Origin of the sequence: Marinomonas gallaica (assembly GCF_049821165.1) — a bacterium.
Lineage (GTDB): Bacteria > Pseudomonadota > Gammaproteobacteria > Pseudomonadales > Marinomonadaceae > Marinomonas > Marinomonas gallaica.
Genome location: NZ_CP187511.1, coordinates 3,582,844 through 3,640,514, shown reverse-complemented (window position 1 = coordinate 3,640,514; position 57,671 = coordinate 3,582,844). Strand labels below are relative to the sequence as shown.

Genomic DNA, 57,671 nt, shown 5'->3' with positions numbered 1-57,671 from the left:
CGAGTTTCCCTACATTCTTAGAGGAAACGCTTGCGCAATACAATGTGCCTGCATCTGGCTTATGTTTAGAGATCACAGAAAGTGCCATTATGGATGATCCAAACTTTGCTCAGCGAACGCTAGAAAAGCTGTCAGCGATGGGGTTTAGGCTATCGATTGATGATTTTGGTACGGGGTATTCTTCATTAGCTTACCTAAAACGATTGCCGGTAAATGAATTAAAAGTTGACCAATCCTTTGTGTTTGGCATGATTGAAAATAACAGTGACCGTATGATTGTCCAATCTACCATTGATCTTGCTCATAACCTTGGCTTAGATGTGGTAGCAGAGGGTGTGGAAACTGGTGAAATGTACCAAGCGTTAGGTGAACTTGGGTGTGAAGAAGCTCAAGGGTATTTCATTGGTAAGCCTATGCCGATTGATGAATTTTTGGCATGGCGCAAGGAATGGAACCGGTCACATGGCTTAACTTGAGCACTGGTTGTGGCAGTTTTAGGCATGGGATTATGTAATTCTCATGGATAACGTTGCAAAATCTTGAACTGTTGTTTACACAATTATTATAGTGCTCCTGTTGGTATCACCGTTGGAGTATATATGGCTACGGAATTTGAAAAGCAGTTCGTTAATAACATCAAACGTGCACATGTACACGTGGCATGGGATGGCGATGATTCATCTGAAGTACACGTTGTAATTTGGCCCACATGGAGTGGCCTAAGTGACTTTGAAAAAGGATTTGCAGAAGACATTGTTAGTTGGGGTCATACTGCTACAGCAGTTGATCTATATGGTGTTGGGAACAATCCTACGGAACTGCAAGCGAAAGCCGACACCATGATGGCGCTAGTGGCGAACAAAGAGTCTTTAATTGCCTTGCAAACAAGCATATGTGAAGACATTGCTGAAGCGCACCCTAATAAGAAACTTGTCCATGTTGGCTTCTGCTTAGGCGGGCGCCTATCACTGGAAGCAGGGTTGCATATCCCAACCAGTCAAGGTGCGGCTAGCTTTCATGGATTGATGAACTTTCATCGAGCGACCTCTTCAGTTGAGATTAATCAGAAGACAAAAATCCTCATTTTTAATGGCTACCAAGACCCAATGGTCGATGTAGAGTCAGCGGATAAGGCTCGTGCTTACTTTGATGAACAAGGTTTTGATTGGCAATTTATCGATTTTGGTCAGACGAAGCACTCGTTTATGTTACCTGATGCCAATGCCCCTCAAGAGGGTCATGCGTTCAGTGCTGCAGCGAATGCTCGAGCACGACATGCACTTCGTTTTTTCTTAGACGAAATAGCAGGTTAATTACCGTACACTTTCTGAAAACGCTTTAATGAAAACTCATTAGGGCGTTTTTTTTGTTATGCAAAGCCAAAAAGCTCAGCGCTACGTATAGTTAGTAACGAAACTATAAAGGAGGTGAGTATGTTGGTATTGCATCATTTAGAAAATTCTAGATCGCAACGTATTGCTTGGGCATTAGAGGTGATTGGTGTTGAATATGAAGTAAAGACTTACTTACGTACGCCTGACAATTTAGCACCAGACACACTAAAGCGAATACATCCGTTAGGGCATGCTCCGGTGTTGCAAGATGGTGAGATTACCATTGCCGAATCTGGCGCAATCCTAGAATTCTTGGCAGACGAGTATGACCCTGAATGCCGCCTCAAACCAGAAGATAAAAAGTCGCTACGTGATTATCGATACTGGCTTCATTTTGCCGAAGGATCATTTATGCCCCTGTTGGTGATGATGTTACTGTTTCGTAAAATACCGAAGCAGCCCATGCCATTTTTTGTACGGCCAGTTGCTAAATCTATTTGTAATAGAGTGGTTTCCCGCTTCATTGAGCCACGGTTGAGAGACGTATTGAGCCTCATCGAAGATCACCTAACCCAAAACAATTGGTTTGCTGGCGACAAACTCAGTGCCGCTGATATGCAGATGAGTTTCCCTATTTTAGCTATGAGCGCCTCGATGCCTCTAGAAGGCTACCCGCATATCGAGCGTTGGCTTGTTGCGGTACGAAAAGATGCGGCCTATCAAAGAGCGGTGGTGCAAGTAGGCGAGTTTAAAGTCTTTTAAATGTAAATTTAAATAAAATTGTTCCGTTTTATCTTTTGGCGTATTGTCTGAATTTCATGCTATGCGACTAAGAAAGGAACACTCATGTCTCAGCCAGTACGGTTATTAAGCATCGCGATCGTTTTTGCGTGTATTTTGCTTGCCTTAAACTTTGGCCTACGCTCGTCAATGGGGTTCTTTATGGCGCCCATTTCAGACCAGTTTGGCTATGGACGTGAAGTTTTTGCCTTTTCGTTGGCATTGCAGAATCTTTGGTGGGGGTTAGCGCAACCTTTTGCTGGTGCGCTATCTGATCGCTTTGGAACGCTTAAAACAGTACTGTGCGGCGCACTTTTATATGCCCTTGGCTTATATGTCACCGCTAATGCCGATGGCGCAACAGCGTTGCATATTGGCTCTGGTTTTTTAATGGGCATGGGGATTTCAGCGACAGGTTTTGGCGTTGTGTTACCCGCTATGGCGCGGATGGTTGCACCGGAAAAGCGAGCATTTGCGTTAGGTCTAGGCAGTGCAGCTGGATCGGCCGGACAATTATTGGTCGTGCCTATCGCGCAAGCGTTTCTTTCTTCTTACGGTTGGAGTGTCGCGTTATTACTGTTGGCAGGATGTGCGCTGTTAATGGTGATTTTTGCGTTACCACTTTCGCGTGGTGACAGCTCTCATTCCAATGCTGCTTCGCAATCCAGTCAAACCGTCCGTGAAGCATTGAAGGAAGCGGGGGCTTATTCTCATTATTGGCTGCTCGTGTCGGGCTTTTTTGTTTGCGGTTTTCAGCTTGCCTTTATCACGGTACACATGCCTGCGTTCCTGTCTGACAAAGGATTCATGCCAAATGTTGCGGTGATGAGCCTCGCATTGATTGGTTTGTTTAATATTATAGGGTGTTTGTTCTCCGGCTCATGGTCTGGAAAATATTCCAAGAAATACTTATTAACTTATATCTATGCGCTGCGAGCGGTTGCCATTACCGCTTTTATGTTATGGCCTATCAGCATAACAAGCGTGTATATATTTGCGATTGTAACAGGTGTTCTTTGGCTTGCGACGGTGCCTCCTACATCCGGTTTGGTGGGGCAAATGTTCGGTCTAAAGCATATGGGAATGCTCTATGGCATTGTCTTCCTGAGCCATCAGATTGGGTCTTTCTGTGGTGTGTGGATGGGGGGCTATTTATACGATACGACAGGTTCTTACGATGTTGTTTGGTGGGCGGCCGCTATCATGGCATTAATCACAGCAGGGATTCATGTGTTTATTGATGAACGTCCTGTGATGAGAATAAGAGCGTCGCTGCAGTCATAGATGCTGATATAAGCTTTCTAACAAGCGTATTTTTTATAGGCATAGAAGGTTATTGAAGAACAAGCGGTGGTATATTTAGCGTTATATTTTAAATACAAATTTATACGGTTGTCTGAGGATTCAATATGTCTACCATCATGGTATTAAACGGCCCTAACTTAAACCTTTTAGGTCAACGCGAACCTGATCAATATGGCCATGAAACATTAGCTGATGTTGAAGTGATGTGTCGAGAGGAGGCTGTAAAGCACGGCTATGAAATTGATTTTCGTCAGTCGAATCATGAAGGTGTTCTGATAGACGCAATCCATGAAGCGGGCCAACTTATTAAAGCAGGTAAACTACTAGGCGTTGTTTTTAATCCTGGTGCTTACACACACACCTCCATAGCGTTACATGATGCGATCAAAGGTGCGGAAGTGCCGGTCGTAGAGGTTCATATTTCCAATGTTCACGCCCGCGAAGCGTTCCGCCATCACTCTTATATTTCACCGTGCGCCATTGGTATTGTGGTTGGAATGGGCGTTCAAGGCTATGTGTTAGGTATGCAAGGCTTACTACATAAGCTCGCAAAGTAAGATAGGGCTCCCTAGCCTCTTATCGGGACTAGGGAGGCGCAGTTAAGGTTTTTCCGCCTTGGTAACGAGGTCGCCGATGGTTAGGTAGGCTTCGTTTGCCCCTTCTAAAATGCTGTTGATAATGCTCGATGCATCATTAATTAGCTGTTCACTCGTGGTAACGTGGTTGGTCACGCTCTGCATACTGATGCGGACTTCGCCGACAAGATTCGTGTTCTTAGAAACCATACTCTCTATTTCTGACGTCGATGTACTGGTTCGTGCCGCTAAGGTACGCACTTCATCTGCGACAACCGCAAAGCCACGGCCGTTTTCACCCGCGCGAGCAGCCTCGATTGCAGCGTTAAGCGCCAAAAGATTTGTCTGTTCCGCAATGGCGCCGATTGTTGTAACGATCTTGCCGATTTCTTCTGATTGATGATTAAGTTTCTCAATCAGTTGATCAGACTGAGTGACTTGTTGAATGATTAAGTTTGAACTGTCTACCGATTGACGCAGTAAATCCGCGCCTTGGGCGGAATCTTCAGCGGTTTTTCGAGTTGACTGATACGCCATATTCGCCGCTTCTCTGACTGACCGTTGACTTTCCACGCGCTCGGTGACGTCTGTTGCAACTTTTACTATGCGAATAATGTCACCATCAGGTGTGTAAACGGGGTTGTACGTCGCTTCTATCCAAATGTCTGAGCCATTTTGGCGCTTTCGCTGAAACAGTCCTGTTTTCGTTTGACCTGCTGCAAGTTCCTGCCAAAAGTGTGGGTGTTGTTTATAGAAGGCATCGTGGCAAAAGATCCGATGATGTTTGCCTTGAATGTCTCTTATTGATCGATACCCCATAGCTTTGATGAAATTCTGATTGGCACTGATGACAGTACCGTCCGGTTGGAATTCAATCGTAGCATTGGATTTATCGATTGCATTTAATAAGGCATCCTGAGCTTGAGTACGGACTTTTTCACAGGTGATGTCATTAGCAATCTTGAATACTTTTACAACCGTGCCATTTTGTTTTATTGGAAAATAGGTTGCTTCGATCCATAAGTTACTGCCATCTTTCCTGCGACGTAAAAACTGGCCTTTTTGACTTTTCCCTTCTAAAAGCTGTTTCCAAAATGAGGCATATTCAATGGAATTTGCTTCTTGGGTTTGGCAAAAGATACGATGATGCTTGCCTTGAATCTCATCCAAAGAATAACCAATAGCCTTCAGGAAAAGAGGATTTGCATCGAGTATAACGCCTTCCGGTGTAAAGCTGATGGTGGCGCAGTACTCATTCAATGAGTTAATAAAGTCAGCATTGTCGTCCTTTATAATGCTTGTGTCAGAGATGGCCTCTGATCTTTTAAATCCGAACATGTCAGATCTCCTCAAGCATGTATCTGTAGCAGTTAGACTAATTTATAACCATGAAATGTGTCGTAATGATTTGTTAGATAAATGATGCGCGTATGTATCAAAATGGATCTGCATCGATGACCTAATGTGGTTATCGATGAAATCCACTTCAATGTATTCGGCTAATGGTCGGGGTTGTAATAACTGTCTAATTGCGCCGCTGTTTCTTTAACTGCTTTACCAAACAACTGCAGTGCCATGGATTCATTAGTATCGGCACGAATGCTTAGTCCAACGGCGCTAAGGGTTTCTTTAGTATTGACCGGTAATTCTGCTAATTCGCCATCCGCAATTTCACGGGCGACAACACCACGCGAAATGATCCAAATAGCGTCGGTGTGACGGATAAACTCTTTACCGAAAGCATCGGATACCGTATCGATACGATCACGAATACTGCTCACGCCTTCAGCTAGCAAGAAGCGGTCGACAGTTGGACCTGTGATGGATTCTTCAGGCGGATAAAGCACCGTAAAGCGAGTGATTTCAGTTAATTGGAAGTCTTTTTTTGTCAGTAAAGGGTGATTTGGGCGCACCGCGAATACAATTTGCTCGGAATATAAATGTTGAAAGGATATGCCAGCCATGGCCTCGGGCACTCCCATTCTGCCTACGACTAAGTCCAGCTCGCCAACGCGCAGCTGGCTCATTAATAAGGAGTTAGGGCCAGAGACAAGGTGTAAGCGTACATCGACATTGTTGGCACGAAAGCGTTTTACGGCTTCGGGTAATACACTAGTAGCAACGGTCGGCAGTACGCCGATACTGAGTTTTTGCTGACCAGTCACTAAAGCTTGATTCACACGCTCCGCGCCTTCCCTAAGCGCCGCAACACTGGTGCTGGCGTGTTCCAGAAAAAGGTTGCCGTATTGAGTCAGTTCAATGCCTTTTTTACTTCGCTCAAGCAAACGTACTCCTAGAATTTCTTCTAGCTCTTTTAATTTTTTGGAGACTGCGGGCTGGGTAAGGGAAAGTGCATCTGCGGCTCGTACAACACTACCTTGGCGAATCACTTCTAAAAAGCATTCTAAGTGGCGATACTTAATCCGGTTTTCCATCATGCCTTTTGACCCTCAACTCGATAATTCAGACGGGCTATATTACACACTGGATTGTAGATCTTGAAAAGATAAATATACGACTTTTGATATGGTTGATTGATCGTCTGCAATTTAAAGCCGCTAACCCCCTTAATTATGTCAATCATAAGCCGTATTTAAGGGGGGTTATAAAAAAACATGAAATTAATATACCGAAAAAGGTATCTGATATGAATGTGTTAGCTCAGTGTCGCGAACGCATCACGGGTTAGATTTCGGATACCTTCTATACCGACAACGATGTTGTCTTCAATGCGGATTCCGCCATAAGGTATGAGTCTTTCGATTTTCTTGATATCGCATCCATGCTTGGGCTGCTGAGCTCTGAGCTTTTCTAACAACATTGGAATGAAATACAAGCCTGGCTCTATGGTGATGACCATATTAGGAACGAGATCGCGGGTTAGGCGTAGGAAAGGGCTGTCAGCAGGAGGATTTTGTAGTGCGCCGGTTGCATCGAGTTGACGTCCACCTACGTCATGTACTTGGAGGCCTAAGAAATGCCCTAAGCCATGAGGGTAAAAGTGGTGAGGAATTTGCTTAGCCAATTGCTCTTCAATGCTGAGTGAGCAAATGTCATGCTGTTTTAGCAGATGGGCGACACCATGCAGTGTTTTATGATGCAGTTCCACAAACGCAACGCCAGCGACCGCTTGGTTAGCAATGGATTGTTGTAATTTGTCCATATCGTTAAGTAAGGCACTGAACTCATCATTGAGCGTTGTCGTGGTACGGGTAATATCGCTGGCGTAACCATGATGGCTTGCTCCCGCATCAACCAGTAATGTCAAAGAGCGGAACGGGCGTAGGGAAGATTTTTGCTCATAGTGCAAAACTGCCGCGTGTTCATTGATGCCAACAATATTTGGGTACGGTGTGCTGATGGCATCTTGTTGCGTGGCATCAAGGTAAGCAAGATGTGTTTGAAGCTCGCTGGCACCAGATAAAAAGGCCTGCTGAGAGGCAATGTGGCCTTTCGCTGCAATTTGGTTTGCGGTTTCTAAGCATGCGATTTCGTAATCTGTTTTAATCGCACGGTCATAGTTTAGCCATGTCATTAAGCCATGGTGGTGGGTCAGAGAGCCGATTGCGTCTGGGCCAATAAAAGCGCTGTTGCTTGAAAGTGATTGCGTCCAGCTATCATCGTTGACAGGGGTAATTCGCCAGTGGGATTGCCATTCGCCTTCAGGGATAGCATTAGCCATATGCCAAAAATCTTGCTGCGCGGGCCAAATTAACTCTGGCTTATCCTGTTTGATGACAATAAAACTCCCCGCAGGCAACGTAAAAGGAAGCCACTGTTGAGCCGCCGCAAAGGGCTTAAATGGGTGAGCGTTATCGTCTTCAAAGTAGTGACTTAATGAGCCTGCACCGACCACGATGGTGTCCAGTTGAAATTGACTGCTAGCAATGCGATAGCGCTGTAGTAATGTTTCTAAATGTCGAATGTACAAAGCATTATCCATAGTGTTGTTCACTTTATCTAATCCTAAGGGCGCAACTGGACATGGTATGTACAGCTTAGCGATTAATGGGGTCTGAACTCATTGTAAGCAGACGCCATCGAATTTATTGAATGGGCAGGTGCAGAACCGTTATGTAATTTTCTTCGTCAGGTGTTTCCCGAGGAGACGTTTCATACACTTCTAGACTCATACGTTGCTTGGCATGTTTGTAGCCATGCAGTCTGCTGTAAGTATGAAGTACATGCCACGCCAACCACAAATGTTGGTAGCTGCCTTGATATTTAAGCCCAATGTATTTGCCTTTAAATGTTATTTTCTCAGGTTGTGCCTCACAGGGGCTAAAGCACTGAATAGGAATACCGAGTTTACCGACAAAGTAATGCTGGCTAAGGTTTGCGGCTTCATAAAGTGCAAAACGAGGTCCAGCCGGGGGATTATCAGGGCCTAAGGCTGTATTGAGGTCGCGAAAGCCTTGTTCCATTTTCATTGACATAGGACGGTCACTCACAATAAATGGACGTGTAACAGCGTCGACATTTTGTAAGGCTCGACAGCCTTGCACGTCAAAATGAATGCTCGCGTCGCGAGAGCTTGGCATGCGCGCTTTTAAGCGAATCAGCAGTAAGTGCATGTCAGAATGCAGTTGTTTAAGTTCTGTATTTTGACGGTAGCGATGCCAAAAGTTGAGTTCACTGCTGGCGGTAACATTTAACAATGTTTGTTGGCCTTCTGTGTGTGTAAGCTCGACTTGAATCTGAATTGGGTTTAGATAAAAGTGATCCGATGTCACATAAAACCGAATTAATTTTGGGTCGTCACCTTGCTCTATATGGCAAGAAAGCGTACCTAAGTGTTGGCCTTTGAGCTGGATCAAAGCACCGTTCAAGGATTGACTGTTACGTTGGTTTACCAGTACTGATGCACTTTCGTCATACAGTGCCCACGGCAACCAACTCGACCAAAACTCTAATTGCAAAGTATGTTCTTGCAACGAGTCAACGGGAGAGGTTAGTAATGTCGAGTGATGTACGTAAAGGTATTTTTGCGTAAATAAAACGTAGCCAGCTACAAAGAGTAGCACCACTACGATTATGATAAGCCCAATGATCACGGTCTTGCGCTCCTTACTGCCTCGTAACTGCGGACAGAAGTGAAATCCATTCGATTCTTTACTGTCCCTAATATTGGGGAAAAAGGCAAATCCTATAGTCAGTATAGTAAGACATAAAGCGTTAAAACAATGAATGCATTCTTTAAGGAGACAGCCATGCAGGCACAAAAGGTATTAGTTTGGGATTGGCCAGTGCGGCTAATGCATTGGTCATTGGTGATATTGTTTACGGGGCTGATCATCACCGGAAAAAGTGATGGCGATTTCATGGAGCTGCATTTTTACTTTGGCTATGGGTTATCGGCCGTCATTATCGCGCGGGTTATTTACGGTTTCATTGGGTCGGATTTTGCTAGATTTAAACAGTTTATATATCATCCTGTAGATGTATTTAAGTACAGCAAAACCTTGCTAATAGGAAAGGGAGAGGAGTATTTAGGCCATAACCCCGTGGGTGGTGTTATGGTGATTTTGTTATTGCTTGCTTTGACGGCTCAGTGGGGCAGTGGCTTATTTACCAGTGATGAGATTTTTTGGTTTGGGCCTTTCTACGGTTCTATCTCAGACGAGATGACCGCTCAGTTAGGCAGCGTTCATCATTTTTTACCCAATATATTATTAGCGTTGGTTGCCTTACATATCTTGGCTGTGTTGTACCATGAAGTGCGTTTCAAAGAGCGCTTGGTCGCAGCCATGCTACACGGCAAAAAGCTCAAACGGGGAGAGTCGAACGAGACAATACAAACACCACGAGTTGGCGCAGTGTTGTCGCTTGGCCTAGGGCTCGCATGGCTAGTTTGGCTGTGGAATATTCCTGTGTGATAAGGCGACAGTGATGCAGCTTAAGCTGCATCACTGTCGCTGTAGATCTCATCTTTGTTGTAATCAATGGCATCGTCACTGGCGCGGTAATCGTCACCGTTGTCGTCAACGTAAGAGGTTTCATCCGGTTCGATCACTAGGTCTTCAAGCACCTCCGATTCAGGCTTACTGCCCGATTTAGAAGAGCGCTCATTGCTCGACTTCTTAGCGGTTTTTTTACGTTTATTTCCGAAGGCTTCAAGCACATCGTCTTTGTTTTCGGCTAAGTACATAGCTAGCTTAGCGGTCAATTTTTCATCGTCTACAACGCCGCTGGAGAGCAGTAAATCTTCTAGGCTTTCTGCAGTTTCCAATAGCTTGTCATAGTGATCTGCTTCCGCTTTAGAGGAGAAGGTCATCTTTTCAACACCATTGCGTTCAACAACATATTTAATTACGACAGGCATAAATCGCACCTCATTTAGAATACTGTATAAATATACAGATAATAATTTAGGGTTGTCTAGTATTTTGTTTGGCTAATGGCGGGGACATGGTAAAGTGGCGGCAAAATAGGAGGCTTAAAGAAATTATGTTTGGCGTTGAATGGTCTGAAATTAATTGGTCGTTATTAACGGACAATTTTGAATACATTGCTACGTTACTTTGGATATTAGGGGTTGTGCTAGTTGGTCGCTATGTTAAACGACTATTGCGAGCCAATGAAAAGCTGGATGTAGATCGCAAGCGTCGTCGATTAAACACCGTTGATAATGTGTTTAATCTACTGATCGTGATTGGTCTGGTGATCATCTGGTCAGCAGAACTGCAAGACATAGCCATTTCCATTGCAGCGTTTATGGTGGCATTGGTCATTGCCACAAAAGAGTTTATTTCTTGTATCGTTGGCGCGTTTTATAAGGCCAGCACACGCCCTTATACCGTAGGCGACTGGGTGCGTATTGGCAATTATGACGGAGAGGTTACCGACAGCGATTGGTTGTCCACCACCTTGTTTGAAGTTGATTTTAAGGGTGGTAGCTACGCCTATACTGGCCGAACAACCGTGGTGCCAAACAGTGTATTGCTAACAAACTCGGTGCAAAACTTAAACTACATGCGTCGTTATATTGAACATACCTTTTCGATTTCTAGACTGACAGACGACGTAAATTTGTTTGAAATAAAAGAGCCGATCCTTGCCAAAATAAAGGAATACAGTGAGCACTTTCATGAAGTGGCGATTCGGTATAATAATTTGATTGAAAAACGGTTGGACATCAAAATTGCGGGCCCTGAACCCAAAGTAAGAGTCCGTACGACGATTGAAGGCTACAACGTGTTTACTGTCTCACTGTTTTGCCCGACGCAGGAAGCTTCAGAAATTGAGCAGAAAGTCACCGAAGACTTTATGCGCATTTGGTTTGATAAAAAGCGTCAATTGTAGGAGGCGCGATCACTATGAAGAAAAAGCTAATGTGGCTAGCGGGCTTGGCTGTGACAGTCATGCTGTCCGGTTGCTCTGATATGAGTGTGACCGAAGACGAATTGAATCGTGAAGTCGCACAGCGTTTAGAAACGTCTCAGCCAGATATCATTCAGCTGACGTTAGAGGGTTCCACGTTAAACCTTGATCTATTGATCAAACAGGCCAAAATCGATCTTACCCAGCGAGATGGCGGATTGGTAATGGTGGATATGAAAACCGATATTCGCGGTACGTTGAACGTATTTGGCCAAGATATGAGTATGCAAACTCAGCTGGATCCGTCGTTTGAATCGGGACTGCGTATTGAAGAAGATCGTGTGTATCTAGTGGGTGCAAAGTTGACACAGATAACCGTTCAAGGCTCAAGTATCAGTGATCAGATGTTACGTAATACGCTTGGCTCATTACACGATGAGTTCGAAAAAGCGCTGGCGGGTTATTTTGATACGCACCCAGTGTATGTGCTTAACCATTCATCAATGGAAAAAGCGGCTGCGAAAATGGTGAAAAACATCGTTATCACCGACGATAGCATTGAATTTATGATTTTTTAGGTAACAGGTGCTGTTTAAGTTAGCATAGCACCCATTTTTTAGATGAGGATAATTTATGTCTATTGCAGACAATTCGGTAGTGCAATTTCACTACACGCTTCGTGAAGGCGACACTCTAATTGAAACATCGGCTGGGAATGATCCGCTGGCGTACCTACATGGCCACGGTAATATCATTCCAGGTCTTGAAAAAGCCATGCTGGGTAAATCTGCGGGTGATGAGTTTGAAGTGACTGTACCCTGCGCTGAAGGCTACGGTGAGCGCGAAGAAGGCAAAACACAGCAGATTCCTGTTAAGCACCTACACGGCGCTAAAAAGTGGAAGCCAGGTATGGTTGCAACCGTACGCACAGATCAAGGCGCACGCCAAGTGACCATCGTTAAAGCGGGTCTTAAACATGCGACAGTGGATCTAAACCATCCTTTGGCCGGCAAAGAGCTCACATTTTCCGTACAAGTCATCGACACGCGTGAAGCGACTGCAGAGGAAGTTTCTCACGGTCATGCCCACGGTGTAGGTGGCCATCACCACTAAGTACTGATGACATTGCTGTCGGTTTTTTATTGATCGACAGCAATTATTCCTATCTTGTTATTTTGTTTTCCCTTCTTTTAGAACGTCCCATTATTTTGTTTAAAACACGTAAAAAGACGCTATCTTTGCGCTAAAAATCGTTTTCTCTCTTTATTCGAGCACATCCAAAGCGTTATAAAGTGGTGTTAAACATCATTACGTGACTTGACAAGTCTAGACTTCAATGATTAATTGATAATTATTATCATTTGCATCAAAGGTGTTTCATCATGACTTCTCATATCGTTCCGTTTTCTGTTATTGAGCAAACCATCAAACGTGGCATGGCGGCTGACTCACCAAAAGTGTTGTTTCAGTATCTAGATACCAGTGAAGCTTATGCTGAGCAGATCGGTATTTCAGATGCATACGACCTGTTCAAACGAGTCTATCAAGTCTTATTAGAAACTGTGTGTGATGCCTCTGTGCCAATGCACTGGCGTGAACTATGCTTAGATACAATCCATCGTCCATTGATGCAATTAAAACGATTTGTCATTACCGAACAAGATGCTTTGGAATATTTTCGTCTAGAACATGAACTGCGTGCGTTAAGTCACTACTTCATGTCGAGTAAGCACAGTTAGGAGTTAACCAATGAACACCAGAATTGAAGCCGATAGCATGGGCGAATTAAACGTCCCTGAAAGTGCGCTATATGGCGCACAGACTCAGCGAGCAATTAATAATTTTCCTGTAAGCGGGCAATCACTTCCAGAACCTTTTATTCGAGCACTGGTACAACTGAAACAGGCTGCGGCCCGTGCCAACCAATCTTTAGATTGTATTACTGTAGAAATGTCATCGGCGATCGATGAGGCTTGTAGCGAACTGTTGCAGCAACCCAATCTAATGCAGCATTTTCCTGTTGATGTGTTTCAAACGGGTTCTGGAACCAGCTCCAATATGAACGCCAATGAAGTTATTGCCACACTTGCTAGCCGCAAGCTGGGTGACAAAGTGGGGCCGAACGACCATGTGAACTTTGGTCAAAGTAGTAATGATATTATTCCCAGTGCGATACATGCGAGTGCCGCTATTGAGGTTAGCAAACGCTTACTTCCGGCATTACGCCATTTACAAAGTGAGATACACACAAAGGGTCAAGCACTGAAAGGTTACACCAAAACGGGCCGTACCCACTTAATGGATGCGATGCCGGTGCGCTTTGATCAAACCTTTAATGGCTGGGCGGCGCAGCTGCAAGACAACATTGATAATCTAAATGCCTTACTCCCTAAAGTCACTAAGCTGGCTCAAGGGGGCACCGCCGTTGGTACAGGAATCAACGCCCATCCAGATTTTTCGACCAAAATTTGTCAAGAACTGTCTGCCATTACCGAAGTGACGTTTTCACCTGCAGACGATTACTTTGCTCTAATTGGTTCGCAAGATACCGCCGTAGCGTTATCAGGAGCATTAAAAACGATCGCTGTCACCTACATGAAAATCGCTAACGATTTACGTTGGATGAATTCAGGTCCGCTCGCAGGACTAGGGGAGATCACTCTTGAAGCACTTCAACCAGGGTCATCCATCATGCCCGGTAAAGTAAACCCCGTTATTCCTGAAGCCACAGCCATGGTGGCTGCGCAAGTGATGGGCAACGATGCCACCATCACGGTTGCAGGGCAATCGGGCAACTTTGAATTAAATGTCATGCTTCCAGTGATCGCCAGCAACCTATTAAGTAGCATTCAGTTACTAACCAATAGTGGGCACTTACTTGCAGATAAAGCCATTGCCACTTTGACCGTAAATGAAGATAAGTTAAATGAAGCGCTGGCTAAAAACCCAATCTTAGTCACTGCATTGAACCCGATCATTGGCTATGCAAAAGCTGCAGAAATCGCCAAAAAAGCGTATCAAGAAAAACGTCCAGTGATCGATGTCGCAGCGCAAGAAACGGAACTAAGCCATGAAGAGCTTGAAGGTTTATTAGATCCCGCCAAACTGACGAAAGGTGGTTTATAAGCCACTCTATTGCTAGACAAACCGAGTCGGCCCCATCAAGGAAGATGGCATGGACTGGGAGAACTTTCTCCCAGTCCATTTTTGCTTCAGTAGACTAAGCCCATTTTGCTCGTAGTTTAGGGATAGAGAGTAGAACGAATACATCAACTAGTATGATCACAGCCATGCCGATGGTTGCCATCGGCATCAGTAATGAAATTGGCAGCAGTAACCAAACCGCATGTTGCCAGCGCTTTAGGTTTTTAGGCATTGGGGGCGCAGAAAGATCCACCGCCTTGCTAGGGCGACGCTTCCACCACATCACCACACCAGAGACGCACATGAGAATCACGGCCAAACAGAACACCGTGCAGGCGACTAAGTTCCAAACACCAAACTGTCCCATGTGCAAGGCAATGCCAAAGGCCATGGATTTCGCAAACCAGTTGTAATCCATAAAGCCAACATCAGCGATCACAGAGCCTGAATAACGATCAAGGTGTACGGTTCGATCATCTAACGCATTGTTAATATCGCGTCCCATTGTGCTGGCTGTCGCGGTAAAAACACCTTGTTCCCCACGCGGAAAATGCACTTGGAAGCGAGTGAAGCCCATGTCTTTAGCATCGTTCACCACACGATCTAATGTAATGGTGTGATCACCAAATGCGGATGACTCAGGTAAAGGGGACTGCTCAAGGTTCCAAGGGATTTGCTTCACGCCTTCTGGATTTAAGTCGTTATGCGTCAGCGTTGAAGACACGTTTTTAGCGCTTTGTTCGGTTGGAAACGTGCTCCAGGCTTGAACTAATTTTCCACCCCAGACACTGGCCCAAGATAACCCCGAGATGCTGAAGAAAAGTAAAATAACAGCGATCCAAACACCAGTCACACTGTGCAGGTTGCGCCACATGGAGCGGCCTTTACCACGGACCGTCGTAGCCGCACGCCACTTTGACTGCCCTTTACTTGGCCACCACATGTACACGCCGGTTAGGATCAACAAAATTGTAAAACTGATGGCAATCTCAATTAACCAATCGCCTGTTAAGCCAATCATGAAGGTGCCATGGGTATCGTCAGCCCATGCATAAAGAGAGTGACTGACGGTCAAATCACCCAGTACTTTGCCTTGATAAGGGTCGACAAAAACAGAGCGTGTGTCATCGTCAATTTTCACTTGAAAGCGAGTGGCGTCGGTTGCGGAATCCGACACATAAACGCGTTGGATTTGATCTGCTGGGTATTGATCCGCGACCAACTGATACTGCTGTTCATAGGTCAATGGGGTATTGGTAGCTTGATCAACATAGTACAAATCTGAGTGTTGCATACGCTCAACAATCGGCGCAAACAGCATCATTAAACCAGTGATGGAGAGCATAATTAAAAACGGAGTGACGTATAGACCGGCGAAGAAGTGCCAGCGCCATACAGAGCGGTAAAAGTCCTTAGAACCAAACATTAGAATTCCTGCAACTATTCGGGCATACAAAGTTGATGCCCCGACAATTGTCAGGGCATCATGCTAGTTTTTGATCTTCACTTAACGCAATGAATGCAGGAGGCGCACGGGCTTGAGTGATGCGGATTGGACGTGTTTGTGGTGTTTGAGACGAGTGAGTCGGTTGGTCTACAACTTTTTGATGGATATGGAACGCCAGTGCGGTGGTGGCGGTGTCCATAAAGAAATGCGTACAGGGACAAGAATGGGAACTGCTATGCTGACTCGCTTGAGAGTCTTGTTGTGTCTCTTGCTGTAGGTCGGACGCGTAAACAAAATAGGTCTCGACACCTTGAGTGGTACAAAGCTCGATCCGTTGCACACCTGACTGACCAATACCGTTCACCAGCGGTACAGCAAAGTACGCCAGCCAGCAGAGGATCAAGAAAAAGTGAGTGCGTTGTTTCACAGTCAGCCGCTTTGTAAAATAAAAAGTGGCGTGACTTTACTGAAACTTTAAGCAAGCGACAAGCTAAAAATGCTTATTTAGCGACATGCGTCAGTCTAAATCATCGAAACGAATTTGTACTTTTGGCTGCTTCGATTGCTGGGCTTCAGACAGCTTTAGCGGCTCAACGATCTTTTCCAAACCGTTAATCTTCACCTCCAACGCCAGCTGTAACCAACGGCCTAACTTACCCTCCGGCCAACCTTTATGGTTAAACCAAAGTAAATATTCCTCGGGTAAATCCACGATCAAACGCCCCTCGTACTTCCCGAATGGCATCTTCTGACGCGCAATATCCAGCAAATCTTGTTTCTCAATCATAACCCAAACCACTCCCTAACAAGCCGCAAATACTACCACACAAACCCCTGTACGAAATGAGATGGACCCGCCCTCCTAACTATGTGCCATGCTTAATGTGCAAACCAAGCAAACCGGCATTTAAGTTAAAAGGAGCGAGTCCTATGAAAAATATTAGCATCCTAGGCATTGATTTGGCGAAACATGTTTTCCAATTACATGGCGTTAATAAAAGTGGTAAAGCTGTTTTAAAGAAACGCTTAAACAGGTCAGAGCTAAAAGAGTTCGTTGCTAACCTTCCAGCATGTTTGATTGCCATGGAGGCCTGCAGTGGCTCTCATGCTTGGGCTCGAATGTTCGAAAAAATGGGGCATAAAGTTAAAGTTATCTCTCCCCAGTATGTGAAGCCTTTTGTTCAGGTTCACAAAAATGACATGCGGGATGCAGCAGCGATTGCAATGGCTGCATCACACCAAGGTGTTCCCTCGGTCATGGTTAAAAGTGAAGAGCAGCTTGATCTGCAAGCGATTCATAGAGTGCGAGAACGCTTAGTACGTGAGAAAACAGCGATTAGTAATGAACTGAGAGGCATATTGGCTGACATGGGCGTCATTATCCCAACAGGTCATGCCAGCATTCGTGTACTGCTACCTAGCATTCTAGAAGATGCAGAGCAGCCAATTACTTACCAAGGTAGACAGTTGCTATCTGATCTGAGGGAGCAGTGGTTAGAGACGGAAGCACACATACACCGATATGACGTCATGCTTCAAACCTATGTGAAAGAGAATGAAGACTGTAAAAAGCTATTAGAAATTCCAGGCATCGGTCCAATCAATGCTTCGTTACTTCTATGTTATGCAGGAGACGCAAAGCGTTTTGCCAGTGCCAGACATTTTGCCGCATCACTAGGCTTAGTTCCAAAGCAGGCTTCTAGTGGTGGTAAAGAGCGCCTACTTGGAATTAGTAAGCGCGGAAATAAACATGTTAGAAAGCAATTGGTACATGGAGCACGATCTGCTTATCGGGTTTTGTTAAAAGAAGAATCCAGTGGACGTTTAAGCGACTGGGCAAAACGAATGAAAGATAGCGGCAAACACGTTAATAAGATAGTCGTGGCTCTGGCCAACAAAATGGCTCGTATCGTGTGGTGCTTAAAGAAACGAATTATCAGCGTTAGACGTTAAAACCGTACTACATTAGACAATCCAAAGAAGTTAAACAGGCACACCCAAAGCGTTGCGCAGACTATTAAGACAAAACAGATAAAATCGGCTCATTTATCCTAAGCAGCGAGGTGGCTCTTAGAAGCCGAGTAGGAAATTAGGAAAATGGGAGCACATCTCTTTATGGCCGAGCAGATATGCTCAATAAAAGTAGGCCGAATATAAGCGTGCAACTTTACTCTGTCTTATCGAAATAGCTTGCAACAGTCGGGCGGGTCCATATAACCTCGCTGCGCGAGGGATTAAGCATCCCAAATTAATTCTAGTAGGAGCGCACTCCGTGCCGCGACCTGTAAGACCTCGCTGCGCGAGGGAAGCGTACGACCCGATTCCATCGGGGATAACCCCAGCCTGCATTGATGCTCAATCCCATGGCATTTAATTCGCTTGAGCTATGTCTTATGCTTCGACCTGGTGTTTATTTAAAGAGCGCACGAATCAAACGCATGGAATATCGCCAATAAGCTAAGGCAGAAAAGCCCTTGTACGACCTCGCTGCGCGAGGGATTAAGCATCCCAAATTAATTCTAGTAGGAGCGCACTCCGTGCCGCGACCTGTAAGACCTCGCAGAGCGAGGGAGCCGTACGACCCGATTCCATCGGGGATCAATCTCGCCACACCGAAATAAATCATCAATGTGCCGAAGCTATCCAGCTTCGGCACATCAACCTGCATTGTCCATGGCATTTAATTCGCTTGCGCTATGTCTCATGCTTCGACGCGTCAGCACGAATCAAACGCATGGGAATGAGCCAACAGCCTCGCCGTGCGAGGGACTAACTACAGCCGATTGAATTACCAAGGGGCTTTACGCCTTTTTGCTCAGTAAAAAGTGACAGAACGGCTTCGCGTCATGCTGCTATGGAACAATAGCGGTTAGCGCTTAGTGAGATCAGAGTATAAAAAAGATTAGGTTAAAAGGCCTGAGGGAATCGCTTGCCTCTCTGGTCAAATCACGCTACAAAAAGGTACATTATGAACCAACATAGCGGCGATCAAAGACGATCTGAAGCGGCATAGTCCAAACAGACATTGGTATTAAGCGAGTTATTTAACAGGGAAGTCCCACCATGAAAAAAGCAAATGCCCTATATAGACAACGCAGCCGTTCAACTGTGGGTTATAGCCGCAGCTGCGCTGCTGTATAACCCTTAATTGTTATGTTTCAAAGGGAGTCCAATGGATATAGATCACCAAAAACTAGCACAGAAAGTCATTGAGCTTTCTGGAGGAAAAGACGCACTGAATGCGGAAATGGATCGTAAGCTCTCGCTAATAAACGAAAAATGGAATCAAGATATAGATGCTATCGGAAGAATTTTAAGATCACATCTTTTCGTTGAGCACTTTCTTACAGAGTATCTTATTGCGCTAAACCCAAATCTTGGTGATTTGAAAGGTGCGCGTTTAACCTTTTCCCAAAAACTATCTCTTGTAGAAAATCATTCTAATGAAACCAAAGAATTAGCGAGTGGCATTAAAAGGTTAAATACAATTCGTAATCAATTAGCACATCGATTGGAAGCCAAAGTAACTGACCAAGATAAAGAGTCGCTGCTATCACTTCATTCATTTCGTTATCTCCGAGAGGCATTAGCAAAACCTAATGCTCCAAGTTCTGATAACTTAGTAGTTTTAGAGGACTTTGCTAAACATGTAGGTTCTCGTTTGGCATCATTAGCTGATCCCGAAGATTTATCAGCAAGAATATCTCAAGCTATGTGTGAATTGGCAATTGAAACATAACAAACAAATCATGGCCGACGCGCAAACAGCGCGCGCCGCATATTCAAAGCGTTAAGTTGCAAGGAGGCATCCGTGAAGGATAAAGAAAAAATAGCAGTATTCATTGATGCAGATAACGCGCCAGCTATAAAAATAGATAAGGTGCTGTCTGAGTTGGCTCGTCATGGAGTAGTCAATATTCGAAAGGCATATGGAAACTGGAAAAATCAGAATTTGAAGCCGTGGGAAGATGTTCTTCACGAATTTGCAATTCAGCCGATTCAACAGTTTGATCTTACTAAAGGTAAGAATGCCACAGATATGGCATTAGTAATTGATGTAATGGATGTCCTTTATACAAAAGATATTGACGTTATTTGCCTAGTATCATCCGATTGCGATTTTACTCCACTGGTAACTCGCTCATTGGCTGATGGTAAGTTCGTGATTGGTTTTGGTGAACGGAAGGCACCATTAGCATTCGTAAATAGTTGCTCTCGCTTCCTTTATCTAGACGAAGACTCCGAAAAAGAATTTCCCATCCAAAAGCAAGCTAAAAATATTAAAAGTGACACTAAGCTAATAAACTTGCTGAGACAGGCAATTGAAGCAGTAGAAGAGGATAATGGTTGGGCGAAGCTAGGTCCAATAGGCACCCACATTTCTAATCACGCTTCCTTTGATCAGCGCAACTATGGCTTTAAGAAGTTGAGCGATTTGTTTCAAGCTATTGACCTTTTTGAGATGAAGAAAACAAACGGCTCAGTCTTGTGGGTTCGAGATAAAAAGAAGGCAAAGCTACTTAACAAGTCAAGGCAAGGTACGCAGCAAAGCAGCGCCCTGCTTGAAACGTTATAAGCATGTTGCTTTTGGAGTCTAAGTTCAATGTCTGAAAAAGAAAAAATGTCAGCAGGTAGGCTTTATGATCCAAGTGATGAAGAGTTATTAAAGCTTAGATTGAGCGCTAGGTTGTTAACTGAAGCGTTAAATACTATGTCTGTTGAGTATCATCAAAAGCGCGTTGAGATAGTGAAGCATTTATTTGGCTCTACAGGTAACACTATCCACATTGAGTCTTCTTTCAATTGTGACTACGGTTTTAACATTCATGTTGGTGATAATTTCTACGCTAATTTCGGCTGTGTAATTTTAGATGCTGCCCAAGTAACGTTTGGTGAGAATTGTTTACTTGCACCTCAAGTTGGAATTTATACTGCGACACACCCTTTAGACCCAACCGAGAGGAGCAGTGGTTTAGAGTTAGCAAAGCCAATCACTATAGGTGACAATTGTTGGGTTGGTGGTCATGCAGTTATCAATCCTGGCGTCACCCTTGGCAACAATGTGGTGGTAGCCTCTGGTGCAGTGGTAACGAAGAGTTTTGGAGACAACGTCGTTATTGCTGGTAACCCAGCGAAAGTGTTAAAAGAAATCATTGCTGAGCCATAATTACGCATAACAGACATTTAAGAGTGATTCTCAATACTTAGCATTTTCCATTTTATTGTTGGGCTTTGTGTTTACGATGGTATGGTTAAGCTCCGCATTGGATGCTCACCACTTAAGCGTGTTAGACGATAAAAGGGTTTATACAGTATGCAAGTAAATAGAATTGATCATCTAGTTCTCACTGTAAAAAATATTGATGTGACCGTTCAATTTTATACTTCTGTTATGGGAATGAAGGCAATTGAGTTCGGCGAAGGCCGCAAGGCATTAAGTTTCGGTCAGCAAAAAATCAATCTTCATCAATTAGGAAATGAATTTGAGCCCAAGGCATTAAATGTTAAGGCGGGTTCAGAAGATTTATGCTTTATCATAGATACGCCTATCACTGATGCAATAAAAGACATTGAGCGTAACGGTGTTAAAGTGATCGAAGGCCCAGTTTCGAGAACAGGTGCTTTAGGTACAATTCATTCGGCATACTTCAGGGACCCTGACGGAAATCTAATTGAGGTCTCTAATTATGCGGTCGTGTAATAAGGGCGAGTAATTGACTCACCACTGTGGGCTGCGTTAATCCCTAAAGGAGTAAAGATGTCTCTCATCGCTAACACACCGAAACCGCCGTACTACGCGGTGATTTTTACATCTCACAGAACGGATGATGGTAACGGTTACAACCAAATGGCGGATCGAATGGTTGAGTTAGCGTCAAAGCAGCCCGGTTTTCTAGGGATAGAGTCTGCGCGAGAAGAGGTCGGGATTACCGTATCGTACTGGTCTGATCTTGAGTCCATTAAACAGTGGAAAGCCAATGCCGAGCACCTAGTTGCCCAAAGGCTGGGTCATGACAAGTGGTATTCATCGTTTAAAACACGAATATCAAAAGTAGAGCGTGACTACGGCATCTAACACACGAATTAATACGACTGAATAGGCTCGTCTGCAGTCATTAGCCGTCATTCTTAATCTTTCCCATATCGTTTCTAAAGCCGTGATTTAGGCGTCTCATCCACGCAACACAGGTGTATTAAGAGCTTGATTGAATGTGTCTTTAAAAAGGAGGTCATGGCAATGGCGGCGTGCTATGGCTATAACACGCTTTTTTTGGCTTAATGAAGGCTCTGAAATTGGGTTTAGGATAATTGCATTTTATGATGCAGCACGCGGATGACTGTAGGTCAGTGACATGTCGCCATTGTGGTTTACACACTTTGGTACCTGTTCTGTCACCTAAACAAAAAGCCCATTGCCCACGTTGTGATCATACTCTGACGGTTTTATCGGCAAACTGGGTCGATAAGATTTTAGCGTTAAGCCTTTCTGCGTTGTTTTTGTTAGTTCTATCTCTAAGCTTTTCTTTTTTATCGTTTGATATTAATGGCATGAAAACGTCCATCACCTTAGCATCGGTGGTGGCATCTTTGGCTGATCAGGCTTATTTGGGGTTGGCGGTGTTGATTTTCACTGTCTGTATTATCTTGCCTGCAGGCGTTATTTCTATGCTGTTATTCTGGATGCTGGCCATTAAGTTTGGGTTAGGGGTTCGTGCGGCACAAACACAGGTCAAGCTGTGCTTTGCTTTTCTAAAATGGTGTATGCCCGAAGTCTTTATCGTCAGTGCCTTAGTCAGTATGATCAAGTTAGTGACCATTGCCGAAGTTGAGTTAGGCCCTGCCTTTTATTTTTACGGCGCCTTTATCGTTATGTTTATGCTGGTGTTGCAGCTATTGGATCGTCATCAACTTGAGTTGGCATTGCTGCAGCGAGCATCATCAGAGCCCAAGCCATTACAGTCGCAACAGAGCTTGCAGTGGACCTGGGCATTGCTTGCTACGTCAGTACTTTTGTACCTTCCGGCGAACCTGTTGCCGATTATGACCACTCGGTTTTTAGGTGAGGATTCTCCTTCAACCATTGTCGCGGGTGTGATCACACTTTGGCAAAATCAATCTTACTTTATCGCGATCGTGATCTTTGTGGCGAGTGTGCTAGTGCCTATCTTTAAAATTTTGGCGTTAGCGTACTTAAGTTATTCAGTGCGTGCTCCTTATGTGTATAACGCAAAGCAGCGTTATCTTCTTTATCGAGTGACGGAATTTATGGGACGTTGGTCGATGCTTGATGTCTTTGTAGTGGCTATTTTGGCCGGATTAGTGCAATTAGGAAGTACCATGAGTGTGTATCCAGGCCCTGCTGTGGTGGCCTTTTGCGCTGTAGTAGTATTGACCATGATGGCAGCAATGTCATTTGATAGCAGAATGTTGTGGGATGAACAATCATGAGTGATTCGCAGAAAAGCGGTGGCGATAAAGCAGCAACAGCGGTTGTAAAAAGTACGCAGAAAATCTCAAAAATATGGCTAATCCCATTGGTTACCTTGCTGTTCGGTGGCTGGTTTATTTATCAAGATATTCAGCGCCAAGGGGTGTCCATTGAGATTGAGTTTGATACGGCGTCAGGCCTTGAAGAAGGAAAAACTAAAGTCAAAATACGCGATGTTGTGATGGGGCGAGTGGAGCAGATCCGTTTAAGTGATGATTCATCGAGCGTGCTTGTAACAGCAAAGCTGAATGAAGACGCAGATAAGTTTCTACGCTCAGACACACGCTTTTGGGTAGTTTCTCCTAAAGTGTCTTTACGGGAAATTTCTGGTCTGCAAACCTTGGTGTCAGGTGCTTATATTGATATGTCTCCGGGTATAGAAGGCGAGCCAAAACGAGCGTTTAAAGCATTACAAGAGCCGCCTGTGACGCCGATTGGTACCCCAGGATTGCGTGTGTATATGGAGAGTGAACAGACGTTTACAGCGCAGGTCGGAGACCCTATGGTGTATCGAGGTTTATCGGTCGGGCGAATTGAAACGGTAGAATATGACTTAGAGGCGCAGCAGGCTAAATACAGTGCTTTTATTGAAGCGCCGTTTGATCAATTGATTACCTCAAACACACGCTTTTGGAATTCCAGTGGCATCGAGGTAGAGCTCGGCGCCGACGGTGTGGGCTTAACCACATCCAGCCTTGAGTCACTTTTAATTGGCGGGATTACCTTTGATGAACCCAAGGGGATGCCAGCGGGTGAGCCTTTGAAACAAGACACTGTCTTCAAAATTTATTCTTCTAAAAAGAGCGCTGAGTCCCACCGTTATTCAGAAAAAGTGTATTACATTCTGATGATGGAAAGCTCTGTCAGGGGATTGGAAGAAGGCGCCCCTGTGGAGTATCGAGGCTTGCAGATAGGTCAAGTCGAAGAGATTAACTTTGAGCTTAAGGACATGGCGCGTTCGTTAAGTGCCGAAGCGTATAAGATTCCAGTATTGATTTCGGTGCAACCTGCATTGGTCAATTTAGGTGATAGCCAAGCAGGTAAAGAGCTGATCTCAAAGCAAATCTCTGCTTGGGTAGGGCGCGGTCTTAGGGCTTCTCTTAAAACAGGCAACCTGTTAACGGGGGCCGTGTTTGTAGACTTGCAACATTACGAGAATTTGCCCGATCAGAGCTTAGGGCGTATGCAGGGCTTTGCTGTCATTCCTACGGTACCTGATCAGATCGTCCAGTTTGCCGATCAGCTCAATACCACTTTGGATAAGATCAATTCTTTACCGATTAACGGCATGGCGCAGGACTTACGAACGCTACTTCAAGACCTAGCCAGCAGCACCAAAGCGTTTAACGCAACCAGTAGTTCGCTGACTACTAAGCTTGATGAGCTGGATATGCAAGGTATTAATGGGACGCTTAACAGTCTAAATGCGTTGTTGTCTTCGCTAGCAGCAGATGATCAGGGCTTGTCGTCTGTCAATCAAACGATGGTGGAGGTTCAAGAAGCGATTCGCGAGTTGAAGCCGCTGTTACAAAAAATGAATAGCGCGCCAAACAGTCTTATTTTCAAAAGCCAAGTAGCGCCTGATATTGAGCCACGAGGAGTAAATCGATGAAAATTGTAATAGGGCTGCTAAGTGCTCTGTTGTTAAGTGGCTGCGCGACGACAACCTTGGAGCTGCCGAAGTACTATGTATTGAGCGGGGCACCCAGTACAAGTGCGGTTCAGGATGAGCTTTCGACTCAGGTAACGCTTGATAACATCGCGTTGGCGGATTACTTGCGAACCTCTAATATGGTGTTGCAGGTGTCCGATCATGAATTGTTTTTTTCTACCAATCATCTTTGGGCGGAGCCGCTCAAAGTAGGGATTGAAAAAGCGTTATCTCGACATGTTTCGTTAACGACCGTGGGTGAAACCTCCCCAATACACTTAGACCTAGTGATCGATTACTTTCATGTCATTGACCAAGACTCGGTCATTTTAGCGGGTGACTTTGCTTTAAAGGAGGATGGCAAGCCCCTTAAGAAGCAGCGTTTCTCATTAAGTGAACCGCTTAACCGCTCGGGCTATCACTACTCAGTTTCCGTTATGTCCGAGTTAGTGGATCGTTTGGGAAGTGATATCAGTAAACAGATAGAAGAATACAAAAGCGCCAGCATCGGTGGGTCCACGGTCATTGGTAGCCAATGAAAAATAGGTTTTTTAGGGTTTAAGAGAGCACTAGTCATCCATTTGCAATAGTTGCTATGCCAAATACGAGGTTCTACTAAATGAGTGACAATATGGATAAGGCCGTTTCTTTGGTTCATAAAGCTAAAAAGTGGATGACATTTATTGTCCTTATACTAATGACCTTAATTGTTGCTCTGGCAATAGTAGAGCTGGGTATAATTCTATTTTTAGACATATTCGATCCTACAGACGATGTTCTTTTCTTGGAAATAGACGAGCTGTTTCAGATCTTTGGCTTTTTCTTCATTATTCTCATTGGGTTTGAGCTGGTCGAGACAGTGGAAATGTATTTCAAAGATAACGTTATACATGCCGAGGTAGTATTGCTGGTTGCTGTGATTGCGGTTGCTCGTAAAGTGATTTTACTTGATTTAGACAAGTATGAGCCTTTAGCTATTATTGGGTTAGGAGTTATCATTTTTAGCCTAGGCGGTTGTTACTGGCTGATAAAACACAGTTATCGAGCCAAACTCAATAAAGATGGCGCCTAGTTTTGATCGTACCCTTTGAATATAGTGCGCTCTTATAAGCCTTCCGAAAGAGATGCCAATGAAACTGCTCGCCATTTCTGGTAGTGCCCGTGAAGCCTCAACTAATACCGCTTTGCTAAATGCGATCAAAGGGCGTGTACCATTGGGGGCGGAGTTGTCTGTGTTTTACCAACTCAACACGCTGCCCGTTTTTTCGCCTGACTTTGAAGGCGAAAAAACGCCGCAGGTGGTGCATGAGTTTATCGATCAGGTAGCGCTGGCGGATGGCATTATCATTTCTAGCCCTGAATACATACGATCAATTCCCGGTGGTTTGAAAAATGCGATTGATTGGATGGTGTCGCGCTATGAAGTGGTGGGTAAGCCTATCGCATTAGTACATGCCTCCCACAGAGGCGATGACATGCTGGCTTCTCTAAGGCTGGTATTGGGGACTGTCAGTGAACATTTTCAAGAAGATAATTTTCTGCGTATTCCTTTGATTGGCAAAACACCGGAGGAGGTGGAGGCATTTATTCAAACCTTTAACTATGAGTCAGATATTTCAAAATTTCTAGCTGATTTCATGGCGCGTATTGAAGAGATTAAACAAAAATAGTCAGTACCCTATACTATATTCCCTCGTTCTTATTCCATGCCTCTCGAGTTCATTGATCATGTAGCAACCGGTTAATACCTCTTGCGCTCTTGAGGCTGTTACAACTGAAACCTGTTTACAACAAGGTAAGAGGAAGCATCATGTCGAATAAGAAAATCTTAATGATCACGGGTGATTTCACGGAAGACTACGAAACGATGGTGCCATTTCAGGCGCTGATCAGCGTCGGCCATACTGTTGATGCTGTATGTCCAGATAAAAAAGCTGGGGATACGGTGGCGACGGCGATCCATGATTTTGAAGGGGACCAAACCTACACCGAAAAGCCTGGACATCGTTTCGCCTTGAATGCGAGCTTTAGCGAGGTCAACGTTGAAGACTACGATGCTTTGGTCATTCCTGGTGGTCGTGCTCCTGAGTATCTACGGTTAAATAAAGAGGTGATTGCGATGGTGCAGCATTTCTTTACGGCCAATAAGCCTGTGGCGGCGATTTGTCATGGCGCGCAGTTGTTGGCAGCAGCGGATGTGTTAGAAGGACGAAAGTGTTCAGCGTACCCAGCGTGTCAGCCCGAAGTAGAACTGGCAAAAGGAACCTATGCGTCGATTGAGGTTGATCAAGCGGTTACCGATGGCAACCTCGTCACGGCACCAGCATGGCCTGCACACCCTGCGTGGCTGGCTCAATTTTATACGCTACTGAATAACTAACCATCATAAATAAGGTGCGTCGCGTAATGGCGCACCTTATGTTTTATTCATAGCTTCTGAATAGATACATTAGTTCTTTTCTCATCGTAACAAACAGCGCTTTTGTTAGCGTCTTAATCTCAATTCCTTTGCTTTATATCGCGCACTTTCCCCATGCTGTTGGTTCCAAGAATGAATTGGATCACTGTCAAATGTGGAGAGGTGGGTTAAGTATATTTTGTCTTATGTGCCTATTTTAATGCATTGTTCAACAACCGTGAAAAGCCAGTGTGTCTTATACCCAAGGTGGTGCATAGAAACATTAGGTATGTCAGTTTAATAACCTATTATCAGTCATTAATAAAAGGTGAGGCACAGTATGGAACTGGCGACGTTATATGGAACAGCGTTTTGGGGAATCTTTGTTATCCTACTAACTTGGATGGTGCAGTGGTTTATAGCTGCTGGAAGTAAAGGTAAAAAAGCGGATGCGGTGCCTGGTAAAATCGATGAATCCCTAGGACATAAATCGTTTACGTTTCGTGCCCATCGTACTTTTATGAATTCGCTTGAAAACGTCCCGGCGATGTTGGGTGTGATCTTTCTGGCGATACTCGTAGGGGCGGATGCTTTTTGGGTGATGATCTGTATTTGGAGTTTTGCAGTGGCGCGTATTCTTCATATGCTGATGTATTACGCTGTAGCGACCAATGAAAATCCAAGCCCTCGTTCGTACTTTTTCTTGATGGGATTGTTGTCGAACATCGCACTGTTAGTTTTGTGTGCGATCACCATGATTAATTCATAAAAGTTGACTGTATTCCAGTGATCGAGTGCGCTTGAGGTATATGTTGTATGATTAAGGCGCGTCAGCCTAATGACGCGCCTTTTTTGCTTTATTGGCGGTCTTTAATTAGCTGGCGTTGTGTTTGGTGGATACTGGTTCTATATTAATTAGTCCTATTACGCTAGTAAGGACGACAGCATGTGCCAACTCTTTATCAATGCCGATCCTGGTTTATGGCAGAACATAACGCGCTCTCTTCGCATTGATGGCATGGTAACCAGTATCCGTTTGGAAAATATCTTTTGGTTTACTTTGGAAGAAATTGCCCAACGTGACCAGCTTTCTTTATCGCAACTGATTGTGAAGTTAAATCACGAAGCATTGGACGCGGGCCATGATTTGGAAAACTTCACTTCGTTTCTGCGTGTCTGTGCAATGCGTTATTTGCATTTACAGACGATAGGAATGTTACCGCATGCGTCCGATATCTCATTGGCATCGCTTAATAGTGAACGCATTTTAGAGCAGGAGAAGCATTACTTTGAAACGCTTCCCTAGCAGCGATGACTTGAGCGATCTAATGCCGCTACCTCATTTAACGGATATCTGGAGTGCCTATGAAGCTTCTCGATTTTGCTGAAAAAAGTGTGTTGTGTTGGCTTGCGACTGTATCGGCGGATGCTGCGCCCAATGTGTCACCTAAGGAAATTTTCACCTTTATTGATGAAAACTTGGTATTGATTGCAAACATTGCCTCACCAGAGAGTGAACGTAACATTCAGGTAAATCCAAAGGTTTGTGTGTCCTTTATCGATATCTTCGAACAGCGCGGGTTCAAAGTAAAAGGCACAGCTCAGGTGGTGAAAACAGAAGACAGAGATTGGTCAGAGTATTTGGCAGCGCTGAAGGTATTAGCCGGTGAAAGTTACCCAATCAAAAATATTTTTGCTGTGACCGTAGAGTCTTCGTCTAAAATTATGGCCCCAAGCTACGGGTTATTTCCTGATACCACCACACCAGAAAGCCAAGTCGAGGGTGCTTTAGACACCTATAAAGTGCAGCGTAAAGTCTGAGTCGGTTCATTCACCTGAGCGTTATCGAATAAGGCATTTATCAATAGACGGAGTATGTTCGCAGAATTATCATAGCGCTTTAGATAATTACCTCTTATAAAAGCAGCGGTGTCTGCTCTTATTCGCCTCATTCATGGACTGCACAATGAAAGCGCTCTCGAAACTTTATAATTACATTCGCTGTATCCCCAAAACACTTCTATTTAACTTTTCTTACTTACCGTTTAAGCAGGCCATTAAGCTTCCTGTGATTGTTAGTCATAGAACACAGTTTTTAAATAGGAAGGGCTGCATTGTCGTTCCCAAAAACGCTAAAACTGGAAAGATTAAATTAGGGTTTGGGCAGGTTCAGGTGGCCGATGCGTCTTATTCAAGATTCATCTGGAGTTTAGAGAAAAATGGCTCGGTCACGTTTGGGCATAATGTCAGAATTGGTACAGGCTCTAAGTTATTTGTGTCTGGTGCATTAAGCATTGGTAAAAATGTCAATTTTAGTGGTGAAACGAGTATCACGTGTCAAAAGCAGATCGACATATCGGAAGGGTGCTTGGTGTCATGGCGAACGTTGTTTATGGACACCGATTTTCATGCAATTACTAACAATGATGGTGTTTGCTTAAACCCAGATAAGCCTATTTTCATTGGCAAATCGGTATGGGTGTGTGCTAATTCTACGATTTTGAAAGGTGTATCTATCGGTGCTCATTCAATAGTGTCTGCCTCAGCCAATGTGGTGTCTTCATTTGAAGGTAATAATATCATTGGAGGCAACCCTGCGAAGGTGATTGGCTCAATGGAAAACAAAACGTTTTGTATGTGATCCATTGCAATCTCAATGACGCTTGATGCTAGGGTCTTTTGCTCCAGCTGCCGAAGATGTCTTCTTGGTCAAAGCGGTGGATTAAATAATCACATATAGATTTCAGCTTTGGTGATGGTAATTGAGTTCTTGGGTAGACCAGCCAAACGCCTGTATAGGGGTACTGATACTGTGCTAGCAGTGAGACTAATTTGCCGGATGCTAAATCATCTTTCACGTAATAATCCGGCAGTTGGGCGATCCCTAGCCCGCGACGTATGGCGTCGAGTAAAGCGGGACCGGAGTTACTGCGCCAATGGCTGGATACTTTGATTTCTTTACGTTGTCCATTTTGACTGAATACCCAATGGGTTTTCGACCCCATTAAACAGCTGTGTTTGTTGAGTTCTGCCAAGGTGTGTGGCATACCGTTCTGATCCACGTATTGCCGTGAAGCGCAGAGATATTCTGCTCGGTCACACAAGCGTCTTGATAATAAGCTAGAGTCTCTTAATGCGCCCATTCTGATCGCCAAATCGTAGCCTTCTTCAATTAAATCCACTTCGCGGTTGGTCAGGTGTAGATCAAGATCAACTTGTGGGTTTTGCAGCAGAAAGTCATTCAGCAATGGCGCTAAGTAGCGCTCGCCAAAAGTCGTTGCACAGGTGATACGAAGCGTCCCCATGGGGGCTTGGTTTAGGGCACTTACAGCTTCTTCGGCGGCAGCGAGTGTATTCGGTAGATCTCGACAATGTTGGTAAAAGCGCTCGCCAGCTTCGCTAAGTCGAATGCTACGTGTGGTACGAAACAGCAGTGTGGTGTTTAGGCGTTGTTCAAGGTGTGTGATCAATCGACTTACGTGTGAGGCGGAGACATTCAGCCGATTAGCGGCTTTTGAGAAGCTGCCTTGGTGGACAACTTCAACAAAGGCTTCCATTGCTTCCCATTGTTTCATAAGTGGTAAATCCTGATTGTTGCTGTATGACAATAATGATTTGTTAAAATAAGTATTATCGCAATAGTTTTTTAGGATTACACTACTTGTACATGTTTCACTAACTATTAAGTTAAGACGGAGTTCACAATGTTGAAATGTAAAGCGGCCGTAGCTTGGGGTCCAGGTCAACCTCTTAAAATTGAAGAAGTTGATGTTCAAGACCCGCAGGCGGGTGAAGTACTTGTTCGCATGGTAGCAACAGGTGTGTGTCACACTGACGCATTCACACTTTCTGGTGAAGACCCAGAGGGTATCTTCCCAGCAATCCTAGGCCATGAAGGTGCAGGTGTTGTTGAAGCGGTTGGTGAAGGCGTAACGTCTCTTAAAGTTGGCGATCACGTTATCCCACTTTACACGGCTGAGTGTGGCGAGTGTAAATTCTGTAAATCAGGTAAAACAAACCTTTGTCAGGCTGTTCGCGCGACACAAGGTAAAGGCCTAATGCCTGACGGTACAAGCCGTTTCAGCATTAATGGCGAGCCGATTTTCCATTACATGGGTTGTTCTACCTTCTCTGAGTACAGCGTTGTACCAGAAATTTCGTTGGCGAAAGTTAACTCTGAAGCCGCTATGGACAAAATTTGTCTATTAGGCTGTGGCGTTACAACGGGTATTGGTGCGGTTCTGAACACTGCCAAGGTTGAAGAGGGCGCGACGGTTGCTGTCTTCGGTCTAGGCGGTATCGGTCTGTCTTGTATCCAAGGTGCTCGTCTAGCTGGCGCGGCTCGTATCATCGCGATCGACCTAAACGAATCTAAATTCGAAATGGCTGAGCAATTCGGTGCGACTGATTTCATCAACCCATCTAAATTCGACAAGCCTATTCAAGAAGTGATTGTTGAATTGACGGACGGCGGTGTGGACTACTCTTTCGAGTGTATCGGTAACGTCAACGTTATGCGTGCAGCACTTGAGTGTTGTCACAAAGGTTGGGGCGAGTCGATCATCATTGGTGTCGCTGGCGCAGGTCAAGAAATCTCAACGCGTCCATTCCAGCTAGTGACTGGTCGAGTATGGCGTGGTTCTGCATTCGGTGGCGTTAAAGGTCGTACTGAATTGCCAGGTTACGTAGAAGACTACATGAGCGGTAAGATTGAAATCGACCCATTCGTAACGCACAAGATGAAGCTTGAAGATATTAACGAAGCGTTCCATCTTATGCATGAAGGTGAAAGTATCCGTACTGTCATCGAATTTGATACAAAATAAGAGTGATTTGTCACAAAAAGCCCATCTAGATGATGGGCTTTTTTACTGATACAAAGAGGGATATATGGAACTTTTATCAAGTACAAAAGTAAGTGGTGGCTGGTTAAAACGCTACCGTCACGAAAGCTTGTCCGTAAAAGGCGACATGGTATTCGCAATCTTCTTACCGCCTCAGGCGGAGAGCGCGAGTGTTCCAGTAATGTACTGGTTGTCTGGTCTAACATGTACCGACGAGAACTTTTCGCAAAAAGCAGGTGGTTTCAAGAAAGCCGCTGAGCTTGGCTTAGCGATTGTGATGCCGGATACCAGCCCACGTGGTACGGATTACCCTGGCGAGCACGAAAGCTACGATTTCGGCTCCGGTGCTGGCTTTTATGTGAACGCAACGGTTGCACCTTATGCCAACACTTACCACATGTATGACTACGTGGTAAAAGAACTACCAACATTGGTGGAAGAACACTTCCCAGTGACGGATAGGCGTTCTATCTCGGGTCACTCTATGGGGGGGCACGGTGCGCTGATTTGTGCGCTTAAGAACCCAGGCCGTTACCAGTCTGTGTCGGCGTTTGCACCGATCACCAACCCAACGCAGTGCCCTTGGGGCGAGAAAGCGTTCACAGGTTACCTAGGTGACGATCGTGAAGCGTGGAAAGCATGGGATACCTGTGAGTTGATCGCGACGGCCACTGAGCGTTTACCATTATTGGTGGACCAAGGTGAAGCGGATAACTTCTTAGAAGAGCAGCTGAAACCTGAAGCGTTAGAACAAGCGTGTGAAAAAGCGGGTCATGAATTGACGTTACGCCGTCAGTCTGGCTACGATCACAGCTATTTCTTTATCTCTAGCTTTGTAGATGACCATCTGGTTCATCATGCAAAAGCATTGGGTCTATAAACCTAATTACGCTTTTGCATAGAGAGACAAAAAAGGCGAACTACTGAGTAGCTCGCCTTTTTAATGCTTGGTGTTTTAACGCTGAAACAATACTAGTTAAAACGGAACTGGCTGATTTGAATACGTAGCGATTCTGCCATTTTAGTCACCAGTTGCGAGCCTTGCGCCACTTCATCGGCTTCTTGAAGTACGCGTTCTGATACTTCTCGAATCCCCATTAGGTTGCTGTTTATTTCCTCGGCGACATGCCCTTGTTGTTCAGCAGCGGAGGCTATTTGTACGCTGCGATCAGACACGTCATCGACTTGCATTAACATCTTTTCAAGATTCTGTGCGGCATTACGCATACGTTCTGCGCCCAATTCTGCTTGTTGCGTGCTGGATGCCATTGAGCTTGAGGCTTCAGAAGATTGCTGTTGTAGCTTTTCAATGATTTGACGAATCTCGACGGTTGAGCTTTGGGTACGGCTGGCAAGAGTACGTACCTCGTCGGCGACGACGGCAAAGCCTCGACCTTGTTCACCTGCACGGGCTGCTTCGATGGCCGCATTTAAGGCCAGTAAGTTTGTTTGCTCAGAAATATCACCGATCACACCTAAGACCGATTCAATATCTTTTGTCTGTGACAATAACTCAATGATGACAGAGTTGGCGCCTTCAACATGATGTGTCAGCGTTTGAATGTTGTGATTGGTTTCATTCAAATCGGTGCTAGAGCTGCGCGTGGTGTCTTGTACGACTTGTGTGGCTTGTGCTGTATCTTTGGCGTTGTTCGCCACATCACGAATAGAGTAAGACATCTCATTCATAGCCGTGGCCAATTTTTCCACTTCATTAAATTGGTTATCCATGCCACGCTTGGTGTTGCTTGTGTTGCCTTGCATTTGAACAGAGACTGCTTGCAGCTCGTCAATCGCCTGTGCCACGCTACCTAAAGTTTTTGCTAACGAGCTAGACATTTGATTAGCTGAATCCGCAAGAATGCCAAGCTCATCTTTACGGTTGAGCTCTAAGTGGTGAGTCATATCGCCACTTGCCACAATTTGTAGGTGGGCTGTGACGGCTTTTAATGGTCGAACAATGCTACGCACTAGAAAGCAGCTCATTGTCAATGCGACCAGAACCATAAGGGTTTCAACAATGACTGAGACTAAGGTGTTGTCCCAAAAAGCCTGCTGAACATCCGTTAAAAAGACGCCTGAACCGACAATCCAGTCCCAATCTTTAAGGCCTTTTACATACGAAACTTTGTCTTCTGGCTCATCTACTTGAGGGCCTTTGTAAGTGTATTCCACAAAGCCTTCACCGTTTTGTTTTACGGTTGAGACCATGGCTTGCCAGTGATATTTGCCACCTGCGTCGGTTTTATTTTTGACATTACTGCCATTAAGTTGAGGTTTGAGTGGGTGCATTAACAGTGTGTGCTGATAGTCGTTTACCCAAAAATAACCGCCATTTCCATAACGCAGCGCAGCAACTGCTTGCAGAGCTTGCTCTTTGGCCTGTTGTTCACCGATGATAGGCGCTTGAGCATGATAGAACTCGATCAATGAGTAGGCGTTGTCTACCTGCTCTTTAACTTGTAACTTACGTGCCTCAAGCGCACTTTGATATTGGCTTGAGTAAGCTTGAAACTCAAAAATAACCAATAAACCTACTAATAATGCAATTAGGCCCCATAATTTACGACTGACTTTGATATCGGCAATCCGCATGATTTCCTCCTGAAAATTTAATAAGCAGAGGTTATGGTTTTTTAGAGGTGGGGGTGCTGATATAGATCATTAGTTGGATATAATTGAAACTAATAGATTACGTTTTTAGCTTATAGAAGACATGGCTTTCATATTTTTCAAAAAACCGATTAGGGATTCCTATGCGTTACTCTATTTTGATCACCGGATGCAGCAGTGGCATCGGCTTAGAAGCCGCCTTGATGCTGCAAAAAAACAACTTTTTAGTGGTAGCGAGCTGCCGCAAAGCCGCTGATGTTGATGCGCTGCGTCGCCAAGGCATTAAACATGTTGTGCAGCTGGATTTGGCGGACTCTAAATCCATTGAGCAAGGGTTAAAACAAACCCTAGAGATTACTGGTGGGGCTTTGTACGCGCTGTTTAATAACGGTGCTTATGGACAGCCTGGGGCAGTGGAAGATTTGCCAGTAGACGTATTACGCCAACAGTTTGAGGTGAATGTCTTCGGTACGCACGATCTGACGACACGTGTTGTGAAAGTGATGCTTCAGCAAGGCTATGGCCGTATTGTGCAAAACAGTTCAGTACTTGGTTTGGTTGCGGCACCGTTTCGGGGTTCTTACAATGCGAGCAAGTTCGCATTAGAGGGACTTACAGACACCATGCGCATGGAGTTAAGCGATACGCCGATTAAAGTGTCAACCATTGAGCCTGGTCCGATTGTCAGTCGCTTTAGAGACAATGCTTTAATTGCGTTGCAATCTAACATTGATGTGGAAAACAGCCGACATCAAAAAGGCTATCAGCAAGCCATTACTCGTTTAAGCAAGGTTGGCCCAGCGGCAAGTGGCACATTACCTGCGAGCGCGGTCGTTAAGAAACTATTGCATGCATTGGAATCACCTAATCCTAAGCCGCGTTACTATGTGACTTGGCCAACGTACGCAGCTGGTTTGATGCGTCGTGTGCTACCAACGTGTTTGTTGGACCGTATCATGAAATCGAATGGTAATTAGCCGTTGGCTGTATTTGGTAGCGAGCTGATGACGTTATGACCCAGTAGCCATTGATCGATGGCGGTTAAATAGCGCTGACGTATGGGCTTCGGTGATAAAAACAAATCATGGTAGCCGCCTTCTATGGCAACTGCTGTAAGCTGAGAAAAAGCGTTCTTCGCTGCTAGGTTCATACTGTCCACATCTAAAACACCGTCCCCTAGTTTGACTTCTTCAATATCCAATGCATGGCGTGTTGTAGTTTTTGAATGGCACATCAAGGTTGGTAGTGCAATCGGATGCTTCTGCAAAGCACGTTGGGTCAGAATCACTTGTTTAAGCCAGTGAAAGGAAAGAGGGAACCCGTGCGCAGGTTTCCAATCTAGGCGGTAGCTCCACTCGCCACCAAACTCTTGGTGTAAGGTTTGAGCGTATAAACTGATTTTATGGGCTCGTAATGAATGGTATGGCAGCAGGGACACCGCCAGCCAGATAGGCCAACTTACGTGTTTTATGATGTTGGGTGAAAAGGGCAGAGCTAAAAAGGGGCTGTTTAACATCAGCCCGGTAATACGTGGTTTGTTGTTTGTGTCTTGTTCGGATGCTTGCTGAGTCGATACATAACTCGACGCGATCAATCCCCCTGTCGAATGCGCTAGTAGAGTCACTTCAGTAACGCCGAGTTTATACATCTCAGTCAGCGCGATGTGAATGTCATCGTGGTATTGAGACAGGCTTTCGCACCAATTAGGTACACTATTCGGACGAATAGAACGACCGTAACCTTGTAAGTCGAGTGCAAAAAAACGCAACCCTAACTGTTCGAAGTGATGTGCCAGTTGGTCTTGAAAGAAATAATCCGTATAGCCATGCAAGTATAAAATTGCTTTATGGCTTGGCGCGGGAGTGACGTATTCAATAACGGTGGTCACAACGGCCGACACGGCACCGTCAAAGCGATAGGTGTGAGCCACAAATGGGTTACCGAGAATATCAGGTTTGCTATGTAGGTGCTGCCAAGAGTCAATCATAACAATCTAAAAAATTTGATCGCCTAATTGATCGATGGTGAGCTTTGCTTTTCGAATGGTGAGTTCAACGCATTCATCAAGGCTAGCGACTAGATCAGAACGAATAAACGTATGAACTTTTTGGTCTTCGAATTCGCCTTTAGTAATTGTCGCGCAAACTCGGTATTGGCCTTGATCTGGCTGAGGGGTTGGAATAATGATGAAACCATTGTGTTCAACAGGGTCAAACGTACGCACATTTGAGGTGGTTCCATCACCAGAAAACATTTGAGTAATTTTAGAAAGAAAGCCCATGACAATAAAAGCCCTTGGTAATTAGGATAACCTTCATTGTCATGGATTTTGGCTTAGAGTCAAATAAAGCCGTAAAAGATTAGCTTTGTGGCGTAATATTAGGCGTTATGATAACTGCGCGTTTACGGCTCGACATAAGCGTAAACATAGCGACTAAGATCGCTGGGATCATCAGCAAATTTAGGATCTCCCAACCAAAAAGCGAGTGCCAGTAACCGGATAACAAGCTGGCGGCCGCGGCACTTGAGAACACGATCAAATCGTTAACACCTTGAACACGGGCTTTATCAGCTGGCCTATAGGTTTTTGTTAGTAATGCAGTTGCCCCTATGAACGTGAAGTTCCAGCCAATGCCGAGCAATACTAGAGCAATGAAGAAGTGCCAATAGCTCACACCAAATTGATTTAAGAAGACGCAGCCGAGTAACATTAAGCAGCCAATTTGGATGACGCTGTAGGTGCCAATGCGCATGATCAGCCGACCGGTAAAGAAAGAAGGTAAGAACATCCCCAGTACATGCCATTGAATAATGTGTGCGGTGTTACCAAAATCAAAGCCGCATGCCTGCATTGCCAAAGGGGTAGCGGTCATAATTAACACCATCACAGCATAGCCAATAGAACCGGCCACGATTGCACTCATTAAATCTGACTGTTTGAGGAGTTCACGATAAGGGCGTGGTGTGCCATTTAGCTCTTGTGCTGTGGGCGCGCGCATCGGTAATACTGCAATCAACACCGTATTAAAGATGTACAGCACGATTAAAGCCGCAAACGCCCCTAAATATTGAGTTTCGGGTGCCCAGTGCTCAAACCAGATCGCCATATTAGGCCCCAGTACCGCGGCGATAACGCCAGCCCCCATAATCATGCTGATGGCAAGAGGCGCTTTTTCTTTCGGTACATTTTCAGTGGCGGCAAAACGGTATTGCTGACCAATACCAATCGCCATGCCCAGTAAAAAAGTCGCGCCACAGAATAGCTCAAATAAGCCATGTTTTACGGCGTAAAAGGCGAGGAAAGCACCGCCAACACCGATGAGGTTACCCGCAAGAAAACCTTTTTTACGGCCTAGCCAGCCCATTAAAAGAGCGGCTGGAAGTGTGACTCCCATAAGACCTAAAAATTGAAGTGCAACAGGTAATGTTGCCAATGCAAAACTCGGCGCTAAACTTTGACCGATGAGTGCGGTCACAGATACAAGAAGTATGTTGCCTGTTATCAACAAAGCTTGTCCGAGAGACAGTCCCCAAACCGTTATATTACGCATGCTAAATCCTTTATCTAGCTGTCATAGTATGTAACGCCGCAATAACGATCGGGCAGCTACGTCAACATATTAGTCGAGCAACTTGAACATTTATTGCATGATTATAGTAATTGTATGAGTTAAGTTCAATTTGATTCGCGTAGAATGGAAAATATTTACAAAAGGAGAAATGTGTGGATTTGCTGATGCCAACGCGAAGCGACCTCTGGTTTCTGCCCCTAGGAGGAACGGGGGAAATAGGAATGAATTTAAATTTGTATGGTCACGATGGACAGTGGTTGATGGTCGACTGTGGGGTATCATTCAACGAACCGATTGACGAAAATAGTGCGCGAACACACGAGCTGGTGTGTGCTGACCCTGATTTTATTGTACAACAGCGCCATCGTTTAGCTGGGATCGTTATTACCCATGCGCATGAAGACCATGTCGGAGCTTTGCCATTTTTGTGGCGCCGCTTCCAAGTGCCCGTTTATACCACGCCTTTTACGGCCGAAATTTTACGTCGAAAACTTGCTCAAGTTGGTTTATTAGGAGACGTTGAAATTCACGAATTGCCGATGGGGAGTCAGTTTTCCGTGGGCGTATTTGATTTGCAGTGGATTACCTTGACGCATTCTATTCCTGAGCCAAGTGGGTTAATGATTGAGACACCAGCGGGTAATGTTTTTCATACGGGGGATTGGAAGATTGATCACAGTCCTGTGATTGGTGAAAAGTTTTCCCCTGCCGTCTTGTCGACGTTACGCAAGCGTGATGTAAAAGCGATGGTGTGTGATTCCACGAATGCCTTAAAAAAGGGTCACTCTGTATCGGAATATGACTGCTATAAAGCCTTACTGGACGTTATTAGAGATGAGCAGGGGCGTGTGGTAGTTGGTTGCTTCAGCAGTAATATTGCGCGGTTGGTATCACTGGGTTACGTAGCTAAGGAAACAGGGCGTTATTTAGCACTGTTAGGTCGCTCGTTACAAAACATGGTCAGTGCGGCTCGAGTTGCAGGCTATTGGCCTGATGATCTACCTGTGATTGACCCTTCGCATCTTGGTTATTTACCTGCAGATGAGGTGTTGGCGGTTGCTACTGGGAGCCAAGGTGAGCCAAGAGCGATTTTAAACCGCCTAGCGCGGGATGACTGTTTCGATTTATCTCTTCAAAAAGGCGATGTAGTTCTCTTCAGCGCTATGATTATTCCAGGTAACGAAGACGCGATTGAGCGCTTGGTAACGTCTTTTAAAGCCCAAGGTATTCGAACGATTCAAGGTCACGATACCGTTTTACCGATTCATGTCAGTGGCCATCCTTACGAAGAAGAACTTGCTTCCATGTATGACTGGGTGCGTCCAGAAGTGGCAATACCTACCCATGGTGAACCTGAACATATGGCCGCCAATGCTCGAATCGCTAAAGCTGCGCATGTACCACGTCAACTGACCGGATTAAACGGCGACCTGTTTACACTTGCGCCAGAGATTGGAGTGCGCAAAAACGCGATTAAAGCAAAGCGCATTGCGATTGCGCGTTAGCGGTTATATTTGGGTTTTCTAGCCCTGCGCGAATAAGAAGGGTTGGGTTGCCCCTAACTTCTTTCGCGCGTTTTGTAAAAGCGATCACCATCCTTGTCGGTCGGCAAAATCATGCCATTTCATAATGGCTGGCAAAAACCAAGGTGTGCCGTAGTATAGAGGTTTTCCCTTGAATGGAAACTTGTCAAAAGCTGTTTTTCCTTCCGCAAGTTGCAATACTTGCTGAGCTATTTTTCGGCCGAAATAGTTGGCTCTGCCAACTCCTGAACCACAATACCCCATAGCATAGTGCAAATTGTCTACTTTCCCGATATGTGGAACATGGTCAAATGTGTAAGCAATCAAGCCTGACCAAGCATAATCAATTTTAGTCTCACTGAGTTGTGGAAATGTACGAATCATGAAATCTTGAAGGTACTTAGAGTAGAGTTGGGGCTGGTCTCCGCGACCGAATGCGCGGCCACCAAACAAGATGCGTTTACCGTCTGGAGATGGTCGGTAATATGCCACCAATCGCTCGGTTCCTCCATGGGCGCGTAGTTTTGGAGACACAGATTGCACAACGGACTCCGGCAATTCTTCCGTGGCAATCATGGCAGAACGGATCGGTATTAAGCGCCGTTTGAATTCGCTGAACTGCCCATCGGTGTAGCCGTTGGTGGCAATAATGACTTGATCTGCCTGTAGCTGACCACCATCGTATACCACGTTAAATCCTGAGACTTGTTTATCAACATTGCGAACTTTCGTGTGCTCACACAGATATGCCCCCTCGCTTGCAGCGATTTGAGCTAACCCCGCAAACAGTTTCGCTGGCTGAAGCGCACCATCCGTTGGATAGACTACACCACCATGGTAAGCATTAGAGCCGACTTCTTCGTGCTGTCGCGATTTAGGCACTTCGATTGCAGGAAAATCAACTACTTTTGATAGTTCTTCAGCTTGTTGAATTAGTCCTGCGTAGTGACTTGGATGGCTGGCACCACGGAAACGGCCACATATATTTAAATCACAGTCGATTTTTTCTTCGCGGATAAAATCCACTAGCCAATTAAATGCCGTCAAACTTTCTCTGATAGAGGTATGGACGTTTTCTCGACCGTACTGACGTTCTAAACCATCGACACCTAACTTACTAAAGCTGGGACCAAGCAAACCGCCATTTCGACTGCTTGCCCCTTCGCCCATTCTGCCTGCTTCAAGTACTGCGACTTTCATTCCTGCTCGCGCTAAAGTGATCGCCGCAGACATCCCTGTAAATCCCCCTCCTACAATGCATACATCTATTTTTGTAGGCATTTGATAGCGAGGCGTTGTTTGAAAAGTTCGGTTGTAAGACGTATCTGCCAGCCAAAAAGGCATGTTGGTGTACGTCGATAAATGTTTTGCCAACATATCGATAAAATCCGTAAATCTTGGGTGAGTAATGGAGCCCTTTATGGGCTCCTAGAGCATCGGGCTAAAGCACGTGTTGTAAGAACTCTCTGGTTCGGTCCCATTCTGGGGTGACCAGCACCTGCTCAGGTGGACCTACTTCAACCACTTCGCCATCGGCCATAAATACCACTCGGTCGGCGACTTGTCGGGCAAACTGCATTTCATGTGTCACACAGACCATTGTCATACCGGTTTTGGCTAGGTCAATCATAACGTCCAATACCTCTTTCACCATTTCAGGGTCTAAAGCAGATGTTGGTTCATCAAATAGCATGATTTTAGGCTCCATCGCTAATGAGCGTGAGATGGCGACACGCTGTTGTTGTCCACCAGAAAGCTGTCCAGGGAAGCGTTGAGCTAAATGGGCAATTCCAACGCGATCGAGTAGCTTCATAGCCGTTCGATTGGCTTCGTTCTCGGGTAACTTACATAACCAAGTCAATCCAAGCGTACAGTTCTCTAGTACGGTAAGGTGTGGGAATAAGTTAAAGTTCTGAAACACCATCCCTATAGTATTGTGAATAAGCTGGTCACTTTTACGGTCTCTAGACAGAGTCTGCCCAAATACATTTACTTGACCTTCTTGGTATTCTTCTAAGTGATTAAGAGAGCGAATTAATGTGGATTTACCTGAACCTGAAGGCCCGCAGACCACCATAATTTCACCCTCATAGATGTCGAGTGTGATGTCTTTTAAAACATGATGGTCTCCGTACCATTTATTCAGTTGCTTAATTTCAATGGCCTTTACTTCTTCTTTTGCCAACGCAGTGTTTGTATTTAATGTAGCCATTAGCGATCAACCTTTAAACGTTTTTCCAAGTTAAGACTGTATTGCGACATGCCATAACAAATGACAAAAAATAGAATTGAGATCATGACTAAAGGCTCAGTGTGTAAGCCGATCCAGTCTTTATCATTGGCAATATTTCGTGCCATTAACATGATGTCGAATAAACCGATAATGGAGACCAAAGTCGTATCTTTCAGCAGGCTAATAAATGAAGTCATGATATTCGGAATCATCATTCGTAATGCTTGGGGCAAAATAACTAGCAACATAGTATGCCAGTAGCCAAACCCTAAGGTTTTGGCCGCTTCGTACTGCCCCGCAGGTATTGCCTGTAATCCTCCTCGAATGTTCTCTGCCATGTAAGCACCAGCGAAGATGCAGACCGCAACGAGTACTTGGGCGAGTTTATTGAACTCCACATCAGCTGGAAGAAAGATCGGAAGCAGTGTCACCGCCATAAACAGAACGGTGATTAGAGGGACGGATCTCACCAACTCAATCGTCACCAGACATAACCAATGAATCACCGGTAACTTGGAACGGCGTCCTAGGGCTAGCACCACCCCAACAGGAATCGCCATGGTGATCGCAAAGCCAGCGATGATGAAGGTTAAGAACAAACCGCCCCAACGTTCGATGGCAACACTAGGCAAAGAGACTTGTGTTAAACCAAAAGCAATGGCGATCGCCAAGGCTCCCCACACAAGTAGCAAACTGGTTAAATGAACACGTCGCTGAATCCATTGTGATAACACCGGAACAAATACTTCATGCAGTCCCTTTTTACCCAGTTTATGCAATCCCCAGTTAAGGTAATTAAGTACAAAGTAGGCGAGAGCTAAGCTGGTCATAAGACCGTGGAACAGTCCTAATTCTTGACCAAACTGACCACCTAGAAACAGGTACCCACCTAGGAATGGAAATAGGCCAATCCAAGAAAGTAAAACAAAGTTTCTTAGTGGCAAACCTTTGGACAGCAGCGGCAGTAACCAAGCCACACCAATCATAAAGCCAGCATTAACACGCCATTGCTCTTCTAGAGGATAGCGGCCGTAGATAAGCCCGTTAAACCAGCTGATAATGCCTGCCCAGCAGGCGCCATCTGGGCTGATTTCCATACATTGACGACGACTGTCTGCGACAAATACGGCGTTAATTACGGCCCAATCAAGCATCCCTTTTATTAAATAGAATCCCCCTAACAAAATCAGTAATGTTAAAACTGAGTTGCCAACATTGTTAAAGCATCGTTGACGCAAAACTTGAAATACGCCACGATTTTGCTTCAAGGGAGGACGTGCTGGAGCGGCTTTGAAACGCTTCACAACGGAGTTGTCTGTGTATTTTGAAGCACTCATTTATCTCACCTTATATTGAACGCGTTCGTTGTATCGATTCAACAGATACGACATAAGCAAACTGATAATGATGTAGAAGCCCATCACCATAGAGATAATTTCAATTGCTCGTCCGGTCTGGTTGATTGAAGTTTGCATAAACACAGACACTAATTCTGGGAAACCAATGGCAACGGCTAAAGAGGAGTCCTTGGTCGCCGCCAGCCATGAGTTGGTCATTGGTGGAATAATGGCCCTTACAGCCTGTGGAATAAGTACCAAGCGAAGCGTTTGAAACCTTGAAAAGCCGATCGTAAACGCTGCTTCGTGTTGGCCTTTATCTATGGACTGCATACCAGCCCGAACGGTTTCTGCAATGGCCGCTGAGCGATAGACTGTCATCGCTACAAAGGCAGCACCAAATGATGCAGGTAAGAATGCACCACCTGAGAAGTTAAAACCTTTCAATGCAGGAATGGACCAGCTTAGCCATTGGGAAATTACGCCATAAGCAATAACGACAGCGATTGCCCATATGGCCAAAGCTAAATAAGAAGCTTGCGGGTGCTTTCCCGTTTCTCGTTTCACATTTTTTGACCAGCGAATAAGCCGCCAAAGGATTAAAACCGCCACTACAACGAATAGAGCAACCCACCAACCAGAAACTGACATGCTCGCCGTTGGTAAATACAGACCTCGGTTATTTAAGAAAGCCCAATTGAAGAATTGATAGCTTTGTCTCGGTGCAGGCAGTGTTGAGAAAATGACGGTGAACCAAAAAATGATTTGAATAAGCAACGGTACGTTACGCACAACTTCTACGTACCAGCGAGCCAGTTGAGAGACTAACGGATTGTGCGAAAGGCGCATAATGCCCACCACCGTACCAATCAATGTTCCAACAATGATTACCGCAAAAGATAGAACCAAGGTGTTAAGCGCACCAACTAAGAATACTCGCCAGTAGGTCATGCTAGGGTCGTAAGGAATTAGACTCCAGCTAATATTGAAGCCAGCCGTTACACTGAGGAAGTCAAATCCAAAAGACATTCCCAAGCGATCCAAATTGGCCGCAGCATTGGCAAAGACATACCACAAAGTAAACAGCACAATTCCGACAGTAACCGCTTGAATAAACGTCGCTCTAGTAGAGTCTTTATTGAGTAGCCCTAGCGAAGAACTGGCTTTTGGCGTGATTGTTCTATTAGTCATCGAGGCGTTAGCTCTTTTAGCTATTGAAGATTGAGTCATAAACAAAACCAATAAAAATAAGGTAGATAGCAGGGGAGCAGCTCCCCTGCTAACGTCACATTAACGGAAAGATTTGGCGTACATCATGCCGCCATCTTTCCATAATGCGTTCAAAGTACCTTCACGCTCTAAACTTAAAACGCTGTTTGGCCCTACGTTTCGTTCATATACTTCGCCGTAGTTACCTACATTTTTGATCACTTGATATGCCCAATCATCAGGAAGCCCAAGTCCTTTGTTTAAGTTGCCCTCTATTCCAAGTAGACGACGTACTACTGGGCTTTGGCTATTTGCTCTGATGTCGTCTACATTTTTCGATGTGATACCAAACTCTTCCGCAGCAACCATCGCAGCAAAGGTCCACTTTACAACATTCGCCCATTCGCTATCATTTTGCTTCACTGCAAAGGACAACGCTTCTTTAGAAATGGTCTCAGGCAGAATGACGTAGTCTGCTGGATTAGGAGCCGCTGAGCGCTGAGCGGCAAGCCCTGATTTATCATTCGTTAGGGCATCACAATTGTTATTAAAGAAAGCAGTATTTCTGACAGAGGAATCATCAAAGACAACAGTTTTTAAATCTAGGTTGTGCGCGCGGCTGTAGTCGGCAATGTTTAATTCACTAGAAGTCCCTGTCAGCACACAAATCGTTGCTCCCTCAAGTTCTTTCACCGAAGTAACACCTAGATCTTTACGTACCATGAAGCCTTGACCGTCATAGAAATACGTATCTAAAAAATCCAAACCTTGCTCGGTATCGCGTGAAAGTGTCCATGTCATGCCTTTAGATAACATGTCACCTTTACCACTTTTAATGGAGGTAAAACTTTGCGCCCATTGAACTGGCAGAAATTTAACATTTTGCGCGTCACCGAATACTGCTGCAGCAACGCCACGACACATATCAATATCCATGCCTTGCCACTCTCCTTCTTTATTTAGACTGTAGAAACCAGGAAAGGAGTTACCAATGACACAGTTAACATAACCACGCTCTTTCACCTGAGTTAACGTCGAGGCTGTATCGGCAGCGAAGCTTTGTGTAGATAGCAATGATGAAGCGAGCAAAATAGAGATAGATAGCTTTAGCATTTTAGTTTCCTTTTGTAGAGTCATTACCATCGTAGTGGTAGTGTTTTTTGTTCTAAGCAGTGAATAATCAGTCATTTGCTATAGGTGAACTTGTACTAAATGATGCAGATCAATCAACTAACAGTTAGGATCTTATTTGAAGCGTTTGGATAATCACACTGAATATTTTTAATGAAGTCATAACCTAAGGTTATTTGGTATGAATATAAATAAGCTACGCATCTTTCACGAAGTGTTTGTAACGGGGAGCATTACTCGAGCGGCGGAACGATCATATGTTAGCCAGCCCGCCGCCAGTAAGATGTTGGCGAATTTTGAGGATGAAATCGGTTATAAATTGTTTGAGCGAAGTAATGGCAAGTTGATTCCTACAGATGAAGCCATTTACCTACATGAAGAAGTCTATGGGCTGCTACAAGGCGTTAAGCATCTAGAGGATAGTATAAAAAGTGCCAAAAATAATCGCTCTGGGCGCCTTAGAATTTGTAGTATTTTTGGTCCGTCCTATCAATTTCTCCCTGATTTGGTTGCCAGATTTAAAGCGAAAAATCCAGGCGTCCATGTCAGTCTTCATTTATCAGGCTGTACTGCCATTCGACAAGGGGTTGCTTCAGGTCAGTATCAGATTGGTTTAGTAGATAAAGCACAAAGTTCTTCGAAACATGACTCTGTAGCATTTGATATGACGTGCTATTGCGCATTACCCGCTGATCATCCTGCTGTTCATTTGGAGCAAGTTTCTCCTCAAGATCTAATTGACACCTCATGGATTACCCTTGACTCTGAAAACGCGACTACGAAGGCATTAAAAAGAGCCTACAGCAATGTAGAGCTAGTGTTATGTCGTACCATCGAAGTTCATACAACCATTCATGCCTTGTCATTTGTTAATCTTGGTATGGGCGTGGCATTAGTTGACGCATTAAATTATCACCACTTTTCAAGTGTTTTTAACATGCCTAACGTAGTGTTGAAGCCCTTTGAACCCAATATAATAGAGCCTTTAGAAGTGATCACATCTAATTTGAATCCACTTTCCGGTATAGCAAAAGACTTCTATACGATGCTTATTGAGGAACTTGAAAGCAAACAAGGAATTGCTTTAGAACAAAGCTAATAACTAAGAAAGCCTATTATCAATCGATAATAGGCTTTCTTATATAATGCTGAAGCGTTGTAAAGTTACAGCTCTACGGCAACGTTTTCAGCAAAACCTAGCATTAGGTTTAAGTTCTGTACCGCAGCACCAGAAGCGCCTTTACCAAGGTTATCAAGCTTCGCTGAAAGAACGACTGATTGGCCATCTTCAGAAGCAAATACGGCTAATTCCACTTGATTCGTATTTTCTAAACCGTGTGGCGTCAAGAACGGCGCGTGGCTGTCTTTCACTTCATTGAATGGTTGGACAGTGACGAAGTCTTCTTCTTCGTAAGTTGCCGCTAACGCCGCTTGTAATTTCTCACCCGTCATATCGCCAGACAGTGTTAAAGGAATGCTGATTAGCATGCCTTGGGCAAAGCTGCCCACACTTGGGATAAAGATTGGCGTGTTGTCTAGCTGAGACCATTTTTGGATTTCAGGTAGGTGCTTATGTTTGAAGTTTAAGCCGTAAGTGCCGTATGACGCAGCGCCGCTGTTACCTTCGTATTGCTCGATCAGCTGCTTACCGCCCCCTGTGTAGCCAGAAATAGCGTTCACAGTGTAGTGACCGTTTTTGGCTAAAAGGCCTTGTTCAACCAATGGTTTAAGCAACAAGATAATCCCTGTTGGGTAGCAGCCTGGGTTGGATACGAATTGCGCATCCTGAATGCTTCCGCGTTGGCTGGCATCGAGTTCCGCAAGACCGTAAACCCAACCATCAGCAATACGGTGAACAGAACTTGCGTCCAGTACACGACAGCCTTCTGCTTTTGCGAGAGCAACGGTGTCTTTTGCTGCGTCATCTGGCAAGCATAAAACCGTTATGTCGGCTTCTTTCATCAGACGGCGTTTTTCTTCTACATCGCGCTTTTTATCAGGATCGATGCTGATCACTTCGATATCAGGATGATTTACTAGGCGTTCACGTACCTGTAGGCCAGTCGTGCCCGTTTCACCGTCAATAAATACTTTCTTCATTCGTGTCTCCAAGCAACTGCTCAAGCGAAACTGCGAGCAGTAGGCAATTCATTTATAAGCTAATCATAGCACTGGCGTGGGCGGGAAAAAACTAAGCGCCAGCCCAGTTTGAAAAATAGTTAGGCTGGCGCAAAAGTTGTCATGGTATTAGGTTAGGGTTGTATTTGTTCTTCAATTACGTCATCTGGGACATCAGCAATCGCTGACTCAAAGGCTTTTAGACGCTTGTAGATCGACAGCAACTCGACAATTGTTGTCCAAGAATTAACGAGAAATTGGAAAGAGCTTTCTACTTGGTTAAAGGCATTCGAAATACGTTGCATGACCCCTAGTGTGAAGGCACCTGCTACGATAGAGGGGCCTAATGCGATCAGCGGTACTAGTACACCAGCTTGCAAGTAGCCGTAACGGACTACGTTGAAATAAAGATAATGAAAGTACAGGCGGAAGTAGTTTTTGCGCACATTATCGAACAACTCAGCGAGTTTCACGGGTTCTGCGCGGTCAGCGTAATCTTCACCATAGACCAGCTCTTTACGGTAGGCTGCTTCTACTTTTTGGTTTTTGAATTCCAGTCCTGGTAGTTTGATCCCAGCCGTTGCTAGAAGAACCGTACCAATAATGGACCAAAGAATGGCGACAAACACTAAGGCTTGCGGTACTTCACCGATTAGAGGTAGCTCAGTCACGTAACTTGAAAGCGCCCACAGAACAGGTAAGAAAGCGAGTAATGTCATAATCGAGTCTAAAAAGCGAACACCTAGGCTTTCCATGATGCTGGCAAAGCGCATGGTGTCTTCTTGAATCCGTTGGGAAGCACCCTCAATATGGCGTACTTTTGGCCATAGAGCGGTGTAGTAATTATTCATAGCAGTGCGCCAGCGAAACACATAATGACTGACAAAGAAGTGGTTGAAGACAGCGACGGAAATAGCGACTAGGGCGATGGTGGCAAACGTTAAAAGCTGACCATAAAACTCGGTTAGGGTAATGCTATTTGGTGCGGTTAAGGCTTTTTGGATGAGATCGTAGAAACTGCCGTACCATTCATTGATCATGACACTGACTTGTACTTGGAACCATGTGATAAAGACGATCAGGGCCGACCCCATTACCGACCATTTTGCCCATTTGTGACCGCCGTAAACCATCCAAGCGCCGACAAATAACGCGTAACACACCAGCATGTATTGATAGAGCCAAACATCGCTAGCGAAGCTATAGGCTTCTTGAAAGGCCGCTTGCGCGGCTTGATCAGCACCTTCGCCCAGTGCAGCAGGAAAGTTAACACCAAAAAATTGGCCAAGGCTTAACGTGGCCCCAAGGTCCTGTCCAATGGTGTACCAGCTAATTACACAAACGAGTGCCCAGAGGGCAAACGTCATAAAGAATAGTTTGGGCTTCGGGAAAAAGGATAAAAACACAGTTTATCTCTCTATGTCAGTAGGTGAGTGGAGCTCAGTAAGGTGTTGAATTAACTAATAAGGTATGTAAAAAAACCGTTAGAGCTTAAACCAGAGTATTCGCTTCGACAACGGAACTTGTTAAATGATCATGCAAATAAACGGATAAACTTAGCGGATTCTGCGGCCGTGCCAGTAATGTTTTTTCCAATAGACATTATCCAAGCTCGATATAATAACGCCTTGTGAGGTGGATGCGTGTAAAAACGTACCATTTTTCACGTAAATACCCACGTGGCGTACTTTAGAGCTTGTTTTAAAAAAGACTAGATCGCCTGCTTCAAGCTCGTCCTTATCCACATGGTAGCCCGTTTGAACTTGTTTCGCGGTTGTACGAGGAAGGTAGGCACCGAATTGATCACGTAATGTTAAATAGACGAACCCTGAACAATCAACTCCGCGTCGGCTCATGCCACCCCAAGCATAAGGCGTGCCACGCCAGTCTTGATAGTGTTGGTAAAGGTGCTGTGCAATAGCGGGTTCGTTTTGAATGCTCAGAGTGCCTGTGTCGACACGAATTGTGTTGTCTGGAATTGAGCTACAGGCAGTTAGCAATGCTACAAATAGGGTAGCGATTACTGCTTGGGTCAACGATTTGGCATATAGCATGGGCAGGCGTCCTTTTACACAGTGCATTTATCTTATGCTCTTTAAAGTTCGCTGACAAAAACTAGACATTTTTTTTGTGTTCGAAAAGCCTTCGCAACAAAAAAGCTGTGACCTATCGCTAGGACACAGCTTTTGAACACTTAAGGTGTTTGCTAAACGAACTTATTTTTTTAGATCCGCTACTGTTTTTGCAACAGCACGTTCAAAACGCTGGAAGCCTTCTTTGATATCGGCTTCTGGAATGATCAGTGACGGCGCAAAACGAACCACATTTGGGCCCGCTACTAAGACAAATAGGCCTTCGTTCGCCGCGTGAGTTAGGAAGTCTTTCGCATGACCTGCTAGCTCATCAGTCACTTCAGCACCCATCAACAAACCCATACCACGAATGTCTTTAAAGACATGATGTTTATTATTGATGGCTGTCAGTTCGTCAACAAATAGTTGGTGACGTTTCTTAACGCCTTCTAACACTTCAGGCGTGTCTACAATGTCTATAACTGCTTCGGCAATCGCCGCTGCCATTGGGTTACCGCCGTAAGTACTACCATGAGTGCCTACAGCCAAACTTTTACCAATCTCAGCAGTAGTTAGCATCGCGCCTACAGGGAAACCGTTACCCAACGATTTCGCTGTGGTTAGAATATCAGGTGTAATGCCTTGTTGTTGGTAAGCGTAAAGCGTACCGCTACGGCCAACACCGGATTGCACTTCGTCGTAGACCAATAGAGCACTGTGTTGATCACACAGTTCACGTACTTGCTTCGCAAATTCTGGATCAGCAGGGATTATGCCGCCTTCACCTTGAATTGGTTCCATCACAACAGCGCATGTTTTGTCAGATATAAGTGCTTTAAGGGCTTCAATATCGTTGTATTCACAATGCTTGATACCACCTGGTACCGGTGCAAAACCTTCGGTGTATTTAGCTTGGCCACCAACCGACACTGTAAATAAGGTACGACCATGGAAAGATTGGTAGAAGGAAATGATTTCATTCTTTTCCGGACCAAAGTGATCAAACGCGTAACGTCGAGCTAACTTAAATGCCGCTTCGTTGGCTTCACCACCACTGTTAGCAAAGAAGACACGATCTGCAAAGGTCTTTTCTGTCAGTTTTTTTGCCAAACGGAGTGCTGGTTCATTGGTCATCACGTTGGATAGATGCCAAAGCATGCCAGCTTGTTCACGCATTGTGTCAACCAAAGTTGGGTGCGAGTGCCCCAATGCAGTCACGGCAATGCCGCCTGCAAAGTCGATGTACTCTTTACCTTCCTGATCCCACAAGCGAGAGCCCTCACCACGAACAGGGATAATCGCCGCTGGTGCATAGTTTGGACACATTACGTCATCAAATGTTGCTCTCGTTACTTGTTCAGTCACTTATCAATACCTCTTAAAATTAAGCGGCCTCAAGTAGGCCGCTTCACGGTTTATATCAAATTTCTCAACTCACGAATAGCAACACTTACCATAGACAGCGACAATTCTGGCTCTGATTTTATTTCGCCAAATGTGCTGTGGTAGTGATGGATATTGTCATGGTTAAGCTCTTTCCAGTTTGCCAAACGGCTGTCTAAGTCATTGACTTCGATACTGGCCTGGATCACCTCTTGCGAGATGGTACGTAAAGCATTATCAACTTCGTCACCAAGGCCTGCTTTGGCGCGACGCTCCCACATATCGTCCGCTGGTAGCTGGTTGATGCTTTGACGTAGCCAGTACAAACCAAGGTCCATTTCTAGGGCAAAGTAAGTTTGTGCTGTGTCTAGCACTTCCTTCTCTGTCTGAGCCGCGACACGAATAATGTCTAAGCCGTAGAACAGGAATGGTAGGGCAGATAGTCTATCGGCAATCTCTGCAGGGACGTTTTGCTCTTGCAATTGTTTGCTTACATCAGAGATGTATTCGCAAGTTGGCTGCGTCAATATCGCATCTAAGTTGCTTCGAATAATGCCAATACCGGGTTTGTAGGTATCCGTTAACTTCTGAATCGCCAGCGCTTCACGCGTGTTACGAATTAACCACAGCGTCGCTTTTTCTAGCAAACTTTGGATTTGGATAAACAACTGATTTTGCAGGGAGTTGTCTACTTTAAAGTCCAGCTCGTTAATGGCATCCCACAAAGCAGGAATATCAAACATCTGTTCGGCCGCCATGTAAGCACGCAATACATTCAAAGCCGATGCGCTGGTTTCTTCCTGCACATAGGTTGAGAACGTAGAGCCCATACGGTTACCAACATTGTTAGTGACGTGTGCTGCAATGATTTCTTGCGCCAGTGGGTGGTCACTCATGTGTTCAGAGAAACGTTTTACTAATGGCGTTGGGAAGTAATCTTTGATTTGCGCGCGCAAATCTGGATCTTTGCCAATGCCATCTTCCACCAGTTGCTCAGCAAACTTGATTTTTGAGTACGCCAATAACACAGAGATTTCCGGACGAGTTAGGCCCTGGCCTTTACCCATACGTTTTTTCATCTGCACATCTGTTGGTAAAAACTCGATTTCTCGATTTAGGCGACCTTCACGCACTAATGACAGCATCAAACGCCAGTGATCGGCAATGCGCTCAGGCGCACGAGCATTGACCAGTGATAGCAGATGGCTTTGACCCTTGTTATGACGAATAACCAAATCACCGACTTCATCGGTCATTTCAGCGAGTAACTTGTTACGTTGTTTCTCGGTCATATCGCCGTTTTCGACGATACGGTTTAGTAAGATTTTGATGTTTACTTCGTGGTCCGAGCTGTCTACACCTGCAGAGTTATCGATCGCGTCGGTGCTAATCAGTCCGCCTTTTTGAGCAAACTCAATACGTGATTTTTGCGTAAACCCAAGGTTGCCACCTTCACCGATCATTTTGCAGCGTAGCTCGTTGCCGTTCACACGCAGCGAGTTATTACCGTTATCACCCACTTCCGCATGCGTCTCTGATGAGGCTTTTGCGTAGGTACCGATACCACCGTTCCAAAGTAGGTCAACAGGGGCTTTAAGAATGTGGGAAATCAATTCTGTTGGTGGCAACGATTTGACGTTCCCTTCGATTCCTAAGGCTTTGCGAATGTCGGCGTTAATTGGGATTGATTTGGCGCTACGGTTAAAGATACCGCCACCTTTAGAAATTAGCTCAGCGTTGTAATCTTCCCAAGATGAACGTGGCAAATTGAACAAGCGCTGACGTTCTTCGAATGACGTTGCTGCATCTGGCGTCGGGTCGATAAAAATATGCATGTGGTTAAAGGCTGCCACAAGGCGTATGTGCTTAGACAACAGCATACCGTTGCCAAATACATCCCCAGCCATGTCACCAATACCTACCGCTGTGAAATCGGTGGATTGGCAATCAATGCCTAACTCTTGGAATTGGCGTTTCACCGATTCCCATGCACCACGAGCGGTAATGCCCATTTTTTTGTGGTCGTAACCGTTTGAACCACCAGACGCAAAGGCATCGCCTAACCAGAAACCGTATTTTTCTGAGATGCTGTTGGCTAAATCCGAGAACGTTGCTGTCCCTTTGTCAGCCGCAACGACTAGGTACGGATCGTCTTCGTCGTAACGTTTTACTGAAACAGGCGGTACTAGCTCACGCTGTACTAGGTTGTCGGTGATGTCTAATAGACCTGAGATAAAGGTAGTGTAGCAGCGCACTACTTCAGCTTGGGTTTCTTCACGCGAGGACGTTTTCTTCAGCTGTTTAGCAACAAAACCACCTTTTGCACCCGCTGGCACGATGACGGCGTTTTTAACCATTTGCGCTTTTACAAGGCCCAGTACTTCGGTACGGAAATCTTCCATACGGTCAGACCAACGTAAGCCACCACGAGCGACTTTGCCGCCACGCATGTGGACGCCTTCGACCCATGGGGCATAGACGAAAATCTCAAAGCGTGGGCGAGGCAGTGGTACAGCTGGAATTAAGCTTGGGTCCAGTTTGAAGGAAACGTAGTCTTTAACGTTGCCGTCTTCAGCTGGCTGATAGAAGTTAGTACGTAGCATCGCCTGAATCACGGATAAGTAGTGTTTCAAGATGCGGTCTTCATCTAGATTGGCAACGTTTTCAAGCGCCTCTTCGATTTTTTCTTGAAGCTTGACGACTTTATCGTCACGTTTACTTTCCAGTGCAGGATCAAATCGCTGCTCGAACAGTTGTACCAGTAGGCGTGCAATTGGCGCGTTTTTCTCTAGCGTTTGCTGCATGTATTGTAGTGAGAAAGGGACTTGCAGTTGTACTAGGTATTTAGTGATTGCTCTTAGCATTGTCACTTGACGCCATGTCAAAGAGGCGTCCAGTACTAAAGAGTTGAAACGGTCATTCTCAATTCGACGTTTGAAGACGGCATTGAAGGCATCTTGGAAATCGTCACGGTAAGCTTTTTTATCTAGGTTAACACTAGGGTTAACGCTGATAGCAAACTCTACCACCCAGGTGTTGGCCTGGCCGTCACCATTTTGATCCAACTCGTAGGGTCGAGCTTCCAATACACGTAACCCCATGCATTCAAGGATCGGCAATACATCGGACAGAATCAGTGTTGTGCCTGCGCCATAGACTTTAAAGAAGTAATGGTTTTTCGCTTGACCAACTTGGCGATATAGGTGGGTCGAAATATCGCTGTCGTCGGTGAGTTCGCTTAAGCGCTCAATATCCAATACAGCGGTGTTGGCAGAGAAGTCTTCGCGGTACGCCGCTGGCAAGTACGGTGCGTACTCAGTGTAGAGTTTGTTGCCGTTTTCTTCACCTATGCTGGTATGCAGTGCCGCCAGCAATTTGTCGTCCCAAGAAAGGGCCGCGTCTTGCATCTTGCGCTGGATGTCATCAATGTCGACGGTCGGGCTGTTTTCAGGATCAGCAATCTGAATGGTGAAATTTACACGCGCCAGTACTTGCTGAGAGAACTGCACATTAAACTCTGAACTGGCGCCATTGCAGGCTTTCATCAAGATGTCTTGCATCTTAATACGCAGTTCGGTGTTGTAGCGGTCACGTGGGACGTACACAAGAGCGCTTAAGAAGCGACCATAAATATCTTTACGTAGGAAAATACGTAGCTGGCGACGCTCTTGAATGGCCAAGATACCTTCGATGCTGTGATACAACTCATCCACTGGCGCTTGCAGCATTTCATCACGAGGGTAGCTGTTTAGAATATGTTTAAGGGTTTTACCCTTGTGGCTATTTGGCTCCACATTCATTTGTTCAACAAGCAGCTGTAGCTTCTTACGCAGCAGTGGTACATCTTGTAGGCGTGCAACGTACGCGGCTGATGAATACAAACCAAAGAAGCGCCATTCACCAATGACATTGCCTTTCTTATCAAAGCGTTTGATGCCAAGGTAATCTAAGTGAACAGGGCGGTGCACTGTTGAAATGGCCGTCGATTTTGTCAGTACTAACAAGTTCTCATGATCATATGCCAGTTTGGCTAGGTGATCGTTTAGAACAATGTCGTATTTTTCTTTCTTCGTTTTACGGAATGTACCTAAAGCTGAGTTTTCAACAAATCGCAGGTGGCTCTTATTGTCTTCCTGTACCAGATCGTAGGCGCGGAAACCGACAAAAGTGAAGTGGTTGTTTTCAACCCAACGAAGGAAGGCCAAGTTTTCTTGATGCTGCTCGTTGTCTTTTAAGTGTTCTACTTGTTCTGATGCTTTGATGACCTCTGCCAACTTTTCTTTCATGGTTGGCCAGTCTTCGACAGACTGCTTCACATCGCCTAATGTGTCTAGCAGACCTTCTTTGATTTCTTCCATTTTGGCAAGATCAGAAATACGGTCGATTTCAAAACGAATTAACGCTTCTTGATGGCTTTTCTGATGGCGATCTTTAATGGCTTCTAGTTCGCCATGTTTGGAGCGGTCTGTTGCGATGATAGGGTGTGCTGTGAAGTGAATGGTATGGCCAAGTCTCACTAATGCCATATTGAAAGACGAAACGATAAAGGGCATATCGTCGGTTAGGACTTCAACAACCGTATGGGTTGATTGCCAGCTGTGCTCTTCAAAATTAGGGTTGTAAACACGAACTTTTGGGGTGTTAGCGTTACGTTGTTGGATAAAGTCCCATAGGCAAATAACCGTGCCATATAGGTTATCAATATTTTCATGCTCCATATCTTCAATGAGTAGGTCTTGAAAATAGATATGGGCCAGTTGGATGATGGCATCAGCGGATTGACTACCAACGTTTTCTTTAATCTCTGCTTCAATACGAGTGATTAGTTCACTTTTTTTTGTATTCGTCATGTTACTCATCCTTATGAGTGGTGGTGTCTATTGAAGATCTGTTTGTTGTTATTATTGGCTATCCAAAAACCGCTTAAGTTGATTATTATGAAAAATAAGCGCCATAGATAGCTGGTGACTTTTCAAAATGCGACGTATGCTTTTGAGGAAGCGATATTGCTGTCAAAAAAAGCTTGATGTCGATATCAAAAGCCTCTGTTATTCATTCTAAACGATATAAATATCTTTTTAATGTGCTTATCGCAGGATAATAATTTGTACAACACCCAATTCGCATCACGTGAAATCATGCAAGCCAGTAAAAAAGTGCAAAAGTACGGTTTTTTACTGATGCCGAGCTTTTCCATGCTTGCATTTTCTTCTGCTATCGAAACGATACATATGGCCAACTGGGTCAGTGGTAAAGACTTGTACCAGTTTTGTACGCTAGGTAAAAATACAAAAGTCGTACTTTCTAATTCTGGTGTGGCTACGACAACAGAGTACACGTTGGATGACGCTCCTAAAGATTTAGATGCCTTATTTATTTGTGGTGCATCGACCGCTGGTCAAGACGATGATCTTAGTTTAGACGCTTGGTTACTTTCTTGCTCGAAACGTGGCATTGCATTGGCGGGAATTTGTACTGGGAGCCATATTTTGGCACGGGCAGGTTTATTAGATGGCTATCGAGCGACGATTCACTGGGGCGATATTGCCAGTCTGCGGGAAGCGTTTCCGTCCGTCATTGTGTCGAGTCACTTGTTCGAAGTCGATAAAGATCGTTATACCTGCAGTGGCGGCAGTGCGGCCATGGATATGATGCTTTTTTTAATTGGCAAACAGCATGGTATGACATTGGCTAGCCATATCTCAGAGCAGTTTGTTTGTGAACGTATTCGCACCAATCAAGATCCACAACGTATTCCGCTTCAAGCTCGAATAGGGACAGGACAACCTAAATTGATTGAAGCGGTGCAATTGATGGAGGCGAATATTCGAGAGCCACTATCGTCTGATGACATTGCTTATCATGTTGGCCTGTCACGTCGGCATTTGGAGCGTTTGTTTAAGCAAAATCTGGAAACGGTACCTTCGCGCTATTATTTAGAGCTAAGGTTAAAGCATGCAAAACAGTTGATCATGCAGACAGATAAGAGCATTTTAGAAATTGGGCAAGCCTGCGGATTTACTTCTGCACCCCACTTTAGCACGACTTATAAGAGTTTTTTTGGGGTTTCGCCGAGAGAAGAGCGGAAAAATTTGACCATTAATTTTGACAATGCTGTCCATCTGGATAAGAAAACACGCCAACTTTGGCGAAAAAAGTTTTAGAATAGGCGACAATGTAGTTGGCGTGATTT

The 57,671-nt window shown here is 44.9% G+C and carries 56 protein-coding genes (1 of these 56 running past the window's edge); 33 read left to right on the top strand and 23 right to left on the bottom strand.

The window, feature by feature from the left end; translation table 11 throughout:
- The 5 genes from ACPUEK_RS17265 to aroQ all read left to right on the top strand — a co-directional run.
- Nucleotides 1-476: the end of an EAL domain-containing protein gene (locus tag ACPUEK_RS17265; protein ID WP_425641599.1), read on the top strand. It extends 1,897 nt beyond the left edge of the window; 476 of the gene's 2,373 nt are visible here — the last part of the coding sequence; the start codon falls outside the window, past its left edge; it ends in the stop codon at nt 474-476.
- 123 nt (nt 477-599) lie between these two features.
- Nucleotides 600-1,313, top strand: coding sequence for a dienelactone hydrolase family protein (locus ACPUEK_RS17260; RefSeq protein WP_425641598.1), 714 nt, complete (start codon nt 600-602; stop codon nt 1,311-1,313).
- A 120-nt stretch (nt 1,314-1,433) separates the two neighbouring features.
- Nucleotides 1,434-2,096, top strand: coding sequence for a glutathione S-transferase family protein (locus tag ACPUEK_RS17255; protein ID WP_425641597.1), 663 nt, complete (start codon nt 1,434-1,436; stop codon nt 2,094-2,096).
- Between the two features lie 84 nt (nt 2,097-2,180).
- Complete coding sequence (locus tag ACPUEK_RS17250; protein ID WP_067031953.1) at nt 2,181-3,398, top strand: MFS transporter; 1,218 nt, start codon at nt 2,181-2,183, stop codon at nt 3,396-3,398.
- Nucleotides 3,399-3,523: 125 nt separating this feature from the next.
- Nucleotides 3,524-3,976, top strand: a complete 453-nt coding sequence (gene aroQ, locus ACPUEK_RS17245) for a type II 3-dehydroquinate dehydratase (RefSeq protein ID WP_067216438.1) — start codon at nt 3,524-3,526, stop codon at nt 3,974-3,976.
- A 42-nt stretch (nt 3,977-4,018) separates the two neighbouring features.
- Here the strand turns inward: aroQ and ACPUEK_RS17240 are convergent, their stop codons facing one another.
- The 4 genes from ACPUEK_RS17240 to ACPUEK_RS17225 form a co-directional block, all read right to left on the bottom strand.
- Entirely contained in the window at nt 4,019-5,332 is a 1,314-nt protein-coding gene (locus ACPUEK_RS17240) for a methyl-accepting chemotaxis protein (RefSeq protein WP_425641595.1), read from the bottom strand.
- A 161-nt stretch (nt 5,333-5,493) separates the two neighbouring features.
- Entirely contained in the window at nt 5,494-6,432 is a 939-nt protein-coding gene (gene pcaQ, locus ACPUEK_RS17235; RefSeq protein WP_067031944.1) for a pca operon transcription factor PcaQ, read from the bottom strand.
- A 218-nt stretch (nt 6,433-6,650) separates the two neighbouring features.
- A complete protein-coding gene (gene pepQ / locus ACPUEK_RS17230) occupies nt 6,651-7,949 on the bottom strand; it encodes a Xaa-Pro dipeptidase (protein ID WP_425641594.1) in 1,299 nt (432 codons plus the stop codon).
- Between the two features lie 91 nt (nt 7,950-8,040).
- On the bottom strand, nt 8,041-9,048 hold the full coding sequence (locus tag ACPUEK_RS17225) for a hypothetical protein (RefSeq protein WP_067216427.1): 1,008 nt from the start codon (nt 9,046-9,048) through the stop codon (nt 8,041-8,043).
- Between the two features lie 156 nt (nt 9,049-9,204).
- Between ACPUEK_RS17225 and ACPUEK_RS17220 the strand changes: the two genes are divergently transcribed.
- Nucleotides 9,205-9,870, top strand: coding sequence for a cytochrome b/b6 domain-containing protein (locus ACPUEK_RS17220; protein ID WP_139084478.1), 666 nt, complete (start codon nt 9,205-9,207; stop codon nt 9,868-9,870).
- Nucleotides 9,871-9,890: 20 nt separating this feature from the next.
- Here the strand turns inward: ACPUEK_RS17220 and ACPUEK_RS17215 are convergent, their stop codons facing one another.
- Nucleotides 9,891-10,316, bottom strand: a complete 426-nt coding sequence (locus ACPUEK_RS17215; RefSeq protein WP_425641593.1) for a YebG family protein — start codon at nt 10,314-10,316, stop codon at nt 9,891-9,893.
- Between the two features lie 125 nt (nt 10,317-10,441).
- Here ACPUEK_RS17215 and ACPUEK_RS17210 point away from each other — a divergent pair, with 125 nt between their 5' ends.
- From ACPUEK_RS17210 to ACPUEK_RS17190, 5 genes are all read left to right on the top strand, one after another.
- Nucleotides 10,442-11,296, top strand: a complete 855-nt coding sequence (locus ACPUEK_RS17210; RefSeq protein ID WP_067031930.1) for a mechanosensitive ion channel family protein — start codon at nt 10,442-10,444, stop codon at nt 11,294-11,296.
- Between the two features lie 14 nt (nt 11,297-11,310).
- The gene (locus tag ACPUEK_RS17205; RefSeq protein WP_067031927.1) at nt 11,311-11,892 is read left to right on the top strand and encodes a DUF1439 domain-containing protein; all 582 of its coding nucleotides are present in this window, start codon (nt 11,311-11,313) and stop codon (nt 11,890-11,892) included.
- Nucleotides 11,893-11,947: 55 nt separating this feature from the next.
- Nucleotides 11,948-12,427 carry an FKBP-type peptidyl-prolyl cis-trans isomerase gene (locus tag ACPUEK_RS17200; RefSeq protein WP_067031924.1) on the top strand — a complete coding sequence of 160 codons (480 nt, stop codon included), beginning with the start codon at nt 11,948-11,950 and terminating at the stop codon, nt 12,425-12,427.
- 269 nt (nt 12,428-12,696) lie between these two features.
- A complete protein-coding gene (locus tag ACPUEK_RS17195; protein ID WP_067216418.1) occupies nt 12,697-13,053 on the top strand; it encodes a hypothetical protein in 357 nt (118 codons plus the stop codon).
- Between the two features lie 10 nt (nt 13,054-13,063).
- On the top strand, nt 13,064-14,440 hold the full coding sequence (locus ACPUEK_RS17190) for a class II fumarate hydratase (RefSeq protein WP_425641591.1): 1,377 nt from the start codon (nt 13,064-13,066) through the stop codon (nt 14,438-14,440).
- Between the two features lie 94 nt (nt 14,441-14,534).
- On the opposite strand, the gene ACPUEK_RS17185 is transcribed toward ACPUEK_RS17190, so the two are convergent.
- The 3 genes from ACPUEK_RS17185 to ACPUEK_RS17175 all read right to left on the bottom strand — a co-directional run bounded on the left by ACPUEK_RS17185 (nt 14,535) and on the right by ACPUEK_RS17175 (nt 16,692).
- Complete coding sequence (locus ACPUEK_RS17185; protein WP_425641590.1) at nt 14,535-15,884, bottom strand: PepSY-associated TM helix domain-containing protein; 1,350 nt, start codon at nt 15,882-15,884, stop codon at nt 14,535-14,537.
- Nucleotides 15,885-15,942: 58 nt separating this feature from the next.
- The gene (locus ACPUEK_RS17180) at nt 15,943-16,332 is read right to left on the bottom strand and encodes a DUF2946 family protein (RefSeq protein ID WP_425641588.1); all 390 of its coding nucleotides are present in this window, start codon (nt 16,330-16,332) and stop codon (nt 15,943-15,945) included.
- A gap of 90 nt (nt 16,333-16,422) precedes the next feature.
- Nucleotides 16,423-16,692 carry a DUF3820 family protein gene (locus ACPUEK_RS17175; RefSeq protein WP_425641587.1) on the bottom strand — a complete coding sequence of 90 codons (270 nt, stop codon included), beginning with the start codon at nt 16,690-16,692 and terminating at the stop codon, nt 16,423-16,425.
- A gap of 143 nt (nt 16,693-16,835) precedes the next feature.
- Between ACPUEK_RS17175 and ACPUEK_RS17170 the strand changes: the two genes are divergently transcribed.
- The 16 genes from ACPUEK_RS17170 (at nt 16,836) to ACPUEK_RS17095 (ending at nt 30,084) form a co-directional block, all read left to right on the top strand.
- Nucleotides 16,836-17,858: an IS110 family transposase gene (locus ACPUEK_RS17170; protein ID WP_425641586.1), complete on the top strand. Its 1,023-nt coding sequence runs from the start codon at nt 16,836-16,838 to the stop codon at nt 17,856-17,858.
- Between the two features lie 1,219 nt (nt 17,859-19,077).
- Entirely contained in the window at nt 19,078-19,644 is a 567-nt protein-coding gene (locus ACPUEK_RS17165) for a hypothetical protein (protein WP_425641584.1), read from the top strand.
- Between the two features lie 72 nt (nt 19,645-19,716).
- A complete protein-coding gene (locus tag ACPUEK_RS17160; protein WP_425641583.1) occupies nt 19,717-20,481 on the top strand; it encodes an NYN domain-containing protein in 765 nt (254 codons plus the stop codon).
- 27 nt (nt 20,482-20,508) lie between these two features.
- Entirely contained in the window at nt 20,509-21,072 is a 564-nt protein-coding gene (locus tag ACPUEK_RS17155; protein WP_425641582.1) for a sugar O-acetyltransferase, read from the top strand.
- Nucleotides 21,073-21,219: 147 nt separating this feature from the next.
- Nucleotides 21,220-21,606 carry a VOC family protein gene (locus ACPUEK_RS17150; RefSeq protein ID WP_067216393.1) on the top strand — a complete coding sequence of 129 codons (387 nt, stop codon included), beginning with the start codon at nt 21,220-21,222 and terminating at the stop codon, nt 21,604-21,606.
- A 57-nt stretch (nt 21,607-21,663) separates the two neighbouring features.
- Nucleotides 21,664-21,981 (top strand): antibiotic biosynthesis monooxygenase family protein, encoded by a 318-nt coding sequence (locus ACPUEK_RS17145; protein WP_067216389.1) that lies wholly within the window; start codon nt 21,664-21,666, stop codon nt 21,979-21,981.
- Between the two features lie 242 nt (nt 21,982-22,223).
- Nucleotides 22,224-23,354 (top strand): paraquat-inducible protein A, encoded by a 1,131-nt coding sequence (locus ACPUEK_RS17140; RefSeq protein ID WP_082866105.1) that lies wholly within the window; start codon nt 22,224-22,226, stop codon nt 23,352-23,354.
- Nucleotides 23,351-25,006 (top strand): intermembrane transport protein PqiB, encoded by a 1,656-nt coding sequence (pqiB, locus tag ACPUEK_RS17135; protein WP_425641581.1) that lies wholly within the window; start codon nt 23,351-23,353, stop codon nt 25,004-25,006. Before ACPUEK_RS17140 ends, pqiB begins: the two co-directional genes overlap by 4 nt.
- A complete protein-coding gene (locus tag ACPUEK_RS17130; RefSeq protein ID WP_425641579.1) occupies nt 25,003-25,584 on the top strand; it encodes a PqiC family protein in 582 nt (193 codons plus the stop codon). Before pqiB ends, ACPUEK_RS17130 begins: the two co-directional genes overlap by 4 nt.
- Nucleotides 25,585-25,664: 80 nt before the next feature.
- Nucleotides 25,665-26,117, top strand: coding sequence for a phosphate-starvation-inducible PsiE family protein (locus tag ACPUEK_RS17125; RefSeq protein WP_425641577.1), 453 nt, complete (start codon nt 25,665-25,667; stop codon nt 26,115-26,117).
- 58 nt (nt 26,118-26,175) lie between these two features.
- A complete protein-coding gene (locus ACPUEK_RS17120) occupies nt 26,176-26,715 on the top strand; it encodes an NADPH-dependent FMN reductase (protein ID WP_425641576.1) in 540 nt (179 codons plus the stop codon).
- A 140-nt stretch (nt 26,716-26,855) separates the two neighbouring features.
- Nucleotides 26,856-27,425, top strand: coding sequence for a DJ-1/PfpI family protein (locus tag ACPUEK_RS17115; RefSeq protein WP_273491978.1), 570 nt, complete (start codon nt 26,856-26,858; stop codon nt 27,423-27,425).
- Nucleotides 27,426-27,783: 358 nt separating this feature from the next.
- Nucleotides 27,784-28,212, top strand: a complete 429-nt coding sequence (locus ACPUEK_RS17110) for an MAPEG family protein (RefSeq protein WP_067031864.1) — start codon at nt 27,784-27,786, stop codon at nt 28,210-28,212.
- A gap of 177 nt (nt 28,213-28,389) precedes the next feature.
- Nucleotides 28,390-28,749, top strand: coding sequence for a ribbon-helix-helix domain-containing protein (locus ACPUEK_RS17105; protein ID WP_067216380.1), 360 nt, complete (start codon nt 28,390-28,392; stop codon nt 28,747-28,749).
- Between the two features lie 59 nt (nt 28,750-28,808).
- Entirely contained in the window at nt 28,809-29,264 is a 456-nt protein-coding gene (locus ACPUEK_RS17100) for a pyridoxamine 5'-phosphate oxidase family protein (protein WP_425641575.1), read from the top strand.
- A 145-nt stretch (nt 29,265-29,409) separates the two neighbouring features.
- Complete coding sequence (locus tag ACPUEK_RS17095; protein WP_197467764.1) at nt 29,410-30,084, top strand: acyltransferase; 675 nt, start codon at nt 29,410-29,412, stop codon at nt 30,082-30,084.
- A 28-nt stretch (nt 30,085-30,112) separates the two neighbouring features.
- Here ACPUEK_RS17095 and ACPUEK_RS17090 read toward each other — a convergent pair whose 3' ends face one another.
- Nucleotides 30,113-31,018, bottom strand: coding sequence for a LysR family transcriptional regulator (locus tag ACPUEK_RS17090; protein ID WP_425641573.1), 906 nt, complete (start codon nt 31,016-31,018; stop codon nt 30,113-30,115).
- Between the two features lie 132 nt (nt 31,019-31,150).
- Here ACPUEK_RS17090 and ACPUEK_RS17085 point away from each other — a divergent pair, with 132 nt between their 5' ends.
- Both ACPUEK_RS17085 and fghA read left to right on the top strand, forming a co-directional pair.
- A complete protein-coding gene (locus ACPUEK_RS17085; protein WP_425643040.1) occupies nt 31,151-32,269 on the top strand; it encodes an S-(hydroxymethyl)glutathione dehydrogenase/class III alcohol dehydrogenase in 1,119 nt (372 codons plus the stop codon).
- Nucleotides 32,270-32,333: 64 nt separating this feature from the next.
- Complete coding sequence (gene fghA / locus ACPUEK_RS17080) at nt 32,334-33,167, top strand: S-formylglutathione hydrolase (protein ID WP_067216371.1); 834 nt, start codon at nt 32,334-32,336, stop codon at nt 33,165-33,167.
- A 92-nt stretch (nt 33,168-33,259) separates the two neighbouring features.
- Here fghA and ACPUEK_RS17075 read toward each other — a convergent pair whose 3' ends face one another.
- Nucleotides 33,260-34,882 (bottom strand): methyl-accepting chemotaxis protein, encoded by a 1,623-nt coding sequence (locus tag ACPUEK_RS17075; protein WP_067216367.1) that lies wholly within the window; start codon nt 34,880-34,882, stop codon nt 33,260-33,262.
- Between the two features lie 161 nt (nt 34,883-35,043).
- Between ACPUEK_RS17075 and ACPUEK_RS17070 the strand changes: the two genes are divergently transcribed.
- Nucleotides 35,044-35,877 carry an SDR family NAD(P)-dependent oxidoreductase gene (locus ACPUEK_RS17070; protein WP_067031853.1) on the top strand — a complete coding sequence of 278 codons (834 nt, stop codon included), beginning with the start codon at nt 35,044-35,046 and terminating at the stop codon, nt 35,875-35,877.
- On the opposite strand, the gene ACPUEK_RS17065 is transcribed toward ACPUEK_RS17070, so the two are convergent.
- From ACPUEK_RS17065 to ACPUEK_RS17055, 3 genes are all read right to left on the bottom strand, one after another.
- Nucleotides 35,874-36,887: an alpha/beta hydrolase gene (locus ACPUEK_RS17065; RefSeq protein ID WP_425641570.1), complete on the bottom strand. Its 1,014-nt coding sequence runs from the start codon at nt 36,885-36,887 to the stop codon at nt 35,874-35,876. The two genes, ACPUEK_RS17070 and ACPUEK_RS17065, sit on opposite strands and share 4 nt — an antisense overlap.
- Nucleotides 36,888-36,893: 6 nt before the next feature.
- Entirely contained in the window at nt 36,894-37,181 is a 288-nt protein-coding gene (locus ACPUEK_RS17060) for an HlyU family transcriptional regulator (protein ID WP_067031847.1), read from the bottom strand.
- A 79-nt stretch (nt 37,182-37,260) separates the two neighbouring features.
- On the bottom strand, nt 37,261-38,451 hold the full coding sequence (locus ACPUEK_RS17055; protein ID WP_067216361.1) for an MFS transporter: 1,191 nt from the start codon (nt 38,449-38,451) through the stop codon (nt 37,261-37,263).
- 242 nt (nt 38,452-38,693) lie between these two features.
- Between ACPUEK_RS17055 and ACPUEK_RS17050 the strand changes: the two genes are divergently transcribed.
- Entirely contained in the window at nt 38,694-39,977 is a 1,284-nt protein-coding gene (locus tag ACPUEK_RS17050) for a ribonuclease J (RefSeq protein ID WP_425641568.1), read from the top strand.
- A gap of 84 nt (nt 39,978-40,061) precedes the next feature.
- On the opposite strand, the gene ACPUEK_RS17045 is transcribed toward ACPUEK_RS17050, so the two are convergent.
- The 5 genes from ACPUEK_RS17045 to ACPUEK_RS17025 all read right to left on the bottom strand — a co-directional run bounded on the left by ACPUEK_RS17045 (nt 40,062) and on the right by ACPUEK_RS17025 (nt 45,887).
- Nucleotides 40,062-41,372, bottom strand: a complete 1,311-nt coding sequence (locus ACPUEK_RS17045; protein ID WP_425641566.1) for an NAD(P)/FAD-dependent oxidoreductase — start codon at nt 41,370-41,372, stop codon at nt 40,062-40,064.
- A 64-nt stretch (nt 41,373-41,436) separates the two neighbouring features.
- Entirely contained in the window at nt 41,437-42,207 is a 771-nt protein-coding gene (locus ACPUEK_RS17040; protein WP_425641565.1) for an amino acid ABC transporter ATP-binding protein, read from the bottom strand.
- Nucleotides 42,207-43,565: an amino acid ABC transporter permease gene (locus ACPUEK_RS17035; RefSeq protein ID WP_425641564.1), complete on the bottom strand. Its 1,359-nt coding sequence runs from the start codon at nt 43,563-43,565 to the stop codon at nt 42,207-42,209. The genes ACPUEK_RS17040 and ACPUEK_RS17035 overlap by 1 nt, the downstream gene beginning before the upstream one ends.
- The gene (locus ACPUEK_RS17030; RefSeq protein WP_425641563.1) at nt 43,566-44,756 is read right to left on the bottom strand and encodes an amino acid ABC transporter permease; all 1,191 of its coding nucleotides are present in this window, start codon (nt 44,754-44,756) and stop codon (nt 43,566-43,568) included. It lies immediately after the preceding gene.
- A 99-nt stretch (nt 44,757-44,855) separates the two neighbouring features.
- A complete protein-coding gene (locus tag ACPUEK_RS17025; RefSeq protein WP_425641561.1) occupies nt 44,856-45,887 on the bottom strand; it encodes an amino acid ABC transporter substrate-binding protein in 1,032 nt (343 codons plus the stop codon).
- A gap of 199 nt (nt 45,888-46,086) precedes the next feature.
- On the opposite strand from ACPUEK_RS17025, the gene ACPUEK_RS17020 reads away from it, so the two are divergent.
- Nucleotides 46,087-47,004 carry a LysR family transcriptional regulator gene (locus ACPUEK_RS17020; protein ID WP_425641560.1) on the top strand — a complete coding sequence of 306 codons (918 nt, stop codon included), beginning with the start codon at nt 46,087-46,089 and terminating at the stop codon, nt 47,002-47,004.
- A gap of 65 nt (nt 47,005-47,069) precedes the next feature.
- Here ACPUEK_RS17020 and argC read toward each other — a convergent pair whose 3' ends face one another.
- The 5 genes from argC to ACPUEK_RS16995 all read right to left on the bottom strand — a co-directional run bounded on the left by argC (nt 47,070) and on the right by ACPUEK_RS16995 (nt 56,328).
- On the bottom strand, nt 47,070-48,005 hold the full coding sequence (argC, locus tag ACPUEK_RS17015; RefSeq protein ID WP_425641559.1) for an N-acetyl-gamma-glutamyl-phosphate reductase: 936 nt from the start codon (nt 48,003-48,005) through the stop codon (nt 47,070-47,072).
- Between the two features lie 152 nt (nt 48,006-48,157).
- Complete coding sequence (gene sbmA / locus ACPUEK_RS17010; RefSeq protein ID WP_425641558.1) at nt 48,158-49,429, bottom strand: peptide antibiotic transporter SbmA; 1,272 nt, start codon at nt 49,427-49,429, stop codon at nt 48,158-48,160.
- A gap of 150 nt (nt 49,430-49,579) precedes the next feature.
- Nucleotides 49,580-50,077, bottom strand: a complete 498-nt coding sequence (locus ACPUEK_RS17005) for an NlpC/P60 family protein (protein WP_425641557.1) — start codon at nt 50,075-50,077, stop codon at nt 49,580-49,582.
- A gap of 162 nt (nt 50,078-50,239) precedes the next feature.
- Nucleotides 50,240-51,460 carry an aspartate aminotransferase family protein gene (locus tag ACPUEK_RS17000; protein WP_067031815.1) on the bottom strand — a complete coding sequence of 407 codons (1,221 nt, stop codon included), beginning with the start codon at nt 51,458-51,460 and terminating at the stop codon, nt 50,240-50,242.
- Nucleotides 51,461-51,510: 50 nt separating this feature from the next.
- Nucleotides 51,511-56,328, bottom strand: a complete 4,818-nt coding sequence (locus ACPUEK_RS16995; RefSeq protein WP_425641555.1) for an NAD-glutamate dehydrogenase — start codon at nt 56,326-56,328, stop codon at nt 51,511-51,513.
- Between the two features lie 288 nt (nt 56,329-56,616).
- On the opposite strand from ACPUEK_RS16995, the gene ACPUEK_RS16990 reads away from it, so the two are divergent.
- Entirely contained in the window at nt 56,617-57,642 is a 1,026-nt protein-coding gene (locus tag ACPUEK_RS16990; RefSeq protein WP_067216900.1) for a GlxA family transcriptional regulator, read from the top strand.
- Nucleotides 57,643-57,671 lie beyond the last annotated feature (29 nt).

Coding starts and splice junctions, on each gene's coding strand:
- ACPUEK_RS17260 (WP_425641598.1), top strand. CDS start 600: ATGGCTACGGAATTTGAAAAGCAGTTCGTTAATAACATCAAACGTGCA.
- ACPUEK_RS17255 (WP_425641597.1), top strand. CDS start 1,434: ATGTTGGTATTGCATCATTTAGAAAATTCTAGATCGCAACGTATTGCT.
- ACPUEK_RS17250 (WP_067031953.1), top strand. CDS start 2,181: ATGTCTCAGCCAGTACGGTTATTAAGCATCGCGATCGTTTTTGCGTGT.
- aroQ (WP_067216438.1), top strand. CDS start 3,524: ATGTCTACCATCATGGTATTAAACGGCCCTAACTTAAACCTTTTAGGT.
- ACPUEK_RS17240 (WP_425641595.1), bottom strand. CDS start 5,332: ATGTTCGGATTTAAAAGATCAGAGGCCATCTCTGACACAAGCATTATA.
- pcaQ (WP_067031944.1), bottom strand. CDS start 6,432: ATGATGGAAAACCGGATTAAGTATCGCCACTTAGAATGCTTTTTAGAA.
- ACPUEK_RS17220 (WP_139084478.1), top strand. CDS start 9,205: ATGCAGGCACAAAAGGTATTAGTTTGGGATTGGCCAGTGCGGCTAATG.
- ACPUEK_RS17215 (WP_425641593.1), bottom strand. CDS start 10,316: ATGCCTGTCGTAATTAAATATGTTGTTGAACGCAATGGTGTTGAAAAG.
- ACPUEK_RS17210 (WP_067031930.1), top strand. CDS start 10,442: ATGTTTGGCGTTGAATGGTCTGAAATTAATTGGTCGTTATTAACGGAC.
- ACPUEK_RS17205 (WP_067031927.1), top strand. CDS start 11,311: ATGAAGAAAAAGCTAATGTGGCTAGCGGGCTTGGCTGTGACAGTCATG.
- ACPUEK_RS17200 (WP_067031924.1), top strand. CDS start 11,948: ATGTCTATTGCAGACAATTCGGTAGTGCAATTTCACTACACGCTTCGT.
- ACPUEK_RS17195 (WP_067216418.1), top strand. CDS start 12,697: ATGACTTCTCATATCGTTCCGTTTTCTGTTATTGAGCAAACCATCAAA.
- ACPUEK_RS17190 (WP_425641591.1), top strand. CDS start 13,064: ATGAACACCAGAATTGAAGCCGATAGCATGGGCGAATTAAACGTCCCT.
- ACPUEK_RS17185 (WP_425641590.1), bottom strand. CDS start 15,884: ATGTTTGGTTCTAAGGACTTTTACCGCTCTGTATGGCGCTGGCACTTC.
- ACPUEK_RS17175 (WP_425641587.1), bottom strand. CDS start 16,692: ATGATTGAGAAACAAGATTTGCTGGATATTGCGCGTCAGAAGATGCCA.
- ACPUEK_RS17170 (WP_425641586.1), top strand. CDS start 16,836: ATGAAAAATATTAGCATCCTAGGCATTGATTTGGCGAAACATGTTTTC.
- ACPUEK_RS17165 (WP_425641584.1), top strand. CDS start 19,078: ATGGATATAGATCACCAAAAACTAGCACAGAAAGTCATTGAGCTTTCT.
- ACPUEK_RS17155 (WP_425641582.1), top strand. CDS start 20,509: ATGTCTGAAAAAGAAAAAATGTCAGCAGGTAGGCTTTATGATCCAAGT.
- ACPUEK_RS17150 (WP_067216393.1), top strand. CDS start 21,220: ATGCAAGTAAATAGAATTGATCATCTAGTTCTCACTGTAAAAAATATT.
- ACPUEK_RS17145 (WP_067216389.1), top strand. CDS start 21,664: ATGTCTCTCATCGCTAACACACCGAAACCGCCGTACTACGCGGTGATT.
- ACPUEK_RS17140 (WP_082866105.1), top strand. CDS start 22,224: ATGATGCAGCACGCGGATGACTGTAGGTCAGTGACATGTCGCCATTGT.
- pqiB (WP_425641581.1), top strand. CDS start 23,351: ATGAGTGATTCGCAGAAAAGCGGTGGCGATAAAGCAGCAACAGCGGTT.
- ACPUEK_RS17130 (WP_425641579.1), top strand. CDS start 25,003: ATGAAAATTGTAATAGGGCTGCTAAGTGCTCTGTTGTTAAGTGGCTGC.
- ACPUEK_RS17125 (WP_425641577.1), top strand. CDS start 25,665: ATGAGTGACAATATGGATAAGGCCGTTTCTTTGGTTCATAAAGCTAAA.
- ACPUEK_RS17120 (WP_425641576.1), top strand. CDS start 26,176: ATGAAACTGCTCGCCATTTCTGGTAGTGCCCGTGAAGCCTCAACTAAT.
- ACPUEK_RS17115 (WP_273491978.1), top strand. CDS start 26,856: ATGTCGAATAAGAAAATCTTAATGATCACGGGTGATTTCACGGAAGAC.
- ACPUEK_RS17110 (WP_067031864.1), top strand. CDS start 27,784: ATGGAACTGGCGACGTTATATGGAACAGCGTTTTGGGGAATCTTTGTT.
- ACPUEK_RS17105 (WP_067216380.1), top strand. CDS start 28,390: ATGTGCCAACTCTTTATCAATGCCGATCCTGGTTTATGGCAGAACATA.
- ACPUEK_RS17100 (WP_425641575.1), top strand. CDS start 28,809: ATGAAGCTTCTCGATTTTGCTGAAAAAAGTGTGTTGTGTTGGCTTGCG.
- ACPUEK_RS17095 (WP_197467764.1), top strand. CDS start 29,410: ATGAAAGCGCTCTCGAAACTTTATAATTACATTCGCTGTATCCCCAAA.
- ACPUEK_RS17090 (WP_425641573.1), bottom strand. CDS start 31,018: ATGAAACAATGGGAAGCAATGGAAGCCTTTGTTGAAGTTGTCCACCAA.
- fghA (WP_067216371.1), top strand. CDS start 32,334: ATGGAACTTTTATCAAGTACAAAAGTAAGTGGTGGCTGGTTAAAACGC.
- ACPUEK_RS17075 (WP_067216367.1), bottom strand. CDS start 34,882: ATGCGGATTGCCGATATCAAAGTCAGTCGTAAATTATGGGGCCTAATT.
- ACPUEK_RS17070 (WP_067031853.1), top strand. CDS start 35,044: ATGCGTTACTCTATTTTGATCACCGGATGCAGCAGTGGCATCGGCTTA.
- ACPUEK_RS17065 (WP_425641570.1), bottom strand. CDS start 36,887: ATGATTGACTCTTGGCAGCACCTACATAGCAAACCTGATATTCTCGGT.
- ACPUEK_RS17060 (WP_067031847.1), bottom strand. CDS start 37,181: ATGGGCTTTCTTTCTAAAATTACTCAAATGTTTTCTGGTGATGGAACC.
- ACPUEK_RS17055 (WP_067216361.1), bottom strand. CDS start 38,451: ATGCGTAATATAACGGTTTGGGGACTGTCTCTCGGACAAGCTTTGTTG.
- ACPUEK_RS17050 (WP_425641568.1), top strand. CDS start 38,694: ATGAATTTAAATTTGTATGGTCACGATGGACAGTGGTTGATGGTCGAC.
- ACPUEK_RS17045 (WP_425641566.1), bottom strand. CDS start 41,372: ATGTTGGCAAAACATTTATCGACGTACACCAACATGCCTTTTTGGCTG.
- ACPUEK_RS17040 (WP_425641565.1), bottom strand. CDS start 42,207: ATGGCTACATTAAATACAAACACTGCGTTGGCAAAAGAAGAAGTAAAG.
- ACPUEK_RS17035 (WP_425641564.1), bottom strand. CDS start 43,565: ATGAGTGCTTCAAAATACACAGACAACTCCGTTGTGAAGCGTTTCAAA.
- ACPUEK_RS17030 (WP_425641563.1), bottom strand. CDS start 44,756: ATGACTAATAGAACAATCACGCCAAAAGCCAGTTCTTCGCTAGGGCTA.
- ACPUEK_RS17025 (WP_425641561.1), bottom strand. CDS start 45,887: ATGCTAAAGCTATCTATCTCTATTTTGCTCGCTTCATCATTGCTATCT.
- ACPUEK_RS17020 (WP_425641560.1), top strand. CDS start 46,087: ATGAATATAAATAAGCTACGCATCTTTCACGAAGTGTTTGTAACGGGG.
- argC (WP_425641559.1), bottom strand. CDS start 48,005: ATGAAGAAAGTATTTATTGACGGTGAAACGGGCACGACTGGCCTACAG.
- ACPUEK_RS17005 (WP_425641557.1), bottom strand. CDS start 50,077: ATGCTATATGCCAAATCGTTGACCCAAGCAGTAATCGCTACCCTATTT.
- ACPUEK_RS16995 (WP_425641555.1), bottom strand. CDS start 56,328: ATGACGAATACAAAAAAAAGTGAACTAATCACTCGTATTGAAGCAGAG.
- ACPUEK_RS16990 (WP_067216900.1), top strand. CDS start 56,617: ATGCAAGCCAGTAAAAAAGTGCAAAAGTACGGTTTTTTACTGATGCCG.